Genomic DNA, 55769 nt, shown 5'->3' on the forward strand with positions numbered 1-55769 from the left:
TAGTTTTTAAAGATCGATCCGCCCAACCCGCCGCGCCTGAACCACCACTACCCGGCACCGCTTCGTTTGCGTCGCTGCGTCTGCAGCAGAGAAACGAGATTATGGAGAGCGGTCGACAACACGTCAAGCCCCTTCTGCGAATTTCTTTTGGGAGCAAAGACTCTCATCTCAATCTCATTGCCCACATTCACAAAAGAGTCAACTCACGTCAGATCAAAAAAGAAGCAAAATTAGTTAGCCCTCCGATTCAATCCGTCGAAGTCCGGAAACCCACCACCGCTCCCCAAGTTAAAGTTTTACCCCTCCTCGCCGTCAATCAGATCATCCCGCCACTTAAATTAGCTGCCGACTATGGACCATCCCGTCGACGCACACGTCGAGGAAACCCAGCGCGCCGCTGCATCGCCGGCGCTCGAGCCTGATTCGGTGCCGGTAGGCACGCCGCTGCCATGGCCGATCGTCGATGCCGACGGCACGCTGCTGTTCGCAAGCGCGACGACGCTCGCGACCGCCGACGAACGCGCCTTTCTGTTTCAACACTTCCGCCCGCACCGCGGCGACCTGCACGACCTCGGCGCACAACAACCGCCGGCGCCCACGGCCCAGCCTGACCAGCCCGCCGAACTGACGCTGAAGGATATGCACCTCGAGATCGGCGCATTGATCGGCATGCGCTCGCAACTCGGCAGCGGCGCGCCGATGCACCCATGCCGCATCATCGGTTTCGCGCCGAATCATGCGCTGTTCGTCACGCCGCCGATCCAGCAAGGCCAACCGCTGCCGCTCACACCCGGCGAGAACGTCGAGCTCGTGGCGATCGCGAGTCAGGCCGTGTTCCGTTTCGTCTGCACGGTCGAAGCGGTCTGCCGCGCGCCGTTCGACTACGTCGTGTTGTCGAGGCCTGGCATGGTCCGCCGGCTACGCGAGCGCAAATCGATCCGCGTCCACGCGCATCTGCCCGTGCGGTTTGGCATAGGTGGAGCCGGCGACACGTACGAGGGCCTTGGCGTCGCCAAGGGCATCAGCGCGCTCGGCATGTCGTTGTGTGCGTCGTGGACACTGGGCGGGGTCGGCGACCGACTGCGCATCGCATTCCGGCTGAAGTCGGCCGAGTTCTATTCGCAGATCGAGACGACGGCAGTGATCCGCAACGTTCAGAAGGGCAAGACGCCTGGCGAGCCGTCCATGCACGGCCTCGAACTGGATCAACTCGATTCCGCTCAACAGATGGCGATGAAGGTGTTCGTGTTCGATCGTCAGGAGGACGTGCAGCACTGGTCCAACGGACTCCAATAAGCGCTCCGGCTGGCAAGCAACGCGCGTGCGGACGCAGCAGTTCGAGCTCGCTGCGCACACATCGATCAGCCGATCAACTCTTCAGGCGTCAACCGCCGCGCTCCCCACGCATTGGCGAGCATTTCGCAACGGCCGAGCCGTATCGCACCACGCTCGAAATCGACGAACACGACTTCGTCGGCGCCGGCCGGCCGCGCGGGTTCGTCGCACGTGCGGCCGTCGGTCAGAATCCAGAGCCAACGCTGCTGGGCCGGCCGTCGCCGCGCGCAGCGCTCGAGCAAATGCGCGGCGCTCCGCACGCCCGACGCGAGCGGCGAGCCACCGCCTCCGCCCACGGGCGCGAGCCATCGCTCGTTCCACCAGCGCGGCACGGCGGGGCCGAAGCGTACGTCAGCGCCCGCACCACCGAAGCAGATCAGCGCAGCCTCGGCGCGCATCGCACTCGCACGGTCAAACAAGGCAGTCAGTAGGCCCTTCGCGAGCGCCAGGCGTTGGCCCGCCAGCATCGACCCGGAGCAATCGAGCACGAAGCAATGCAGCACTCCGCCGCGCGGCGCTTCGCGTGCGAAGCGCAGATGCTCGCGACGCAGCGTGCGCTCGCGCATCGCGGCGAGCGTCGGTGGCCATGCAATGCGCCGGCCCGGTTCGCCGCGCGACGTATCGCGCAAACCCGCTCTGACGCCTTGCGGCCATCGAAAACCGCTGCGCGAGTCAGCGGCGGCGCCCTTCCGATGGCTCAGCGTTTTTTTGCGTCGAGCGGAATGACGCCTTTGACAGGCACAGTCCCGGCCGGCTCGGGCGGCAGGTAGCCCCAGTCGGGGTCGGCGGAAGATGTCGCCGAATCGCCAGACGCCGCCCCAACGACTTCCTGCGATCGCGCCTCGCTGTCCGACTGACGCTGATTCGCAGGCTGCGAATCATGCTGACGCCGCCGATGAAGCAGCACCGCATCGGCGACGCAATCCACATGTCCGACCGTCACCGCATCCCTCTGTTCGAACGCGGCCAGCGCGCGCGCCGCGCGCAGCATCACGAGGTCGGCGCGCAGGCCGTCGACGGCTGCGTCGATGCACAGCGCGCTCACACGCGCATGGACGGCGTCATCGAACGCAAGCAGCGGCAGCGCCGCGCGCGCCGAGCGAATTCGCTGCACGTATGAAGCCTGCTGGTCCGCATAAGAGGCACGAAACCCCGCGGGATCGAGATCGAACGCGAACCGCGCTTTGACGATCGCCTGCCGCACCTGCGGCTCGAACGCGTTCTGCAACTCCACCATCAGACCGAAGCGGTCGATCAGTTGCGGCCGCAACTCGCCCTCTTCGGGATTCATCGTGCCAATCAGCGCGAAACTCGCGTCATGACTGTGCGACACGCCATCGCGTTCGACGGTATTCACGCCGCTCGCCGCCGCATCGAGCAATGCATCGACGAGCGCATCGGGCAGCAGATTGACTTCGTCGACGTACAGCACGCCGCGATGGGCCTTCGCGAGCAGCCCCGGCGAGAAGCGCACCGAGCCGTCGCGCAGCACGGTTTCGATATCGAGCGTGCCGATCAGACGATCCTCGCTCGCGCCAAGCGGCAGGTTCACGAGCTGCCCTTCCGGCAGCAGCTCGGCAAGCGCGCGCGCGGCAGTCGACTTCGCGGTGCCGCGCGGTCCGCTGATCAGTACGCCGCCCAAGCCCGGATCGATCGCGGCAAGCACCAGCGCCTGCTGCAACGAGGCCTGGCCGATCAGCGCGGCAAACGGAAAAACCGGCCGCGACGCCGTGCCCGAAATAGAGCCCGCGCTGCCTAGGTCGTCCGTTCTTCGCATCGCTCCATTCATGTTTGTCTTCCTTCGATCTGCTGTTCGCTCGCAAGCAGATGCGCTTCCACCTGCGCGCGATAGTCGCCCGGCTGCTGCCACAGCCCTCGCTGCATCGCTTCGAGCAAACGCTCGCAGATCGAATGCAGCGCATGCGGGTTGTGCCGCTGCATGAACGCGCGGGTATCGGCGTCGTTCAGATAAGCATCGGCAACGAGCGCGTATTGATGATCCGCGATCACGCGCGCGGTCGCGTCGTAGCCATACAGATAGTCGACGGTCGCGGCGATTTCGGCCGCGCCCTTGTAGCCGTGGCGCTTCACGCCATCGAGCCATTTCGGATTGACCACGCGCGAGCGGATCACGCTCGCGATCTCCTCCTGCAACGTGCGCACGCGCGGCGCGGCAGGATTGCTGTGATCGGCGTGATAGACACGCGGCTGCTGACCGGCCAGATGCCGTACCGCCGCGACCATGCCGCCCTGAAACTGGTAGTAGTCGTTCGAATCGAGTACGTCGTGCTCGCGGTTGTCCTGGTTCTGCAGCACCACATCCAGCGCTGCGAGGCGCGCGCCAAACGCTTGATGCGCTTCCTCGCCCGCGCTCTTCTGCGCATACGCATATCCGCCCCACGCCTGATACGCGTTCGCCAGATCGGCGTCGGTCTGCCACTCGCGCGAGTCGATCATCTCCTGCAGACCTGCGCCATACGCGCCGGGCCGCGCGCTGAACACGCGCCAGCCGGCGCGCTTGCGCGCATCGACCGGGTCATGCCGCTCGCAATCAACGCATCGCGTTCGCGCTGCACACGCGCGCGAATCGGATTCAGCTCCGCCGGCTCGTCGAGTTCGGCAACCGCTTGCACGGCCGCATCGAACAGATGCATCACGTTCGCGAACGCATCGCGGAAGAAACCGGATACGCGCAACGTGACGTCGATACGCGGCCGATCGAACGCTTCGATCGGCATGATCTCGAAGTCCGTCACGCGATGACTGCCCGGCGCCCACTTCGGCCGCACGCCGAGCAGCGCGAGCGCCTGCGCGATATCGTCGCCGCCGGTGCGCATCGTTGCGGTGCCCCAGACCGACAGGCCGATCGCGCGCGGATAATCGCCATGCTCCTGCAGATGCCGCTCGATCAGTTGCTGCGCCGATTTCAGGCCGAGTGCCCACGCGGCTTGCGTCGGCACCGCGCGCGTGTCGACCGAGTAGAAGTTGCGGCCGGTGGGCAGCACGTCGGGCCGTCCGCGCGACGGCGAGCCGCTCGGACCGGGCGGCACGAAACGTCCTTCGAGGCCGCGCTTGAGCTGCGTCATTTCCTGCGGGCCGCATGCGTCGAGGCGCGGCAGCACGTCGTCGCGCAGGCGTGCAATTACCTGTGCCGCTTGCTGCAGACTTTCGTCGGCTACAGGAACGGCCTGCGAACGATCCGCGTCATCGCAATCGACACCGCAGACGCCGCGCAACAGCTCGCCCGCGAGCAACTCCAGCCGCTCGCGCGTATCGCCGTAATGCCGCCACGGTGCATCGCTGATCCGCCGCAAGACATCAGGACGTGGGCCGTCCCATGCGGCGGCCCAATCCACGCTCAACGGATCGAACAGATGATCGATGCGCAGATCGCGCGCCAGCGCGTCGACGAGCCCAGCCTTGCCGCCCTGTCCATCGCCGACCGGAAAGCGCCCGAGCGCGAGCAGCGTATCGCGCCGCTGCACGCCGCGCGGCGACTGCCCGAACGTATGCAGACCATCGCGAATCTGCGCTTCCTTCAGCTCGCACAGCCACGCATCGACGCGCGTGAGCAGCGCGTCTTCATCGTCCTGTCCGTCGGGCGCCGCGAGACTCAGCTCTTCGTGCAGCCGATGCTCGACGATCGTCGTCAGAATCGTGCGACGCAAGAGCTTTGCGCGACGCGAATCGACCATCAATGCTTCGTAGTATTCGTCGACCTGGCGTTCGAGGTCCTGCAGCGGCCCATAGTTTTCAGCGCGCGTAAGCGGCGGCATCAGATGATCGATGATCACCGCCTGCGCACGCCGCTTCGCCTGGCTGCCCTCGCCCGGATCATTGACGATGAACGGATACAGATGCGGCATCGGTCCGAGAATCAGATCGGGCCAGCACGCGTCGCTCAACGCGACACTTTTGCCCGGAAGCCATTCGAGGTTGCCGTGCTTGCCGACGTGCACGACCGCGTCGATGCCGAACTGGTGGCGCAGCCAGAAGTAGAACGCGAGGTAGGCATGCGGCGGTACGAGCTCCGCATCGTGATAGCTCGCGTAGTCGCCTTGCTCGCGCGAACGCGAAGGCTGAATGCCGACGAACACCTGCCCGCAGCGCCAACCCGCGATCATGAAGCGGCCGCGCCGCAGCGTCGGGTCCTCTTCGGGCTTGCCCCAGCGCGCGTTCAACGCGTCGCGCACGCTCGCCGGCAATGCGTTGAAATGCGCGAGATAGTCGTCGAGCGCGAGACTTTGCAGGGCCGGACGCAGATCGCGGACGACCGGATCGTTGGTCACGCCCTCGGTCAGCCTGTTCAACAACGCGTCGCCGTGCTCGGGCAGTTCGCCGACACGATAGCCCTCATCGCGCAGCATCGACAGAATGCCGACCACCGATGCCGGCGTGTCGAGCCCGACGCCATTACCGATGCGCCCTTCGCTCATCGGATAGTTCGCGAGAATCAACGCGACTTTCTTGTCGGCGTTATCGAGCGAACGCAAACGGCACCAGCGGCGGCTCAGCTCGGCGAGAAAACGCACCCGTTCGAGATCGGGCTGATAGCGGACCACATCGACCTGGGTACGCGCACAGCGATACGCGAGACCCTTGAAACTGATCGCGCGCGTAATGATGCGCCCGTCCACTTCGGGCAGCGCGACGTGCATCGCGATGTCGCGCGAATTCAGGCCGTGGTTGTCTTTCAGCCAATCCTCGCGATTGCCGCCGCTCAGGATCACCTGGAACACCGGCGCGTCGCCGGCGAGCGCGAGCGGCTCGGGGTCGTCGATCGCGGACGCGGCGAACGCGGTCGTGTTCAGCACCAGCGCGACGCCATGTTGCGCGCACAGCGACTGCACGACATCACGGCTCATCGCATCCTTCAACGACGTGATCGCGAGCGGCAGCGGATTGAGCCCTTGCGCTTCGAGCGCATCGATCAGCGCATCGAACACCGCGGTATTGGCGGCCTGCAGATGCGCCTTGTAGAACAGGATCGCGACGACGGGCGCGTCCTGCCGCCAGCGCGCCTGCCAATCGGCGACGGTAGGCGTATCGCGCTCGGGGTGATACAGCGACGCGGCCGGCAACGCGCGCGGCGGCTCGGGCTCGCACCCCCAGCCGATCGCGCGATACGCGATGCAGCGCAAAAACGCCTCGGCGTTCTGCGGACCGCCCTCGCGCAAATAGCGCCACAACTGCTGACACAACTCGGCGCTCGCAGTGCTGCGCGCGAGCAGGTTCGGGTCTTCCTGCAGATCGCCGGAAAACATCGCGAGCGTTTGCTGTTTGCGCTGCGCGAGCGCGACGACCTGCTCGATGCCGTACGGCCAATACGCTTCGCCGCCGAGATGATCGACGACGACCACGCGCGCATGCTGCAACACGTCGTCCAGATAGAAATCGACCGAGGCCGGCTGACGCAGATACGTGACGTTCGCAAGCCGCACGCTCGGGAAGCCGTCGCCAAGACGCGGCACCACGCTCGCGAGCAGCGACAGCGTGGTGTCGGCGGAACTGAGCACGACGATATCGGCGGGCTGCTGATCGATGCGGATCACGCCCTGCGTATCGTCGACGAAACCGCCCGGCGTCGTGCGCAGCAGATGCATGCTGGTGCGCCCGTTATGCCGTCGCGTTCGACGTCGCGCCGAGCGCCGCGTCGAAAGCCTGTTGCAGCGCGGGTCGATCGAGGTCTTCTCCGATCAGCACAAAGCGGCTCGGGGCGCCGTCGCCGTTTTCGCCCGCCTGCCAGCGCAGGTCGAAGTAGCTGTCGAAGCGCCGGCCCACGCCCTGGATCACCAGACGCATCGCCGCGCCCGGCAGTGCCGCGAAGCCTTTGACACGGTAAATCGTGTGGTTTTCGACCAGCGTCTGCAACGCGGCGAGCGCCGCGTCGCGCGACGGCACCGATGCCTGCACGACGACCGAATCGAATTCGTCGTGATGATGATCGGGGTCGTCGGCGGAACCGTGGTGGTCGTGCCGCAGGTGGATCGTCTGCTCCGACGCCGCTTCGAGCCCCAGCAGCGTATGCAGGTCGAGCTGTCCCTGCTGCGCGCGCACGATCTTTACCTGCGGCGGAATCTCCGCGCGGATCGCGGCTTCCACTTCGTGCTGCCGCGCGTCGTCGATCAGATCGGTCTTGTTCAGAATCACCAGATCGGCGGCCGACAACTGGTCTTCGAACAGCTCGTGCAGCGGCGACTCGTGATCGAGATTCGGATCGGCCTTGCGCTGCGCATCGACCGCGACCGGGTTCTCGGCGAACTGGCCGCTTGCGGCGGCCGGGCCGTCCACCACCGTCACCACCGCGTCGACCGTGAAGCCGTTGCGGATCTGCGGCCAGTTGAACGCCTGCACGAGCGGCTTCGGCAATGCGAGCCCCGAGGTTTCGATCAACACGTGATCGAGTTCGTCGCGCCGCTCCGCGAGTTTTTCCATCACCGGGAAAAACTCTTCCTGCACGGTGCAGCACAGACAGCCGTTCGCGAGTTCATACAATTGCCCTTCGGTCTCGACGCCGTTTTCATCGCAACCGATGCCGCAGCCCTTGAGGATTTCGCCGTCGATGCCGAGTTCGCCGAACTCGTTGACGATCACCGCAATGCGCTTGCCGCCCGCATGCTTGAGGATGTGCCGCAGCAACGTCGTTTTGCCACTGCCGAGAAAGCCGGTGACGATCGTGACGGGAATCTTGCGCAATTGAGTTTGCATCGTGAGGTCCATCCCTTTGCGTTGCATCGGTCTGCCGCAAAGTCCGCGCATCGGTCGGCATCGGCTGGCGAACGGAGCGAATGAATCACGCGCACAGTACCAGCGATCACCAGACACGGGGACGAACGACGGCATTGCCGCGACAACGGAAATACAGAAAACGGAACTGAGGTCATGAACGCGCCGCCGCATCCCCGCGGCGGTCGTTCTGCTTCTTCGGGCCGGTATCCGGGCTGGCGAAAGCGCCGCTTCCCCTTCCCGGCCGAGTGGTTTCTCGTCCAGTGGTGATATGTCGACGCGACCTTGCGCGAGGACATCGAAGCCGGCACCGCGGTGCCCGGCTATCAACCCGGAACCGCTTTTCGCTTACCGTTGCGGGGACAGCACAGGTTAGCCGCTCTAGCGCAGATGGCTCCCTGTTTCCCGTTTAACTGCATGCGCACGAACGCGCACGCGAGCACCCAAAGTGCGTGCGAGTGTAGGCCCCCGGGCATGCGCAGTCAAGGAACGCAGGCCGCCGGAAAGCGTCGCCGAGGCTTATCTGGCAAGGCGCCATGTGCTATCGTATGCGCGCGTTTGGTGCCCGCACATGCACTCGCATGTGCAGTTAAACGGGAAACAGGCAGCGCGTCGCGCGTTCAACCTGTGCTGTCCCCGCAACGGTAAGCGACCTGCGGCGCGCGATTCGATCCAGCTTCGATTCCACCGTGCCGCGCATGCGTTTTTTGATGCCACTGCCCCGCGAATCCGCAGATTCGCGAACAAGGACGGGAAGGCGAAACGCGTGAGGCCGCCAGCCCGGATACCGGCCAGACGCGGAGGCGGCGCCCCATGCACCCGTGCATCAGGTTGCGCCGCCGGCCGCCGGAATCCGCGGGGAACGGATGTGAAGGCGTAGAAACGTGGCATCGCGCGTTTCGTGGCGTTCTCTCTCTGAAGAATCCGCCGCGAGCCGCATGAGTGGCCGCGCCCGGATTCGCTGTACTGCATGACCTCTATATTCACCGCCGCGTGCACCGTCGCACGCCGCTTCTCTCCTCCCATCTCCGCATGGCATCCGCCATGCACGCCGCGATGACGCGCGCCTGGCTGATCGGCGCCGGTCCCGGCGACGTCGAACTGATGACGCTGAAGGCCACCCGTGCGCTCGCGCAGGCCGATGTCGTGCTGGTCGACGATCTGGTCAATCCCGACGTACTGCAGTTTGCACGCGCCAACGCGCAAGTCGTGTACGTCGGCAAGCGCGGCGGCCATCCGTCGACGCCGCAAGCGGACATCGTCGCGCAAATGCTCGGGCATCTGCGCGCGGGACGCAGCGTCGCGCGGCTCAAGGGCGGCGATCCGTTCGTGTTCGGCCGCGGCGGCGAAGAATTGCAGGCGCTGCAGGCGGCGGGTATCGAAGTCGACGTGATCAACGGCATTACGGCCGGCATCGCCGCACCCGCGACGCTCGGCATCGCGGTCACGCATCGCGATTACGCGCAGGGCGTCGTGTTCGTCACCGGCCACGGCGCCGGCAGCGGCGAACCGGACTGGGCCGCGCTCGCCGCGACCCGCATGACGATCGTGATCTATATGGGCATGCGGCGGCTCGGCGAAATCGTCGCCGCGTTGCTCGCGGCCGGCATGTCCGCCGATACACCCTGTGCGGCGATCGAGTCGGCGACGCGGCCCGAGCAGCGTCACGTGCTCGCGCCGCTGCGCGAGTTTGCCGAGGCGGTCGTGCGCGCAGGGCTCGGCTCGCCGGCGATCGTCGTGATCGGCGGCGTGGCCTCGCTCGCGCTTGCACGTGAAGCGGCGAACCGCGATGGCCGAGTCGATCACGAACAAGCTGCGAACGCGCTCAAAACGCTAAGCGTCGGCATAGGTTGCCGCTTGCACAGCGATGCCGGCGACATCGAAGCCGCCGTGCGCGCAGCACTCGGTTCGAATGCCTTCGAGCGGATCCACACCATCGCGACGATCGACACGAAAGCCAACGAAGCAGGTCTGCTCGAATTCTGTTCACGCCATCAACTGCCGCTGCAACTGTTCAGCCGCGAGCAGATCGCGGCCGCGCCGGTCGCGTCGCCGTCGGCGGCCGCGCGCGCGCATCTTGGTGTCGACGGTGTGTGCGAACCGTGTGCGCTACTGGCGGCAGCAGCTTCGGTCTCCGCGACAATCGCGCAAACCGCACGTCTGGTCGTACCCAAGACCACGCACGCTGGTATCACCATTGCAATTGCGGCGGCGACCGACACCGCAGCCGGCGACGTAGCGCCCTTCCATCCCGCCCCTCAAGACCAGGACCTTCGATGAAAACCGACCCCGAATCGCATCAACGCATGACCGAGCGCCGCCGCGAAGGCCACGAAAAGAAGCAGGCCAGCGCGACCGTCGAAAAAGGCCTGCTGATCGTCAACACCGGCACGGGCAAGGGCAAGAGCACGGCCGCGTTCGGCATGGCCGTGCGGGTGCTCGGCCACGGCATGCGGCTGGGCGTCGTGCAGTTCATCAAGGGCGCGCTGCATACGTCGGAGCGCGATTTCCTCGGCGCAATCGCGCAATGCGATTTCGTCACGATGGGCGACGGCTATACGTGGAACACGCAGAATCGCGAAGCCGATATGGCGACCGCGCGCAAGGGCTGGAACGAAGCGCGGCGGATGATCGAAAGCGGCGACTACCAGATGGTGATCCTCGACGAGCTGAACACCGTGCTGAAGTACGAGTACCTGCCGCTCGACGAAGTGCTCGCGGTGATCAAAGCGCGCGCGCCGATGCTGCACGTCGTCGTGACCGGACGCCATGCGCCCGATGCGCTGATCGAAGCCGCCGACCTCGTCACCGAAATGCGCGCGATCAAGCATCCGTATCGCGAGCAGGGTGTGAAGGCGCAGCGCGGCGTGGAGTTCTGAGCGATGTCCGCATCCCCCAAGGGGACTTCCTCCGCTGCGTGCCCCGCGCTGTTCATCAGCGCGCCCGCGTCGGGACAAGGCAAGACCACGATCACCGCGGGTCTCGCGCGCTATCACCGGCGGCTCGGACGTCGCGTGCGCGTGTTCAAGAGCGGGCCGGATTTTCTCGATCCGATGATCCTCGCGCGCGCGAGCGGCGCGCCAGTGCTGTCGCTCGATCTATGGATGGTCGGCGAAAGCGCGTGCCGCAACCTGCTCGCGCAAGCGGCGCAAGAAGCCGATCTGATCCTGATCGAAGGCGTGATGGGCCTGTTCGACGGCACGCCGAGCAGCGCCGATCTGGCGACCACGTTCGGCGTGCCAGTGCTTGCGGTGATTTCGGCGCAGGCGATGGCGCAGACCTTCGGCGCGCTCGCGTTCGGCCTTGCTCGCTTCAGACCACAACTGCCGTTTCATGGCGTGCTCGCGAATCGCGTCGGCTCGGCTCGGCACGCGCAGATGCTGCAGGAAGCGCTGCCGCCCGAACTGCGCTGGTGCGGCCACATCGCCGCGAGCGACGAGATCACGTTGCCCGACCGCCACCTCGGCCTGCATCAGGCCGATGAAATCGACGATCTCGAAGCGCGCCTCGAACGCGCGGCGGATACGCTCGCGTCGACCGCGCTCGCCGAACTGCCGCCGCCGGTCGATTTCGGCGCACCGTCGCCCGAAGTGCTGCCGCGTCTGCTCGAAGGCAAGCACATCGCGATCGCGCGCGATGCCGCGTTCTCGTTCATCTATCCCGCCAACCTCGCGCTGCTCGAAGCGCTCGGCGCGCGGCTCAGCTATTTCTCGCCGCTCGCCGACGAAGCGTTGCCCGCCGACACACATGCGCTCTATCTGCCGGGCGGCTACCCCGAACTGCAAATGGCGACGCTCGCTGGCAACATGCGCAGCGCGGCATCGATCCGCGCGCACGTCGAGGCGGACAAACCGGTGGTCGCCGAATGCGGCGGCATGCTCTACCTGCTCGACACCCTGACCGACGCGCAAGGCAAGAGCACGCCGATGCTCGGCCTGCTGCCCGGTCACGCGGAGATGCAAACGCGCTTCACGTCGCTCGGCATGCAGCAGATCGACGGCCTGCACGGCACGCTGACCGGCCACACGTTCCATTACTCGAAGCTCGCGACATCGCTCGAGCCGCAGCGCTTCGCCACCCGCGCGCACAGCGACACGCCCGGCGAAGCGGTGTTCCGCGTGGGTCCGATTGTGGCAACCTATATGCACGCTTACTGGCCCTCCAACCCGGCTTTCACGGCCGCCCTCTTTCATGGCGAAGCCTTTTGACGACTCCGAGCGCGACGCGGTCTATCGCGCGATTTACGAACGCCGCGACATGCGCCACTTCGTGCCCGATCCGGTCGATCCGGCGGTGCTGCGGCGTCTGCTCGACGCGGCGCATCACGCGCCGAGCGTCGGCTACATGCAGCCGTGGCGCATCGTGCGCATCACCGATGCAGCGCTGCGCACGGGCTTGCGCGACATCGTCGAGCGCGAACGGCTCGCCACCGCCGACGCGCTCGGCAAGCGCCGCGACGAATTCATGAAGCTGAAGGTCGAAGGCATGCGCGACTGCGCGGAACTGCTGGTGATCGCGTTGATGGACGGGCGCGAGCGACACGTGTTCGGCCGTCGCACGCTGCCGGAGATGGACCTCGCGTCGGTCGCGTGCGCGATCCAGAACATGTGGCTCGCCGCACGCGCCGAAGGACTCGGGCTTGGATGGGTGTCGCTGTTCGATGTCGACGCGGTGCACCAGCTACTGGCGATGCCGGAAGGCGCGCGGCCGGTCGCGATTCTGTGCCTCGGCCACGTCGATGCGTTCTACAGCGAGCCGATGCTCGAAACGGAGCGCTGGGCGAGCCGTCTGCCGCTAGCCGATTGCGTGTTCGAAAACCGCTGGCCAGGCGGCGAGCCGGCGCAGGAATAACCGACACGCACGGCTCCGGCGACTCGAAGCTGCGTTATTTAGCGCTGCAGCGGCTCCATAGAATCGACGTTCGGCGCACCGCTCGCCTTGTCGATACTGAGCTTCACGCGCCAGTCGGCCGGCGCGTCGTACGGCAGCTTCGCAAGCGCGGTTTTCACGAGCAGCGGCAACGCATGCAGCGGGTCCGCGTCGCGATCCATATACACCGCACTGACCTTGTAGCGCTCGGCGCCGCTCGCATAGTCGAAAAAGCGCAGTGTCAGCGCGTGCTGATAGTTGCGCCCGAATAGCAGCGCGCCCGGACCGTCGCTGCCCCCGCCGCAATCGGCGGGCGCGCAATCCCCGCCGCCAATGCCGATCGACGCCGGCCGCGTGCTATACGCGATCGACAGCAGAAAATGCGCGGACTTGCCCGCCGTATCGACGAAGCCGTGTTTCGCCAACTCGTCGCGCAGCAGCTTTTCGACTTGCGGATGGTCGGCGCTGTCGTTCTGTGACTGCGTGCGCGCGAGTGAATAGGTCTGCCCGCCTTGCAGCGCAATGGCATGGTCGGCGCCGCTAGCGGAGGCGGTGTGCACGTCGGCGCTCGGGCCCGCGCAAGCGGTGAGGCTCGCCGCAGCCAGCGCGGCATAGAGGTGAGCGATCTTCGCCATTTTCTGTTTTCTCTCTAGTCCATCGAATCCATCACAAGCGCATCAGGCGCGCGGTGCGCTGGTTTCATCGAGCGGCGCGTCGTCGAGCGCGGGCAGCCAGATCGTAAAGGCCGTCCCCTCGCCGGGCGCGCTGACGACTTCGACGCTGCCGCCGTGGCGCGTGACGACGGTTTTGATGAACGCCATGCCGAGTCCCGCGCCGCCCACTTCCGGCCGCTCCGCCTCATGAAAACGGCGAAAGCGCTCGAATAGCCCCGCCTGCTGCTCCTTCGGGATGCCATAGCCCTGGTCGCGAATCGTGCATGCCACGCGAGCCGCCCCGCTGCCTTCGCGCCTAGCCGCCGGCTGGCTCGCGAAACTGCACACGATGCGCGTGTCGGGCGGACTGTACTTGACCGCGTTGTTCAGAATATTGACGAGCGCGCGCGTCATCAGTGAGCGGTCGGCGCAAATCCAGAGATCTTCGCTGGTGGTGTCGGCCGGTTTCCGTATGCAGCGTGATGCGCTTCGCGTGCGCCTGCGGCCAGACCTCGTCGCTCGCATCGATGACGAGTTCGGTCAGGCTCAGCGGCTCGAGCACATACGCCTGCGACTCGGCGCGCGCCAGTTGCACGAAGTCGTCGGCGAGCGTGAGCGCGCGTTGCGCGTAGCGTTCGATGCGCTCGAGCACGCTGCGCGCGAGCGCCGGCTCGGTCCGCGCGCGCTCGATCTCGACCAGCGCAATGATCGACGCCTGCGGCGAGCGCATGTCGTGCGACAACAGCCGCAGCGCGTCCTCGCGCTGACGCTCGGCCGCATGCAGCGCCGACACGTCGACGAGACCGGCGATCCAGCCGGTCGTCTCACCCTGCGCGTTGGTGCAGGTCGCATAGCGCAGCAGATGGTCGCGCTCGTTCGAGTCGCGCACCTCGACACCCTGCGCCATCAGCGCCGCGAACTCGCCGCGCGTCGGGTCGAGCGGCGCCGGCCAATGCGCGTGCGCGTACACGTTGCGCTGGTTGTCCGCGGCCGCGCCGGCATCGATCGTCTTCACGAGCGTGAGACCGCCGAGCACGCTTTGCATCGGCTGGCCCTCGGGCATCGGCGCGCCGAGCCCCGCGAAATGCGCTTTCGCCGCGTGATTCGCGATCAGCACGACGCCGTCCACATCGCTGACGAGAATCGGCTCCGGCATGCTGTCGAGGCTGTCCCACACGAAGCGCTTCATGTCCTGCACCCGTTGCGCGGCCTCAGCCATCAGCGCCATGTGCTGCGCGAGCACGTCGCCGCCGAATTCGCGGCGGCGCTTCGGCGTTTCGGGCAGCAGATGCGGCTCGTCGGCGAGACGTTGCAGTTCGCCGCGCAGATACGCCATCGTCATTTCGAGGCGTCGCCAGTTCCAGATCGGGTAGACGATCACGACGCCGAGGATCGCCGGCACCGGCGACATCCACAGCCTGCCGCTGTACAGCAGCAGCGCGCTGCCGGCCACGGCGAGCAGCACCAGCGCGCCGGTCAGCAATAGAGAGCGGCGCGGCGACAGCACGAGGAAGCCGCCGAGCAACGCGGCGAGCGGCGCGAGCGCCGCCGCGAACACGATCCACAGCGCGACCGGCTGGATCTCGCGGCCGGTCAGCAGCGTGTCGAGCACGTTCGCGTGGATGTAGACGCCTGGCAGCGGACCGAGCTCGCCCGACACCGGCGTCGCGAAGCGGTCGTACAGACCCGACGCCGTCACGCCGATCACGACGATGCGCCCGCGCAGCTGATCGGCCGGCACCTTGCCGGCGAGCACGTCGGCGAAACCGAGCTTCGCGTAGTTCGCGGCATTCGGGCCGAACGGAATCAGGAAGCGGTCTTCGCGGCCGTCGTCGCTGCCGCGCGCCGGCTCGGTCGAGCGACGCGGCGGCAGCCCGTTGCGCAGCCGCAGCTTGCCGCGTTCGACCGCGTCGGCGACGAGCACCGTCAGTTGCGGCCAGCGCGAGTGCTCGTCGCCCTGGAAGCGCGCGACGCTGCGCACGATGCCATCGCTGTCCACTTCGAAATTGATGTGACCGAGCCCGGCTGCTGCCTGCGCGAGCGGCGTGACGGGTTCATCGACGGTGCGCTCGCCGCTCGCATCGGGCGGCGTCAGCAGCACGGGCAGATAGGTCGGGCTCAGCGCGACGGCGTGGGCGAGCTGGGCGTCGTCGACGTTGGGCTCGGTGAACAGCACGTCGTAGATCACCGCGGCAGGTTTGGCCGCGGCGAGCTGCTCGAGCAGCCGCGCATGCACGCTGCGTGGCCACGGCCAGCGGCCGAGCGCGTCGATGGCCGCATTGTCGATCTCGACGACGACGATGTCGGACAGCAGCGGCTGCTTGCGCAGCTTCAGAAACTGGTCGTATACCAGCAGATCGATGCCGGCGCCGACGCGCCCGAACGATGTCAGCAGGATCACCACGAGGCCGAGACAGCCAACGCTGAGCCACTCGATCAGAAAGCGCCGGCCGGCCCGCCGTCCGAGACGGGCGCGCGGATCGAGGCTCAGTCGCGTAGAAGTGGCGGGCAAGGGGCGATGTAATCCGGAACGGGAGGACGGACCGGGCAGCAAGCCGGCTCCGAGAATCTACCAGCGTCAGCGCGCCAGCGTAAAGGAGCGGACCGGGCTGCTCTTTTCGTAGAAGCGGCCGTTGTCGAACTGCTCGGCGACGATCGTCCAGTAGTAGACGCCAGGCGGCAGATCGCTGATCACGAGTTCGCCGCCCGCCAGATCGGTGCGATCGATCACGGGATGGCTTAGATCAGCCGTCTTCGCGAGCACGAAGCGAAAACGCGTCGGCACGTTGCTGTGGCTGACGAACCAGCGGAACTCGTAGTCGTGGCTACCCGCGCGCTGCGCGGCCGAAGCGTCCAGCCCGAGTTGGCGGCGCTCGAACGCATACACGTTCGGCAGGCCGTCGAGGCCGTTGCTATCGGTTGACGCGACACGCACGAAGTACGTGCCGTCGGGCAGATCGCCGAAGTCGGCGTGCGGCACGCTCACGCGTAGATCGCGTACCAGGTCGAGCTGATCGGCATCGTGCGAAATCTGCAGCCGATAGCCGACCGCGTGCTCGGCCGGGTTGACGTCGAACGCGACGGTCTTGCCGTCCTGCACGCGCGCCGGCCGCTCGACCGAAGGCGCCGGCAACAGCTGGAGCGGACTGCCGATCGCGCCGCCCGAGTGTGTGACGTTGCCGAAGCTTGCCTTCACCAGTTGCTCGGACGCCTGCAGCGGCCTGCCCGGCACCGGCGCGGCGCTCTGGCCATGCTGCTTGGCCGGATCGACGCCGACCGCGCCATCGAGCACCGCCACCGCGGTGGTCTGCGTGTCGCCGTTGTAATCGACGCGAAAGCGCGTACCGCGCACCCCGGCGACCACCGAAGGCGACCGGATCTGAAAGCGATCGTCGCGTCGCGTTGCATGCGTGACCTGGCTTTCGACTTCGCCGGAACGCAACTGGAAGATGCGATCTGCCGCGCCGGTCAGCGTGATGTGCCGCAGCCTCTCAATATTGAGCTCGCCATTTTGCGCGACCGTCACATACGAGCCGTCGGGCAGTTCGAGCGTCGCGAACCCGTTCGCGCCGGTGCGCAAGTGATCGCCTTCGGCAAGCGTTTCACCGCTTTTCAACGGCAGATAAGGGTTTGTGTGGAACGCGTGCTCGACCGGACCGCTGGTCGCGACCACTCGCGCCGTGTCCGGATCCTGGCGCAGCCTTTGGAACGGCAAACGCAGCACGATGCCGGCCGGCATGCGGCGCGGCGCGGGCACGTGATTGAGCCTGCTCAACAGCGCCCAGTCGGAAGGGTCGGCCATGTAGCGGGCGGCGATGTCGTACAGCGTGTCGCCTTCGTGCGTGGTGTAGGAAGCGTAGACCGGCAGCACCTTCGCACCGGTCTTGCCGCGCGCGGGCTGCGCGTGCGCGAGCGCACTCCAACCGGTCGCGCCCGTTGCAATCAGGCAGGCCGCGGCAAGCCACGCGGCGGCACGAAGGCCGGAGATAGCGCCGCCGCCCGACGCCGCCCCACCCACGCAGACCGTCACGCCTCCCCCGCTTCTTCAGTGGGCTCGTCGTTGGCGGTAGGTGGTGTGTCGGCTTCGATCCGCTCGAGGCGGTAGCCATAGCCGTAGATTGGCGTGAGCCGATAACCCTGCTCCGGGCGCAGACCGAGCTTGCTGCGCAGCATCGACACGTGCGTGTCCATCGTGCGCGACGGGATGTCGGTGGCCTGCTTCCAGATCACGTCGAGAATGTGTGCGCGCGACAGCGGCCGGCTCATATGCTGGAACAGCAGCAGCGCGAGCTCGAACTCTTTTTGCGTGACGGAGACCGGCGTGCCGCGCACGACGACGTGCTTGGCGCTCAGGTCGAACTCGAAGTCGCCGAACACTTCCCTGGTCGCCGGCGGCTTCAGGTAATAGGCACGCCGCAGCAGCGAGCCGACCCGGGCGAGCAGCACCGCGCCCGACACGGGTTTGACGAGATAGTCGTCGGCCCCGATGTTCAGAATCGAAGTGATGTCGGATTCGCGGCCGCGGCTCGTCATGAACAGCACCGGCAGACGCTCGGACAGGCTCTCGCGCACCCAGCGGAGCACTTCTTCGCCGGACATGTCCGGAACGTTCCAGTCGAGCACGAGCAGGTCGAACGTCTGGCGACGCAACTGGCGCACCAGTTCACGCCCTGCGCCATACGCATGACAGACGTGTCCAGCGGCGGATAGCGTTTGACACACAAGGTCGGCCTGAGCCGAATCATCATCGAGGACAGCAATTCTCATAACACCCCACAACGTAACAGCACCTTTCGCGGCTGACGGCCGGCGCACCGGCTGACGACCGGGATGACGACAGCGCCGTCGATCCGGCTTCCCATAAAATTCCGGCTGCTACTTTCTGACTAATGGTCCCTCGCCGTACCCCCGCCATGACGCGGCTTTCATGAAGCTGAATCAGCGCATAAATGTAATTACCATAGCGATTATGCAGGGCAGATCATGATAATCGAAAACCCTCTTTCATCCCGCTTACCGTGTACCGGCAATCCGTCGCGAAAAACCCTAACTGAAAACAATTGACGTGTTTCTTAGGTTCCTCCGGTCTGCCAGTACTGGGAGGCACCCGGACGGACATCACAATGCGGACCGCAGACCCTTGCTGGAGCGGCATTTCGGCTATGCCGCTTATCCGCCTTAAGATTCCTTTCAGGTACTCTTATTTAACAATTGCGTGTCCAGTATAAGAATAATCTCAGAATAAATCGTTTAAACATTGTTAGATTTCGTCTCGGGACGAGTTGTCATTTGATGCAATCATCTGCGCGAGCGCGAGACTCGCAGCCCTATTTTTGTATGAGGCGTTCTACCTGCTTCACATTGATGAGCAGTGCGATGACGCAACGCGTCAAAAGTAGTCAGCGGGTGAGCCCCGGCGCAAGTGACGCGGGCAAAAAAATGCGGCGTTGCTCCTGTCGAAGCAACGCCGCCCAAAAAACACTACACACGCTCGCCGGGGTCTAGCCGCACGAGTCATGTCACGTTAGCCCGGCGCGAAGCCGTGCTCAAGATGAAAGAAATTCCTTTGTAACCGCTGCCAAAGTAGTAATTACACGTCGTCCGGAAGCGCACGAGGCGCAAGTCTTACACAGCGCGAGTTCGAAATTGGTATGAGTTGAAGCCCCGCGCGGCGGCCATTTACATACACAGACGTTTTGTTACAGTCCGGCCCCCTTTTGATGTTGCTGCAGCGCATCAGATTCCCCGCCTGCAGGCTGCGCGTTGCCTCTGCGTTGCCTCATTCGATCGTGAAGGCGCGCTCACCGCGCGCCCTCGATTTCCGGCATCGGCGCGAACAGCGCGTCGAGATCGTCGTCCGAGAACTTCGCGGCGCCCGCCGCGTCTTCCGCGAGAATGCTGTCGGCGAGCCCGGCCTTGTGCTCCTGCAGCTCGACGATCTTTTCCTCGATGCTGCCGGCCGCGATCAGCTTGTAGACGAACACCGGTTTGTCCTGCCCCAGCCGATGCGCGCGGTCGGTCGCCTGGTTCTCGGCGGCCGGGTTCCACCACGGGTCGTAGTGGATCACCGTGTCGGCGGCCGTGAGGTTCAGCCCCACGCCGCCCGCCTTCAGGCTGATCAGGAACAGCGGCACCTCGCCCTGCTGGAACCGCTCGACCGGCGTCACCCGATCAGCGGTGTCGCCCGTCAGCATCACGTACGGGATCGCCGCTTCGTCGAGCGCCTGGGCGATCAGCGCGAGCATGCCGGTGAACTGCGAGAACAGCAGCACGCGGCGCCCCTCCTCGATCAGCTCGGGCAGCATCGACAGCAGCAGATCGAGCTTGGCCGAGCGCATCGCCCGCTCGCCGCCGCTCGCGGCCGCGCCGTCCGTGACGCCGCTCGCGGTGCGCACGAGCCGCGGATCGCAGCACACCTGACGCAGCTTCAGCAACGCATCGAGCACGATGATGTGACTGCGCGCGAGCCCCTGCGCGCTGACCGCCGCGCGCACCTTCTGCTGCATCGCCGTGCGCACGGTTTCGTACAGGTCGCGTTGCGCGCCTTCGAGATCGACCGGGCACACGATCGTCGTCTTCGGCGGCAGTTCCTTCGCGACCTCGTCCTTGCGCCGGCGCAGCGTGAAGGGCCGGATGCGGCACGCGAGCAATGCGCGGCGCACGTCGTCGCCGTTCTTCTCGATCGGATTGCGCCAGCGTCGGGTGAAGTCCTTCTGGCTGCCGAGAAAGCCCGGCAGCAGAAAATCGAATTGCGACCACAGCTCGCCGAGATGATTCTCGAGCGGCGTGCCCGTCAGACACAGCCGATGCCGCGCCCGCAAGCCGCGAATCGCCTGCGCGGCCTTGGTGGTCGCGTTCTTGACGTACTGCGCTTCGTCGAGAATCAGCAGATGATAGTCGTGCTCGCCGAGCACCTTCTGATCGCGCCACAGCAGCGCATAAGTGGTCAGAATCAGCTCGTGTTCGCCGATCTGCGCGAAGCGTTCCTTCCTGTGCGGCCCGTTCAGCGCCAGCACCTTCAAGTCCGGTGCAAAGCGGCGCGCTTCCTCGCGCCAGTTGTGCACCAGCGTGGTCGGCACGACGATCAGCGCGGGGTGCGTGAGCCGCCCTGCTTCCTTCTCCGCGAGAATGTGCGCGAGCGTCTGCACGGTTTTGCCGAGCCCCATGTCGTCGGCGAGCACGCCGGCCAGATCCTGTTCGCGCAGGAACTGCATCCAGTTCAGGCCCTGGTGCTGATACGCGCGCAGCTCGGCCTTCAGACCGCGCGGCACCGCCACTTCGCGCAGGCCCGGTCCGGCTTGCAGACGGCGCGCGAGCTCGCGGATCGAAGCGTCGCCGCTGAACTGCCAGCGGCCGGTGTCATGCAGCGCATCGAGGCGGCCGGCATCGACCGCGGGCACGCGCAGCGGCGCGCCTTCGGCAAGCGCGGCGCCGAGCGAATCGAACAGATCGACCAGCACCCGCACCACCGGCTTCAGTCGATCGGCGCGCAGCCGCAGACGCTTGTTCTCCTCGGTCTTCAGCTCGATCGGTTCGTCGTCGCGGATGCTCTCGAGCGCGCCAGACAGCCAGCGCCGGTCGCGCCGGAACAGATCGGCCAGCAGCGGCTCGAGCCGCACGTTGCGCTCGCCGACGCGGATGCCCATCTCCAGATCGAACCAGCCGTCGCCGGCTTGCTGCGCGGTGCCGTCGATCGAGTCGATCTCGATCACGTTGTAGCGGAACTCGGGCGCCATCGTCACGCGCCAGCCCTTCGCGACCAGATCCGGCACCGCGTCGTTGACGAACTCGGACCATGCGTCGGCATCGGGCAGACCGAGCATCGTGTCGGGCAATAGACGCGCCGCCTGCATATTGCGCGTCGGCACCTTCTGCAGACCGGTCTTGCGCAATTCCAGCAAGCGTTTTTTCTCGGCGTCGTAGCGCCGGCGGATGTGAATCACGTCGCCGCCCGGCAGCGGCACCAGCGTCACGCTGCTGTCGGCGTTGATGCTGACGCCGTCGTAGTCGAAGCTCGCGGCGGCCAGCTCGAGAGCGGCGGACTTGCGCTCGGCGGCTTTCGCGGCCTTCGCGGTTTTCGCGGCCTTCGCCGTCTTCATACCCTTCGCCGCGCCCGGCAGCGCGTGGCTGTTCAGCGTCAGCACCGGCACCGGCTCCACATCGATCACCCGAATCGCGGGTGCGTCGTGGGTCGGCGGCAGCGGCAGCTCGGGCGCGATCTCGCGCAGCACCGACGCGACGAGCGGCGCCTCGGCGAGCGAGATCGGCGGCATCGCGAGGTAGTCGGGCAATTGCTGGAACGGCAGCGACAGCGGCACGATGCCCGCCTCGTTGGCGACGCCGTCCACGTACCAGACCGGCTCGGTCGGCAGCACCATGCTCGCGCGCGGTTCGGTGCGCAGCACCGGGCGCAGGCGTTCGTCGGCGAGCGGCTCCCATTCGATGCGTCCGGGCCGGTCGGCGGCGCGCGCGAGCGGCGTCGGTCCAGCCTCGCCCGGCGCGATCCTGAAGTCGAAGAACAGGCGCCCGGTCGCGATCAGCTTTTGCAGCGTTTCCGCGCCGCTCGTGCCGCGCAGCACGAACTGGCCCAGGTCCTCGCGCGAGCGGCCAAGCCACAGGCCGCGCAGAATCGACAGGTCCTCGTCGGACACGAAGCGCGGCTGCCTGAGCAGCGCGCCTTCGACGTCGCCCCAGCTGTCGCCGACTTCGACGATCACGCCGTCCGCGTCGCAACGCGCGCGATGCAGCACGACCTCGTGGCGCAGATGAAAACGCGACCAGGTGAGCCGATAGGCGAGTGTCTCCTGGCTCGCGGCCTCCACCTTGCGGGCGGCATTTTTTTCGGCGGCGGCGGCGTCGGCCGCGCGGGCGCGCGCGCGAAAACGCTCGAGCCAGCTGACCAGTTCGGGCCGCACACCTGGAGACGAAGATGAAGATGGTGATGGCGCCGGCGGCACGCCCGGGACCGTGATCCGTCGCGCGACGAACACCTCCGACGTGGCCGGGTCGCTGTCGTCCTCGACCTGCGTGATGTGATCCATCTCGTCGTGGTAGTCGAGTTCCGCGAGCAGCAGCGCCGCGACGTGCTTGCAATTGCGCCCGACCGGGCACGTGCACTCGCCTTCGGCCCATGGCGAGCCGCCATCGGTCCGGAAACGGACCCGCGTCCGGTATGGCTGCGGCTGCGAGCCCTGCACGTCGCCCGACAGCGTCTCTCCCTGCCATTTGACGTTGCTGATCGCGCCCACCGAGCGCGCCTTGGCGACGGTGCGCTCACCGAGCCATTCCGCAATGCTGTCCCGATCGAAGAAAACTGACGACATCCGCGTGCATTCCTGTTCAAACCGGCGAAGGCAAGCGCGTGCGGGTCGAACCGGTGCGACGGGCGACGCGCGCTCGCGACGCCCGGCCGATTTTGTCCAGCTGCGATTTGCCTGTGGTAACCGGCCATTTTACGCGTTGGACGAAAATCGGCGGGCCGGCCGATCGGGTCGGATTGAGAACGGCCCGAACGAGCCGCGGCGCGGCCGCTTCGGCCGGTATCAGCGTCCTGGGCGGGCCATGCTGCTCCACACCCCGTCGCGCAGGATCAGCCCATGCAGCAACGCCGCCGCCAGATGCAGCAGCACCGTCGCGAACAACGCGAACGCGAGCCACGTATGCAGCGCGCGCAGCAGCGCGAACAGCGCGACGTCGTGCGGCGCGATCGGCGGCAGATGCAGCGGACCGAACAGCGTGACCGGATAGCCGGCCGCCGACAGCATCGCCCAGCCGATCAGCGGCATCGCGAGCATCAGCCCATAGAGCACGACGTGCGACGCATGCGCCGCGATTCGCTGCGGCTTCGACATCTGCGCGGGCAATGGCGGACTGCCGCGCTTCACGCGCACCGCGAGCCGCACCAGCACGAGCAGCAGCAACGCGATGCCGAGCGGCCGATGCAGCGCGACCAACGCATCATGGGTGCGCGACACCGTCGCGACCATGCCCACGCCGATGAACAGCATTGCGACGATCAGCGGCGCCATCGTCCAGTGCAATAGCCGCGCGAGCGGACTGAAGTAAGTGCGGTCGCGGCTCATGAGTGCTCTCCGTTTGGCTGGGTTCGATGGACCTCGGGATGCAACGCCTCCTCGCGCGTGCGGCGTTGAAACGACTGCGCGTAGGCGGCCGAGCGCGCGGCGAGCAGCGGATCGTCCGATGGCGCGATGCCGGCCGGCACGATCGTCGGATCGAAGTTGATGTCGCGGCAGGTGCCGTCTTCCTGCGAGGTCGTGCGTTCGATCACGAGCGTCCCCGCGTCGATGCGCTGGCGGTCGTCGGGCCATTGCAGCGTCGCGTCGTTCGTCGGGTCGCCAGGCTGCGCGACGGTCAATATCAGATGCCAGCGCAAGGGGCCGTGTTGCAGACGCTCGTCGAGATCGGCGGCGAGGAAGTTCTTTTCGGCCTGCTGCGCCGCGGTGACCGGCGCGTACGGCGTGTCGGGCACGACGGCCCAGCGCACCGCGCGCGTCGTGCCGTGGGCATCGGTAAACAGAAACGCGTCGATGCCGTAGTACGCGGCGTTCGCGAGGCTCGACGACGGCGCGTGCGACTTGACCCAGCGCTGGAACGGCTGCGTTTCGGGATTGGCCGCGTAGAACGCCTTCAATCTGGCGGGGTCCGGTTTGCCGGTCGCGGGGTTGGGCTTCGAGGCCAGCAACTGCTGATAAAACTGCGCGGGCGTATGCACCGCGAACACCGGCGTCGAGTTCATGCCGGTACGCCACTGTTCGCCGTCGTGAAGCTGGAACTCCAGCGCGAGACTGCGCACCGGCGAGCTCGTATCGGGCGCGGATGGGTTACCGCCGGGCACCGCGAAGCGCCCCGTCACCGGCGTGCGGCCCGGCGCGAACACTGCTGCGTGCGACAGCGCTGCGCCATTGCCGTTGCTATCGAAATAGCCGTCCACGCATAGGCCTTTGGCGTGATTGCGTCGATAGCCGGGATGCTGGCCCGCGACTGCTTCGAACGTATCGATGATGCGCGGAGCGGTCAGACGCGCGGGCGTGAGCCAGCCCGCGGTGTATGCGAAGCCGCCCGCAAGCGCGAGCACGACCGCGCCGATCGCGGCGAGCCGGCATGGCACGCAGATGGGCCGCGGGCCGGAGCCGGCGGGATGAGGTTTGGGTCGGGAGGGTTGTGTCACGGGGACTCCTTGCCGGATGGATACCAACGTACGGGCAAACACGCCGCGCTACGATCTATTCCATCCGGCACCGGCGCGCCCGTTCAAACCCATTCGCGCGCCGGTAGCCGATGCTTCAACGGGTGCCAACAGCCGGCGCGCCCGAGTTCGCGACGTGGCTCGCGGCGGCCGCCGTTTGCGCGGCAAGCGCCATCTTGTGCTGCTCGACCTGACGTGCGAACACGGGACTCACGTCCGGGTACGATGTGTCGGTGATGTAGTCGAGACCGTTCTGCTGCGCCTCGATCAATTCCTGGTACACCTGAGCGCGTGTCTTGGCCTGCGCAAACGCGCTCGACGAAGCGGCGAGAACGACGAACGACAAAGCGACGAACGAAAGCTTTTTCATGATCGACTCCAGTGAGTGTTGTGCGGGTTCGCACCAGGGAGAACCACGAGTCGGCGGCGTTTATTCCTGTATTCGCCGCGTGAAAAAAACATCGCCGGCGCGGGGAATAAATGCCCGGGCGCCGGTGTTTGTCATCGGATAGCAGTAGTCAACACCGCGCATCATCATGACCTCGACTCATCGCCCGTCCGGCACTCCTCCGTCCGAAGACGACATCCAGGCCTATGCCGACGGCACGCTGACGCCCGAACGTGCCGCGGCGCTGCGCGACTATCTCGGCAAGCATCCGGCGGAAGCGCGGCGTGTGGCCTTTTACGACCGCTTGAACGCACAGATCCAGGCGACCTTTCAGACCGCCGAGGAGCCCGCGCATGAGCACCCGCGCGAATCGCGCCGGCTCCGCATGCGTGTGCAACCGGCCGGTCCCGCGCGCCGGACGCTGGTCGCACTGATAGCCCTCGCGCTGATGGTGATTGCCGTCAGCGGCTGGCTCACGGCGGCTCAGGTGTCGGCCCAAGCACTCGACAACGCTGCCGTGATGGCGCTCGCCGAAGCCAGCGCGCAGCCCTTTTCGTCGGCATCGCCGACGCGCGTCGATCCCGCCGCGCCGGATCTCGGCTCGATCGGCCTGCGCCTCGTCGGGCAACGCGTGCTGCGGCTCGGGCCATTGCAGCGCGTGGACGAGCTCGTCTATCTGAACGGCGATCAGCAGCCGGTGGTGGTGCTGTCGGCGGCGGCGCCGTTCGCGCGCGAAGAGCCGCAGTGGGCCGCGCGCCGCGTCGGCGAGTTGCGGCTGCTGACGTGGACCGCGCGGCGCCAGCGTTTCGTCGTCGCGGGCGATGCGCGCACCCACGGCCTGATGCGCGCCGCCGATGTGATGACCGCGCGCTGACGCCGATATCCGCGGCCCATGCGGAATAAAATGCGCTGAAAGGTGTTTGCAGTGCGAGCGCATCGTGCGACGGAAGCTTCCGCGACCGGCCCGGCGCGTATCGATACCGACGCGAGTGAAGCCGATGCCACCCCCACGCCCCCTGAACGGGATCGACCATGGATGTCCGTGACGAGCTGATCGAGCATGTGCCGCGTCTGCGGCGCTATGCGCGGGCGCTGATCAACAATCGCGAGCTCGCCGACGATCTCGTGCAGGACACGCTCGAGCGCGCGCTCGGCCGCACCCGTCTGTTCCAGCCGGGCACCGATCTGCGCGCATGGCTGTTCACGATCATGCACAACGTGTTCGCGAATCAGGCGCGCAGGGCGGCGGCGCGCGCGGTCCATGTCGCGGTCGACGACGACAGCATCGCCGAAAGCGAGCTCGCGGTGCCGTCGGGACAGACGCGTTCGCTCGAAATGCGCGACCTCGATTACGCGCTGCAGCGGCTGCCGGTCGAGCAGCGCGAGGTGGTGCTGCTGGTCGGTCTCGAGGAGATGAGCTATGCCGACGTCGCGCTCGCGCTGAACATTCCGATCGGTACGGTGATGTCGCGGCTGTCGCGTGGACGCGAACGGCTGCGAGCTTTGATGGCGGGCGCCCAGCCCGGTGCGAAATTACAGGTGGTGCGATGAGCGAGCCGCAAATGCCGATCGGCGAAGAAGACTTGCACGCGTACGTGGACGGCACGCTGTCCGGCGAGCGGCGTAACGAGGTCGAGCGCGCGCTCGAACAGAATCCGGAGCTGGCCGCGCGCGTCAGCGATTACTTTTCTCTCAATGGGCTGCTTCACGATCGCTACGACCGGGTGCTCAGCGAGCCTGTGCCGATGCGTCTGCAGACCGGCGCGCCGCGCCGCGCGCGAGCGGCCGCGAACTGGCCGCGCTACGCCGCGCAGTTCGCGGGCATGGCTGCCGCGCTCGTGCTCGGCCTGGGCATCGGCATGCACAGGAACGATCTGATTCCACCCGTTGCGATCGATCGAACCGATACCGGGGCCGACACTCAAGCCGGCAATCGTGCTGTCAGCGCGAATAGCGCCGAGGGTTTCGCGCGCCGGGCGGCGGTCGCGCATGTCGTCTACATGCCGGCGATCGATCGGCCGAGCGACATGAGCGCCGATCACGAGCAGGACTTCGTGCAATGGCTCGCGAACCGGCTGGGCACCGAGGTCCATCCGCCGATGTTGTCGAAGAGCGGTTTCATGCTGTCGGGCGGCCGCCTGCTGCCCGGCGAGGATGGTCCGACCGCGCAGTTCATGTATCGCGGACCGAACGGCGAGCGTGTCACGCTGTGCATCTCGCATCGTCGGGAGAACGCGAATACGACGGCGTTCAAGCTGTATCAGGCGGGGCCCGTCAACGTGTTCTATTGGGTCGACGGCGATTTTGGCTATGCGGTGTCGGGCGGCATCGATCGCAACGAGCTGTTGCAGCTCGCGCATGATGTCTATGCGCAATTGACGGGCGCGGCGCCCGGTTAAAGCGGATGCCGTGCGGCGCCGCGCGGCTCGCGCATCAACGTGGTGTGTTCGTCTTCATCTGCCCCGGCAGGACCGCGTCGTCGCGCGCGGCGCCGCGAAGTTCACGCGGCGTTGCACCCAGCAAACGCGACATCCAGTGCGCCATATGGCTCTGATGCGCAAAGCCCGTCTCGAGCGCGATCTGGCTTGCGCTGAGGCGTCCTTGCAGCAGCAGCGTTCGTGCGCGCTCCACCCTGCGCTGTACCACGTACTGATGCACGGGCACACCGAGCGTATCGCGAAACAGCGCCTTGAAATGCGGCACGCTCAGTTGCGCCTGGGCGGCGAGCTCGTCGAGCGTCAAACGCTGATCCAGATGCGCGTCGATAAACTCGATCACGCGCGCGGCCGTGCGCGGCGCGAGCGTACGCCGCCGGTTGTCGGCCAACGGTTCGACGCCGATCAGACGCACCAGCATCGCCGTGCACAGACTTTCGGCGTAAAGCGGATCGGATGCATCGTCCGCTTCGAGCTCCGCGCGCAGCGCCCACGCGAGATGCTGAAAGCGCGGATCGCGCATCTGGAAGCGCGGACGCAGCTGCGCGTCGGCCGATTTCAATGCGAGTTGCTCGACGGTCCGTCGCGCGAAGTCCTCGGCAAACCAGACGCTGAAAATCGTGCAGGCGGCATCATCGCTCCACTGACCTTCGAGCCCCGCGGGGATCACATCCGCGTCGCCGTGCGCCTGAATCCGCGTGTGTCGGCGCGCATCGCACAGACAGCGCGCGGTTACCGGCGCGCCGACGTGCACGCCCACGCGGTGATGGACGAACGCCGGCATCCGATGCAAACCGGCCGACACGTTGACCAGCTCCGCACCGAAGCCTTGCCAGCCGAGCGCCCTGCTGGTGCGCACGGCGATGCGCGAGCCGCTGTGCGGCGCAAGCACGGAAATCGGGGTGACCGCGTTCATCGCTTGTCTCCTGAATGACGGCGAGAAGCCTGCATTGTGCGGCGTTTTCGGCGGCTTCGCAGGCGTGACGGAATTTCGTAGCTCGCCAACCGCCGACGCGATTCGCGCGACCTGCGCGGCATCGCCGTAAAAAGATCATCCATATCTGCGCAAAGTCATCCGGATCTGAGCGCCTCGCGCACGACGCGTCCCTACCATCACGCCATAGCGATCCTCAATAGGAGCACAACGTGTTCGTCATTTTCGGAGCGGCCGGTCACGTGGGACAGGCGAGCGCAGCCGCCTTGCGTCGCGCGGGCCAACCAGTACGCGCGGTGGTGCGCGACGCAACCCAGGCCGAAGCACTCGCGGCAATCGGCTGCGAGATCGCGCTCGCCGACCTGAACGACGCGGAGTCGGTCACGCGCGCGATCGACGGCGCGCAGGCGGTGCAATGGCTTTGTCCGGTGCCGGGAGCGCATGACGATCCCGCGGCCGCCATGCGGCGCATCATCGATGCGGGCGTCGCGGCCTTGCGCACGGCCGCGCCGCCGCGGCTCCTCGCGCTATCCGACTACGGCGCCGAACACGCGGACGGCACCGGCATCACGACGCTGTTCCACCACCTCGAAACGCAGATGCTGCGCAATGTCGCGTCGCCGCTGATCTTGCTGCGCGCCGCCGAGCACATGCAGAATTGGGCGCGGGTGCTGCCGGTCGCACTCGGCCGGGGCGTGCTGCCGAGTCTGCATGATCCGCTCGACAAGCTGTTTCCGACCGTCGCCGCCGAGGACGTCGGCGAGCTTGCCGCGCAGTTGCTGCTCGACGATGCGCCGTCGCGCAAGACGCCGCGGGTGGTCAGTATCGAAGGGAAAGAGCGGGTGAGCGCGCTCGACGTCGCGCGCATCCTGGCGGAACTGTCGGGGCGGCCGGTGATCGCCCAGCGGGTGCCGCGCGACGAATGGCGCGGCGTGCTGCGCGGCGCCGGACTCGGCGATCGTCACGCGCAACTGATCGTCGATCTGTACGACGCGCACAACGCTGGCCGCATCGACGTCGAGGCGAACGCCAGCGAGCGACGCTTCGGCGCCACGACGTTGCGGCAGGTATTGGAGGCGCTGCTATCGCGCGTCGGCGATATCCAGGCGGCGGCGCGGTGAGCCGCATGGAGGTTCGGCGAACGGACGGCGTGGCGCGAGCAGCGGCGAACCCAGACTCACGCGCCGAGTGCTGGCTGCGCGCGGCGATAACGCTTTCGAACCTGATCGGCTGCCGCGCGCTTGCGGACCTGCTCGCCGCGATTCCCGACAGCAACGACGATTTCGGCGTGTTCTAGGTGGCTGGCGTTCCGGCTTATTCGTTCTCGTCGAAGTAATGGCCGAACTTCAGCTGCTTGGTGCGGATATAGCGCTCGTTTTCCTCGCGCATCGGAATTGCGAGCGCGACACGCTCACACACCGGAATGCCGTGCTTCGACAGCGTGTCGAACTTCTCGGGATTGTTGCTCATCAGCCGCACCGACGTGACCTTCAGCGTGCGCAGGATGCCCGCGGCCGAATCGTATTCGCGTGAATCGTCGGGCAGGCCGAGATCGAGGTTGGCTTCGACGGTATCGCGCCCCTGCTCCTGCAGCGCATACGCGCGGATCTTGTTCGACAGGCCGATGCCGCGTCCTTCGTGGCCGCGCAGATAGAGCAGCACGCCGCAACCTTCAGCCGCGATATAGCGCAGCGCGAGGTCGAGCTGCTCACCGCAGTCGCAGCGATAGGAGCCGAGCACGTCGCCCGTCAGACATTCCGAATGCAGGCGCGTCAGCACGGACGACTGGTTGGCGACATCGCCCATCACGAGCGCGAGATGTTCGGCGCCGCTGTCGACCACGCGAAACACATAGGAAGTGAACGTGCCGTAGCGCGTGGGCAGCGTGGCGGTGGCGTCGAGCACGACGCATTCGCTGGTGACGGCGCCGTCCGCTGCGGGCGATGAATCCTGAGACGTGAGCATGGCGTTGAACGATAGTGCTGGCATGAACCCGGTCGAGCCGGGGATAAGGGTTGGACTGCGAGTTTACCGCTAATCCGCGCGCAGCACGTGGATGCCCCTTCGCAGCCACTGGACGCTGCGCCGCCACAACCCCCGCGAAGCACCCGTCGAACCCGCCAATTCAGCAGGCATTCTCCGGCGCGCCCCAGATATTCCTGATGTACCGCGGGCGCACGTCGCGCCTATACTGGAATCGCCTGTCCCTCACGACAGTGCGCCACTTCGGCGTGCTGCATTGCGAAACGGAGCGCTCCATGACAAGCGTTGCACAGCTTCTTAAAACGAAACCGAACTCCTCCGAGGTCTACACAATCGGCGCCGACGATTCCGTCTATGAGGCAATCCGGTTGATGGCCGAGAAAGGCATCGGCGCGCTGGTGGTGACGGACGGCGACAGCATCGCCGGCATCGTCACGGAGCGCGACTACGCACGCAAGATAGTGCTGATGGACCGCTCCTCGAAGGCGACACCGGTGCGCGACATCATGAGCAAGGCGGTGCGCTTCGTGCGTCCGGACCAGACGACCGAAGAGTGCATGGCGTTGATGACCGAGCGGCGCATGCGTCACCTTCCGGTCATCGAGAACGAGCGGCTGATCGGCATGGTGTCGATTGGGGACCTCGTGAAGGACATCATCGCGGAGCAGCAGTTCACGATCCAGCAACTCGAGTTCTATATCCACGGCGAACGGCTCTGACAGCCAGCACGGCTTTCGCTGAACGAACGCGCCTCGATCATCCGCGCGGTAGCGGAAGCAAAAAAAGCCCAAGCCTCGAAGAGCTTGGGCCAAGCTACCTTGCGGCAGCGGAGGTTCCTTCGGAAAGAGGAACGCGACGCGCGCACGGATGACACGCTTGCGGGTGCATGGGTGCGGCGCGCTCGGTTGAAACAGTACCTGGTATGAAACGCCGTGCGCTCGCGAAAGCGGCGCACAGCGTGGTGCCGCGTGCTTACCGGTTAGCGAACTCAGTTACCGAAATACACGCTCTTCGGGCCGCTCGTCGGCTGCGGCTGCGTCGGGCGACCCGCTTGCGTCGCGCCGCTCATCGGCGCGCCGTAACCGCTGGTATTAGCGGTGGGCTGGGTTTGCGCGACGGCCGGATTTTGCGCCTGGACGCGCTGTTCGGCGGCCTGGACGTCAGCCGGATATTCCGCGTCGTTCGAGGTCGACGGGTTATAGCCCGCGCGCTCCAGTTGGATCAGTTCGTTGCGAACCTGGGCGCGGGTGACCGGCTGTTGGCTCGATTGCGCGAACGATACGATCGGCGCGGCGGCAACGGCTGCAATGGCAACTGCCTTGATCAGCGATTTCATGATGACTTCCCTCCAATGTGGTTTTATCTGCATCGCCAACACCGTGGTGTTCAGCGAATAAGTTCAGTCTAGTCACCGCATGAGCAAGGGAAAACCCTTAATTGCGAGATAGGAAATTGTGCTGTTCGCAACAATGCCGAGGAATATCGAGGAGTCGATTCGACCCGCATGATGTTCCGGGCAACAATTGTCCGGAACATCCCGTGGGCCGCCGAAATGTCATGCGCCCGAATGCGGAATCGTCAGTAGCTTGCGCGGGCCGCTGACGAACGCGCTGCCCGGCTCGAAAAATCGCAGCGGCCGGTGCATCTCGCGCGACAGGCCAATGCGCGTCGTCACGCCGACCGGTGCGTCGCCGGTTTCGATCACGCCGATCCAGAGCCCGCGTCCCGTACACAGATCCTGGCCGTCGAACGCCTGGCCGATGCCGAATGCCACCGTCAGCCGGCCGGGTCCGCGGGCGAGATCGCGCAGCGGCACGCCGGGGCGGCGCGCTTCCATCAGCGCGAGTCCTTCGAGCGGTTCGATCGCGCGCAGCAGAATGCCGGCGCCGACCTCCTCCGCTTCGGACGACATGTTCAGCATGTACGACACACCGTAGGTCAGCCGCACGTAAGCGTGACCACGGGCGAGAAACATCGAGCCGTTGTACGGACGCCGTCCGATAAACGCGTGGCTCGTCGAATCGCCGAGCGGATACGCCTCGGTCTCGACGATGCGGCCGCTCAGGCGTCCTTCGGGGAGATCGTGCACGAGATATTTGCCGACCATGAAGCGCGCGAGTTCGACCGTATCGACCGGCAGATCGTCGCGGTGTAAAGGTCGGATCGGAAGAGCTTCGTTTCGCATGGGCTGGATATCCTTAAGTCGGTGCTGAAATCCCAGGTCATAGACCGGTTGCGATCTGCAAATTCGTTGTACCGACGCCTCATTTTCTGCGTCAGCAAGTCAACATGGCACCAATTGCTGTATCGTGTGCTTCCGGCCGGTCACACGGCCGTTTGCATGTCTTGCGCGCGCTTCGCGGCCCGCGGAAACGTGCGTGTCCGCTGCAAGTGTTCGCATGGCTGCTGTACCTGTTCCATTCGCATTGAATCCCGCTGTACCCGCTGATGTAAAAAAAATCGACCCCATCCGGGGGATCGACGTTCTACGACAATAGGAGATGGTTGAATGAAAGCATTCTCGGCAATCAAGGTGATCGGCGGCGCGCTGGTCGTTTTCGCTTCCCTCAACGCGTACGCGCAAAGCAGCGATGCAGCTGCGACCGCAGCGCCGGCGGCAGCGGCACCGACCACCAAGGAAGTTAAACAGGCTAATCGCGCTCTGCAGAAGAAAGTCCGCGCGAAGCTCGCACGTACGAAGGGCCTGACCGTCGGCAACATCACCGTGCGCGCACGCAGCGGCGCGGTCACGCTGGAAGGTTCGGTGCCGGAGCAGGCTCAGATCGAAATCGCGACGAACGCCGCTCAGGGCGTGGAAGGCGTGACGTCGGTGAAGAGCGCACTGTCGATCCGCGCAATCGGCCAGTAAGCCGGTCAAGCAGCTGAAGAAGTAGCGGTAAAGCAGCAAGCTGGCGTCGACGGCGGAAAGCTCCGTCGCGACGCCAATTCCCCTCCGATCGGTCGCTCGACACGATTGCCCCCGGCGCGGCCGTCACACCGCCCGACGAGACGAATCCCCCATGCCCTCGAAACCACGATATGTTGAACGGACGACTCCGTGCAGCACGGGTTGTCGCGACGATTTCTCCCTTATAATTTAATGGCTTAAGGTCGATCCTTAAGACATCACTTCAAGTTCATACACGCACTGAAAGGAAGGCCGCATGACTTCGCCGGCGACCGTCTTGCCCCGTTGGACCCTCGTCGCGCCGATCATTGGCTGGATCGTGCTCGGTGCCGCCTACGCGATGCCGGGCAATGCTCTGCTGCTGGCGCTGGTCGGCGTTTCGCTGTGCGCGGCCGTGTTTGCCGCCGTCCATCATGCCGAAGTGGTCGCGCATCGCGTCGGCGAACCGTTTGGCACGCTGGTGCTCGCGATCGCCGTCACCGTGATCGAAGTGGCGCTGATCGTCTCGGTGATGCTGACGTCTGGTCCCGAGAAAGCCGGTCTCGCGCGCGATACGGTATTCGCGGCCGTGATGATCGTCTGCAACGGGCTCGTCGGGCTATGTTTGCTGGCGGGCGGCATCCGCCATCTTGAACAGGACTTCCAGAGCCGCGGCGCGGCGGCCGCGCTGGCGGTGCTCGCATCGCTGTCGGTGCTGACCCTCGTGATGCCGAACTTCACGACCACCAGCCCCGGGCCGGTCTTGTCGCCGTCGCAGCTCGCGTTTGCCGGTGTGTCGTCGCTGGTGCTGTACTGCGTGTTCGTGTTCGTGCAGACGGTGCGCCATCGCGACTACTTCCTGGCCGGCGTGCCCGACGAAGACGTCCATGCCGAGCCGCCGGGCGCGCGCCTCGCAGCCATCAGCGGCGTGCTGCTGCTGGTGAGCCTCGTCGCGGTCGTGCTGCTCGCGAAAGTGCTGTCGCCGGTGGTCGAATCCGCGGTGCTCGGCGCGGGCGCGCCGCCGGCGGTGGTCGGGATCGTGATTGCGTCGCTGGTGCTGTTACCCGAAGGGCTCGCGGCGTTGCGCGCGGCGCGCGCCGATCGTTTGCAGACCAGCCTGAACCTCGCGCTCGGCTCGGCGCTGGCAAGTATCGGCCTGACCATTCCCACCGTCGCCGGCGTGTTTCTGTATATCGGTCAGCCCATCGTGCTCGGCATCAACGGCAAGGACATGGTGCTGCTCGCGCTCACGCTGGTCGTCGCCACGCTGACGCTCAGCACCGGACGCACGACGATTCTGCAAGGCGCCGTGCATCTGTCGCTATTCGCGGCTTATCTGTTTTTGTCGTTCGCGCCGTGAGGGATGCCCTATCCGGCGTTGGCGGACGGCAACTCACTCTTCCCAGTGCTCGGCCATCCAGTCGCGGAACAGATTCAGCTTCTGCTGTTGCGCGACCGAGTCCGGATACACGAAGTAATAGCGCCAGCCGGTCTTCAGCACGGTGTCGAACGGCCGGACCAGGCGCCGCGCCGCGACATCCTCGTCGATCAGCGCGAGGTCGCTGATCGCGACGCCGAAGCCCTGCGCGGCGGCATTGGTTGCCATGTCGAGCGTATCGAAGCTCGGGCCTAGCTCCGCGTCGATCGTGGCGGCGCCCGCTGCATCGGTCTCCGCGACTTTCGCGAGCCACATCTTCCAGTCGCGGTGATCGCGAGTCGGATGCAGCAGCGTATGGCGCGCGAGATCGGCCACCTGCGCGAGCGGCTTGTCCTTCAGCAGTTCGGGCGTGCAGACCGGCGTCAGACGCTCCTCGAACAGCGACACCGCCTGCACGTCCGCACCGGGCGACGAACCGTAGATGATCGCCGCGTCGAACGGCTCATTCTGGAAATCGACGTCGTGCTGCCAGGTGGTCGTGATCTGCACGTGCAGATCGGGATACTCGGACTGGAAGCGCATGATCTTCGGCAGCATCCAGCGCATCACGCAGGTCGGCACCTTCAGCGCGAGGTCGGTGCGCTGCCTCGTCAAGCGCAGCGACATTTCCTCGATTCGCGCGAAGCTCTCCTTGACCGCCGGCAGCAGCATTTCGCCCTCGGCGGTCAGCGTCAGCCCCTTCGCATGACGCTTGAACAGCGGAAACTTGTAGTACTCCTCGAGCGCGATGATCTGCCGGCTGACCGCGCCTTGCGTGAGGCACAGATGATCGGCGGCACGCGTGAAGCTGCGATGGCGCGCGACGGTTTCGAAAATCTGCAGCGCGTTGAGCGGCGGTAGGCGTCGCATCGAATGTCGTCCAGGATCAGAAAAAATCATTGCGGGGCTGTGGCAGCGCGCGTCGCCGCCCTGCCCGTTATGCCCACAGCATACGCGATCGGCTATGCGCGCACGAGTGGGCGCGCTGGGGAACCCGCATGCGTCCGGCTCATGGCGCGCATAAGAATCTTCGCTCTGGTCGACGTCGCACCGGCGTGGTGCAAAAAGCCTTCAGGAAGTGCACCGGAACCGAGCTTTCCTCATGCCTCGATGCACGCTGGACTTCCTCAGCCCGATATGGATGTTAACCCGCATAGGCCATCGCCCGTAGCTTCCCGCCACATCGTCGCAGCGCTCGCCGCTGCGTTCGCCGGCGGCGAGCCATGAGCGTACGTCATGCGGCCCATGCGCATATTTCGATTGTTGCGTGATTTTGGCAAACCTACAGTGCATCCACGCGCGGTATATCCGGCGGCGGTCACGCCGAACCACATCCGCGTAAACGAACCGGCTGCCCGACACCGAACCCATCACACACGCTTCGTTTCGACGAACCCGCATGACGACAGAGGACCAGATGATGAACCAGCGCCCCGCTCTCCAATCGACCCGCCGCGTGTTCGCGACCTTCGCCGCGACCCTCGCGATGACCGCGCTCGGCGCGCTGTGCGCGCTGCCATCGGCCGCACATGCCGACGCGCTCGACGACATCGCGAAGTCCGGCACCGTGCGCATCGGCGTGTTCGAGGACTATCCGCCGTTCGGCTCGATCGGTCCGGACATGAAGCCGGTCGGCTATGACATCGACGTCGCCAATCTGATCGGCAAGGCGCTCAACGCGAAGGTCGAACTGGTGCCGGTGACGGGCGACAACCGCATGGCCTTCCTCGCCGATCGCAAGGCCGACATGCTGCTGTCGGTCGGCCAGACGCCGGAGCGCGAAAAGGTGATCGACTTCTCGCAACCATACGCGCCGTACTACCTCGCGGTGTTCGGCCCGAAATCGCTGCCGGTGAAGAACGCCGCCGACCTCGGCGGCAAGTCGATCTCGGTCGCGCGCGGCACGCTCGAAGACCTGAGCGTCACGAAGATCGCGCCGCAGTCGGCGAACATCAAACGTTTCGACGATCCGAACGGCGCTATTTCGGCGTTTCTTTCTGGTCAGGTACAGTTGATGGTGGTCGGCAACGACGTCGGCGCGACGATTCTCGCGCGGCATCCGGCGAACGATCCGGAGCAGAAGTTCGCGCTGTTCAGCTCGCCCGATCACGTCGGTCTGAACAAGAACGAGCCGCGCCTGAAGGCGAAGGTCGACGAAACGATTGCCAAGGCCCGCAAGGACGGCACGATGAACGCGATCTCGCAGAAGTGGCTGCGAGCGCCGCTGCCGGCCGATCTCTGAAACCCGTGGCGTGGTGCTGTGAAGTCCGCGCCTCAATCTGATCCTACGATGGGCACGAGGCCATGACTTACGCGTTCGATTTCACCGGCTTCGGCCTCTATGCGGGGATGCTCGCGCGCGGCGCCGCCGTGACGCTCGGTCTCACGGCCGTGTCGACCCTGGCGGGCGGGCTCGTCGGGATTGCCGGCGCGAGCATCGCGGCGGCCGGGCCGAAGTGGGCGCGCTGGCTGGTCGCGAGCTACGTCGAGCTGATCCGCAACACGCCGTTTCTCGTGCAGCTGTTCTTCGTGTTCTTCGGTCTGCCGAGCCTCGGCATTCATATCGACGAGATCCAGGCCGCGATTCTGGCGATGACGGTCAATCTCGGCGCGTACGCGACCGAGATCGTGCGCGCCGGCATCGATTCGATTTCGCGCGGCCAGGTGCAGGCCGCCGAGGCGCTCGGTCTGCATGGACGCCAGGTGTTCCGCTACGTCGTGCTGCCGCAGGCGCTCGCCAACGTGTTTCCCGCGCTGCTCGGCCAGGTGCTGATCGTAATGCTCGGCTCGGCGGTTGTGTCGCAGATCTCGGTGCCCGACCTGACCTATGCGGCGAACTTCATCCAGTCGCGCAACTTCCGCTCGTTCGAGAGCTACGTGATCATCACGGCGACCTATCTGCTGATGTCGATCGTGTTGCGGCAGCTGCTGAACCGCTTCGGCCGCGGGCTGTTCGCGGGCCGCGCCGCGCGTGGCGCCAACAACAGCAGCAGCGGCAACGACGGCTTGCCGCGCAACTGGCGCGGCCGCCTGATGTGGCGCGGCGCGCGTACCCTGCCGACGGAGCGCTGATCATGGTCGAATTCACGCTGTGGGATATCGCCCGCAATCTGCTGCTCGCCGCGCGCTGGACGGTGCTGCTGTCGCTGATCGCGTTCGTCGGCGGCGGGGTCGTCGGGCTCGCGCTGCTCGCGATGCGCGTGTCGCCGGTGGCATGGCTGCGCCGCATCGTCGTGCTATACGTCGAGGTGTTTCAGGGCACGCCGCTGCTGATGCAACTCTTTCTCGCGTTCTTCGGTTTGCCGCTCATCGGCATCGACGTGTCGCCGTGGGCCGCTGCGGCCGTCACGTTGACGCTCTATACGAGCGCTTATCTGGTCGACATCTGGCGCGGCTGCGTCGAAGCGGTGCCGCGCGGTCAGTGGGCGGCGGGCGCGAGCCTCGGCATGACGTTCGGCCAGCAGTTGCGCTATATCGTGTGGCCGCAGGCACTGAAGATCGCGGTCGCGCCGACCGTCGGTTTTCTCGTGCAGGTGCTGAAGAGCACCGCGCTCGCGTCGATCATCGGCTTCATCGAACTGACGAAGACCGGCACGATGATTACGAACGCCGCGTTCCGGCCGTTTCCGATTTACGGCATGGTCGCGATGATCTACTTCGCGATGTGTTTTCCGCTGACCTGGTATGCGCGCGTGCTGGAGAAGCGGCAGAAGGTCGGGCTGCATCGCTGAGGTGATCGGGAGGCTATAGCGTGTCATCGTCGCCCGCCGGCCCTAGCGTGGGCATGTACTTGCCAAAATTCAGTTCGAAGTCGCTCGGCACGCCATAGGCGAGGCTACGGAGCTTGGCGCGACGTGCCTGCCCACCTGGCGAGGCGAGAGCCGGAAAGAACATGTCGATGCTCGACTGGAGTTCGGCGGCCGTCGGCGTTCCGACGCGATTGATCTGGGCTTTCGCGGCGCCGAGCGTTTCACGGTCGAATGACGCCAGACGCCGCGCAAGCGTTTCGACGAAAGAGTCGAGGTCGTCATCATCCAGCGTGCGGTTCACCCAGCCATATCGTTCGGCGACGTCGGCATCGAAGTCGTCGGCGCTGAGCACGATCTCGAGCGCCCGCGAACGGCCGACCAGGCGCGGCAGCCACTCGAGCGCTCCGCCGCCAGGGACCAGACCGACGCCGACCTCGGGGTTACCGAACAAAGCATTCTGCCTGCTGGCGAACCGCATGTCGCAGGCGAGCACGAACTCGTTGCCGATACCGCGCGTACGGCCGCGAATCTTTGCGATGCTCACCACTGGCGCAGACGACAGGCGCAGTACTAAGTCGCGCCAAAGGCCGAGCACCTCCGGTCGTTCGGCAGCCTTGGCTACGTCGAGATGGGCGACGAAAAAATCGGGATTCGCCGACTGAAACACCACGACCTTGACGGACGGGTCCGACTCGAGATCGGCCATTAGTGCGTCCAATTCGACGATCGTCGCGGGAACGAACATATTGATCGGCGGGTTGCTGAAGGTGATCGTCCACCGGCCAGGATTGCTGCGGTCGATGTCGAACTGCGAAGAGTCGGACATGGTGCTTCTCCTAAAACGATTGGGTTCTGTGTGAATCCGGGTGACATCATCGCTCATGAGCACTGGGGTCAAAGCGGCTTTGCTAACACCGACCTCGACTTTCAGCTCAAACAGCAAGGCATCACGCACGTGATCGTCGTCGGCTTGCTGGCGAATACATGTATCGAGTCCACGAGTCGCTTCGCAATGGAACTCGGCTATCACGTCACACTCGTGCGAGACGCTACAGCCGCCTTCATCAAGGAAATGATGCGCGCCGCACACGATCTGAACGGTCCCACGTTCGCCCATGCGATCCTGACAACCGCACAACTGGTTGCCGCACTTCCCGCCTGATCGCTAAGATTTCCGCACGCACTGCTGCGCAATGGATCAGCGAGTCACCGGCTCCTCACGCGTGCGTTGAGCCGCAAACCTGCGCCAATATTGCTATGATTATCATACTTACGATCGCTGCGATTTCGATGGAGGTTTGAATGAGTGCATTGCCCGCCAAGAGCGATACGCTGTGCCCGATCGCGTTGTCTCAGGCTGTCATCGGCGACCGCTGGGCGGTTCTGATCCTGCGCGAACTGTTTATGGGCAATCGGAGATTCGACAGTCTGGTGGCGCAGTCGCAAGCGACGCCGCAGATGCTCTCGTCCCGGCTCAAACGGCTCGAAGCGGACGGCATGATCGAGCGCAAGCGCTACATGGCAACGCCCCCTCGTTACGAATATGAACTCACCGAGATGGGCCGAGCGTTTTACCCGGTCATGCTGGCGCTTCGCGAATGGGGCGAAAAGTGGCATAAACCGCAGGGCAAGGACGTCGCGGTACGCTTCACGCATGTCACGTGTGGCAACGATGCCGGCCTTGGCACCGTTTGCCAGGCCTGCGGTGAACCATTGCGGCGCGAAGATCTGAAGACTGAGCTGAGCCCGTCCTACGCGCAGGAGCGCGCGAGCCGACAGGATGCAGCGAAGACCGGCAAGCCTCTGGCTGATCGCACTCGCTCGTCTAAACCAGGTCCCCGCGAGGTTCGGTCCGCCGGGAAGTCCCCCGTGAGGCGCCAAAAAGTCCGTTGAATGCAGACATGGGCGCCCCCTGCTAAGCGACCGTTACGCGTTCATTCGTCGTTCTGGACTGACTTGATAAGATTGTTCCGCAACGTCACGACCGACGCCTGAATTTTCGCGAACTCGTCGGACGCAAGCCCTGTCTCGACGGGGTTCATCTTCAGCGCTTTTTCGCGCAGCCGCCTGCCGCTCTTCGTGAGACTGATCCGCACCTGGCGCTCGTCGCCGGGATCGCGTTGCCTTTCCAGATAACCCATCGCCTCGAGTTTCTTCAACATTGGCGTAAGCGTGTTCGATTCGAGAAACAGCTTGGCGCCAAGACCGCTGACGGTCTGATTGTCCTCCTCCCACAACGCAATGATCGCGATGTATTGCGGGTAGGTAAGCCCGAGTTCCTCGAGTATCGGCTTGTATGCCTTGCCAAAAGCCAGGTTCGCGGAGTAGACCGCAAAGCACAGGTAATCGGAAAGCATCAGATTTTCGGGTGCCAGTTGATCCTTGGGTTTCATGTGCATCCTCCTTGGCTGGAGCCTGACGTTTCGCAAGATATACATCGCATACGATTATATCGCGCTACAACATATGGCGCATCGCTTCCTGAAGGCGACAACCTACCGTCGGCGAAGAACGCCCGTACGGCATCGTAGAACCGCTCTGAACGCTGCTTCTTTGTCAGTGGCTAAATCATCGACCGTCCGATTGCCGTGACCGGCGCGCAGCCACAACGTGGATGTGCGCCGGCCAAGCGACAAAAGGATCGACGATCTAGTGGTGTGCGAAAAGGTTGCCACTCGACGTCACGGCGACATGGCTGCCCGATTCCGACTGTCCGGAAACCGCACCGCCGTACGCCCTTTCCGGGGCAGCCTGGTCCTCGCGCTCCGAGGCGACGGTTCGCAGGCTCGGACCGCTTTGCGATGCCGGTGCGCCAATCGAGGGCTTGTAGAACGGGGCCGGTCCATAGCCGCTGGCGAACGCGGGTGCGGTGACGGATGCGGAAACTGCCACGAGCAGTGCAACGATGAGCTTGGTCTTCATGATGGGAATTCCTTCAAAAATGTTCAGTGAAGGGCACCTGTCTCGGGCAGAGACACGTGCCCTGACGGATTACGCCGTGACGATGTTGGTGCTGACCTCGATGTTGCCGCGCACCGACTTCGAGTACGGGCAGATCTGATGGGCCAGGTGCGCAATTTTCTCGACGACTTCCTTGTCCACGCCGGGCACGCGGACGTCGAACTCGGCGCCGAGGAACCACGCGGCCCCGGTCTGCCCGATGTTCACCCGGATGTCCACCGAATAGTCGGGCGGCAGCGTGACCTTGTTCAGTTGGGCCGCGATGCCGAACACGGTGGTGTAACAGGCCGACCAGGCGCCGGCAAACAGCTGCTCGGCTCGCGGGTGCGGTTCGGTGCCGACGTAGTCGAGCGTCTCGACGGTAGGCGCGGTCAGCTTGAGGTCGTAGACGCCATATTCGCCGCGCTGGGCTGCGGGGTCGCGATTGACCGTGGCGTGGGAGTTGCCTGCAGCGAGGACTTTTTCGATCTTTTCCATGATGGATTCCTGTATGTATGGGGGTATCAAACGGGGTATCAACGGGGTATCAAACGGATTTGACTATTGTACGATTAAATCGCGTACGATATATATGTCACGCTGTGACGACGTTCAGGCCGACCTCGATGTTGCCGTGCACGGCCTTCGAGTACGGGCAGATCTGGTGGGCGCGGTTCGCGATCGCCTCGACGACTTCCACCGCCAGACCCGGCGCGCGGATGGTGAACTGCGCGCCGAGACAGAACCCGTTACCGATGGTGCCGATACTGACCTTGATGTCCACGGAATAGTCGGACGGCAGCGTGACCTTCTTCAGCGAGGCCGCAATTTCGAAGGCGCTGATGTAACAAGCTGACCACGCCCCGGCAAACATCTGCTCGGCTCGCGGGTGCAGCTCGGTGGCAATGAAATCGCGGCTTTCACCGTCGAGCGCCGAGAGCTTGAGGTCGAGCACGCCGTGCTCACCGCGCTGGAGCTCGGGGTCGTGGTTGACCGTGGCGTGGGAGTTGCCTGAGAAGAGGACTTGGTCGATCCGGGTCATGATGGGTTCCTGTGTGAATAAGGGGGTTAAGCGTCTTAGATCGCATGCGATGTAATCGCTTGCGTCGAATAATGGAGAAAGACGCACCCGTTGTCAATCGCAAAAGATTTAATCGCATACGAGCAGCCGATAGAGGAAACGAATAATTCGCCCGAAGCCTCGCCGCACTTGACGGTATGAATATCATAGTTATATGCTGCGCCCATTGTCATACGCGACGCGTGAGAGGTCACGAATCGTCCGACATAAGCCGTACGGCGCCGGCTGCGCGACGCGATTGGCTGCTGCGCGGCAAAGGCGCAGCGCAATGGCTCGGTTAGCGAATGCAGCCTCGTTTCCACCACATCTCACGCGCACCGCGAGCCGGCGCGCATGCGATTCACCACGTGAAAGGAAGGACTATGAAGATCGAAGATGCTGTCGTTTTCGTGACGGGCGCGAACCGCGGGCTTGGCCTGGAGTTCGCGAAACAGGCGCTCGACCGCGGGGCGCGGAAGGTCTATGCGGGCGCTCGCGATCCGGCCAGCGTGAGCTTGCCTGGAGTCGTCCCCATCAAGCTCGACGTGACCGATCCGGCGGCCGTGGCCGCGGCTGCCGATGCGGTTCGCGACCTCACGCTGCTGATCAACAACGCGGGCATCGCGCGACTCGGCAGCCTGACGGACGACGGCGCGCTCGGCGCGTTGCGCGATCACTTCGAAACCAATGTCTTTGGCATGCTGGCGATGTCGCGTGCGTTCGCGGGGAGCCTCGCCGCGAACGGCGGCGGTGCGATCCTGAACGTGCTGTCGGTCGCGAGCTGGGTGAACCGGCCGATTCTGTCTGCCTACGGCGTGTCGAAGTCGGCCGCGTGGGCGCTGACCAACGGCCTGCGCCAATCGCTGCGCGAGCAGCGCACGCAGGTCATCGGGCTGCATGCAGGTTTTATCGACACGGATCTGGTGCGCGACCTGGAAGTGCCGAAGGCAACACCGGCCGACGTCGTGCGCCAGGCGTATGAAGCTATCGAGGCCGGCTCGGAGGAAGTGTCCACCGACGAATTCACCCGGCAGGTGAAGGCTGGACTGTCGGCAGGCATCTATCTGAACGACTCGACGCCACGCTGATCGCGCGGAAGCGGTCCCGCCAAAAAAAAAGCGGCAACCCTGCGCTGCATGGGTTGCCGCTTTTGCGTTGCGCCGCACTTACCTCTCGATCAGCGCCCCGCCTGGGTCGACTGCCGCAACTTCGCCACCTCCGCCGCCCCAACCGCCGGTGCGCCGTTGTTCCAGCCCGCGCGCACGAAGCTCAGCACGTCGGCGATCTGCTTATCGTCGAGCACCGCCGCGAAGCCGGGCATCGGGAACGGCGACGGTACGCCGTTGATCACGAGGTCGCCGGTGCCGTTCAGCGTCACGTTGATCAGCGACGACGCGTCCTTCGCGAGCACGTTCGGATTGCCGGCCAGCGGCGCGAGCATCGGCGCGAAACCGCGTCCGTCGACACCGTGGCAATGCATGCAATACGCGGTATAGACGCGCGCGCCGGCATCGTTCGCGGGTCGATCGAGCGACACCTTCGTCGCCTGCGGATCGTACGTATAGGCCGCCGCGCCGTTGCCGCCCACCGGCGGCAGCGACTTCAGATACGCCGACACCGCCGCGACGTCCTGATCGCTCAGCGCTTGCGTGCTGTTGTTGATCACGCTCGTCATCGCGCCGAACGCCGACGCGTGGCGATTCGCGCCGGTCTTCAGGAACGTGCGCAGATCTTCGTCGCTCCAGCGGCCGAGCCCGGCGTTGTGCTCGCCGGTCAGGTTCGACGCGAACCAGCCGTCGAGCAGCGCGCCGCTCAGGAACGCGCTGCCGCTTTCGTCGAGCGCGCTTTCCTGGAACGCAACGCCGCGCGGCGTGTGACACGACCCGCAATGTCCGAGCCCTTGCACCAGATACGCGCCGCGATTCCACGCGACGTCCTTGCCCGGCTTGTCGCGGTATGCGCCCTTTTCGAGAAACGCCATGTTCCAGAACATCAGCGGCCAGCGCATGTTCAACGGCCACTTGATGTCGGACTCGCGATTCGCCTGCTGCACCGGTGCGACGCCGCGCATGAAGAACGCGTACAGCGCCTTCACGTCGTCGTCGTTGACCTTCGCGTAAGACGGATACGGCATCGCCGGATACAGGTTGTGGCCGTCTTTCGCGACGCCCTCGCGAAGCGCCCGCGCGAAGTCCGCTTCGGTGTAGCCGCCGATGCCGGTCTGCGCGTCGGGCGTGATGTTGGTCACGTAGATGCGGCCCATCGGCGTGTTCATCGGCAGGCCGCCGGCGAACGGCTTGCCTTTCGGCGCGGTGTGGCAGGCCGCGCAATCGCCGAGTTGAGCGAGATAAGCGCCGCGTTGCACGAGCGCTTGATCGGCTGCGCCGGCACCCGCCGGAGTCGCGGCATCAGCAGGCGCTTGCGCGAGAAACGGCAAGGCGACGCACAGCGCCGCGCCAAGACCCTTCAGCTTGTTTTTCATGTCGGGCTCCTTGCGCGTCACGCGCTGTGCAGTTGACGGCCAACCGGCAATTGCCGCAGCCGCGTGCCGGCGGCCGCATAGATCGCATTGGTCAGCGCGGGCGCGAGCGCCGCGGTGCCGGGTTCGCCGATGCCGCCGGGCGCCTCGCCGCTCTTCACGAGATGCACGTCGATCGGCGGCGTTTCGTTGATGCGCAAAATCCGGTAGTCGGTGAAGTTGTTCTGCTCGACGCGGCCGTCCTTGATCGTGATCTCGCTGTACAGCGCGGCCGTGATGCCGAAGATGATGCCGCCCTGCACCTGCGCCTCGATCGTGTTCGGATTGACGTACATCCCGCAATCGACCGCACAGTTCACGCGCTTGACCGTGACCTCGCCCTGTTCGACCGCGACCTCGACGACGATCGCGAAGAAGCTGCCGAACGCGTGCATCACCGAGACGCCGCGCCCTTGCCCCTTCGGCAGCGCGCTGCCCCAGTTGCCGGCCTGCGCGGCCACGTTCAGCACGTTCAGCGCGCGCGGCGATTTGCCGAGCAGATTGCGCCGGTACTGCACCGGATCGATCTTCGCGTGCGCGGCGAGTTCGTCGATGAAGCTCTCGACGACGAACGTTCCGCGCGTCGGGCCGACACCGCGCCAGAACGCGGTGGGCACCGCGTGCGGTTCCACGCGCACGTAGTCGACCAGCTGGTTCGGCAGGTCGTACGGCAGATCGGCGGCGACTTCCACCGCGTCGGGATCGAGCCCGTTCTTGAACGCGGGTGGCGCAAAGCGCGCCATGATCGACGAACCGGCAATGCGATGCTGCCACGCGATCGGTTTGCCGTTCGCGTCGAGCCCGGCCGAGATCGTGTCGTAGTAGTACGGCCGGTACATGTCGTGCTGGATGTCTTCCTCGCGCGTCCACAGCACTTTGACCGGCGTCGACACCTGTTTGCCGACCTTCACGGCCTGCGTGACCATGTCGGTTTCGAGCCGCCGCCCGAAGCCGCCGCCGAGCAGATGGTTGTGCACGATGATCTTGTCGGCAGGCAAGCCCGTGACCGCGGCCGCCGCATCGACGACGCGCGTCGGCACCTGCGAGCCGAGCCAGATTTCGCACGCGTCGCCGCGCACGTGGACCGTGGCGTTGACCGGCTCCATCGTCGCGTGCGCGAGGAACGGCTGCTGGTAGACCGCGTCGACGCGCGACGTCGCATCGCCGAACGCGCGGCCGACGTCGCCGTCCTTGCGCGCTACCGCGCCGCCGTGTTGCGAGGCCGCCGCGAGATCGTCGACGATGCGCTTCATCGATAACTGCGCGCCCGCGCCTTCGTTCCACTTGATATCGAGCGCCTGCAAACCGCGCTTCGCGGCCCACGTGTGGTCGCCGATCACCGCCACCGCGTTGTCGAGCTTGATCACTTCGCGCACGCCGGGGATCTGCTTCGCATGCGTAGCGTCGACACTCGCGAGCGTGCCGCCGAACACCGGGCAGTTCGCGATCGCCGCGTAGACCATGCCGGGCAAGCGCACGTCGAGGCCGAACTGCGCGGTGCCGTCGACTTTCTCCGGCGAATCGAGACGCTTCGCCGGCTTGCCGATCAGCTTGAAATCCTTCGGGTCTTTCAACGGCACGTTCTGCGGCGCGGGCAGCGCCGAGGCGGCCTGCGCGAGCTGACCATAGCTCGCGCTGCGATTGCTGGCCGCGTGGATCACCTGCCCGCCTTGCGCATGGCAACTGGCCGGATCGACCTGCCACTGCTGCGCGGCCGCGTTGATCAGCATCACGCGCGCGGTCGCGCCCGCGCGGCGCATCGGCTCCCACGCGAAGCGGATCGACGTCGAGCCGCCGGTCAACTGGCCGCCGAGCAGCGGGTCCATGAAGAGCTTTTCGTTGGGCGGCGCGTGATCGAGCGTGACCGAGTCGAGCGGCACTTCGAGTTCCTCGGCGATCAGCATCGGAATCGACGTATAGACGCCCTGACCCATCTCGACCTTCGGTATCACCAGCGTGACCTTGCCGGCGGTGTCGATCTGGATGAACGCGTTCGGCGCGAACACGCCGCTTTGCGGCGCCTCGTTCGCATCCCCGCCGATCACGCTCTTGCCCGCCTTCTGATCCTGGCTCGCGGCCGGCATGCTGAAGCCGAGCAGCAGACCGCCGCCGGCCGCGGCGCCGACCGTCACACCGAATTTGAGGAACGTGCGCCGCGAGATGCCGCGTGCATGCCGCGTGGTGGTGCCGGTCGGCTGTGCGCCGGTCTGTGCATCGAGCAATCCCTGGGACATGTCAGGCCCCCTTCGCGGCTTGCTTGATCGCCGCGCGCACGCGGTGATAGGTGCCGCAGCGGCAGATGTTGCCCGCCATCGCGGCGTCGATGTCGGCGTCGCTCGGATTGGGATTGCGCGCGAGCAGCGACGCCGCCGACATCACCTGCCCCGACTGACAGTAGCCGCACTGCACGACGTCGAGTTCACGCCAGGCCTGCTGCACTTTCTGACCCGCGGGCGTCGCGCCGACCGCTTCGATCGTCACGATCTTCCGGTCGCCGACCGCCGCCGCCGGGAACACGCACGAACGCACCGCGACGCCATCGAGATGCACGGTGCATGCGCCGCATTGCGCGATGCCGCAGCCGAACTTGGTGCCGGTCAGCCCGACGAGATCACGCAGGACCCACAGCAGGGGCATGTCGGGCGGGGCATCGACGGTATGGGTTTCGCCGTTGATATTGAGCGTTGTCATGAGCGGCTCCGGTGGGGATGTTGTTGTGGTCACGCGGTTTAGATCGCGACACCGCACCAGAGCGCGAACATGCGCCGTTTTGTTCGGCATGTCGCGCTAATCCGCGATGAAAAGCGGCCTGTGATCGAGCGGGTATCGACAGAAAACCGGCCGATTGTAGTCGTGTCGAAAGAACTGCGCTTTGGCGGTGCCAGGCGGCACGTCGCATGCTATGCGGGGTGGATCGCATGTGCCGGCTGGGGCGATGCGTTACCATCGATGGATTGATCCGTCAGCGTGATCGCGCGACCCGCTGCATCGCACCGAGTGGTGTTGCGACGCGCGATTCCGTCGTGTCACCTCAGCCGCTGGAGCCGCCGATGAACGACCCGCAATGCATTCAATTCCTCACGGATGTTCGCCGACCATTGCTTGCGCTGCACAAGGCGATTCTCGATCACGAACGCGCCGCATACGAAAAGGAGTTCGGCCCGGTGACGCCGGCGGCATTCCTGCAGGTGCTGATCAACGGTTCGGGGTTTCGCTGGCTGACGCCGCTATCGACGGTGATCGCGAGCGTCGATGAGATTCTCGACGACGCGGAAGCCGAGGCCGGCGACCGCCTCGCAACCGCCGAGGCCGTGATCGGACTGTTCTCGCCCGATCAACCGAACAACCACTTCCTGCCGCGTTATCTGCCGCTGTTGCAGGCCGATCCGGCGATCCTGCATTACCACGGCGAGGTAGCGCGTTTGCTGCGCGGCGTGCAAACGACGTAACGGCGATTCGCGCGGAGCACGGCGGCGGCGCGTGCGCTGCTTGCCGGCTCCCGCATTTCCTCACCGTTGACAAGCGGCCGCGCGTCGATGCGGCATCCGTCGATGGTTGGTACTTTTGCGTGAATTGAGCGAAATGCGCTGGCGTGAAGGTACTTTCGCAACGATTTCTCGACCGACTGGAAGGCACGGCCGATCAGATTGCCTGGGTTAGCTGAATAAATTCAAGGTGAGCTTTTGCGGGAACGCCGAAGCTCAACTGCGCCCCTGCGGCAGATAACGCAGCGGATCGACCGGCTTGCCGTCGTGCCGCACTTCGAACCCGACCGACACACGCGAATTGTTCTCGTCGCCCATCTCCGCGATCTGCTGACCCTTGCGGACGATGTCGCCCATCTTGACCAGCAGTTTGCGGTTGTGCGAATACGCGGTCAGAAAATCCTTGTTGTGTTCGACGATGATCAGGCTGCCATAGCTGTTCAGTCCGGTGCCCGCGTACATCACCTTGCCGTCCGCGGCAGCTCGCACCGGATCGCCCGCTTTGCCGCCGATTTCGATGCCGCGTGTTTCGCCCGGCTGAAACGCTTCGACGACGCTGCCCGCGGCAGGCCACGCGAGCGTCACGCTGCTCGCATGCCGGCGGGTTTCCCGCGTGACCTGGCGGACTTCCGCGGCATCCGGAGCGGGTGCTGCGGACTGCGTCGAGGCTTGTGCCGACGTTGGCGCTGTCGCTTGTGAATCACCCGGCGCCGCGGGTCGCGCCGCCGCCTTCGCGGCGGCCGCCGCATTGGCCGCCTTGACCGCGCGCACCGTCTCCGGCGACGCGACGTGCAGCACCTGCCCCGGCTTCAGCCGCGCCGATGCCTTCAGAGCGTTCCATGCCTGCAACTGCTTGACGCTGATGTGGTGACGCTGCGCGACCCGCGCGAGCGTGTCGCCGCGCCTGACCCGATACACCAGCGGCGGCGACTTTTTCAGCTGCGCGTTATCGCTGGCGTCGATCGACAGCGGCGCGTCTGCCGCCGCATCGCCAGACGTTGTTCCCATCGCATTCGCCGCCAGCACGCCGGACGCTGCGTTGGTGCTGTTTGCCACATTGTTCTGCGCATTCGGCTGCCCGACGTTCGCGCAACCGCTGACGGCCAGCGCGACCCATGCGCCGGCGAGACCGGCCAAGATCGTTCTGTCGAAACGCTTTCTCATTCTGTCCGACTCCTGCTGTATAGATGCGCAAGCCGGATACGCCGATGCCGCTGACAAGGCGCGCGATCTTTGGCCGCGCGGCCTTCCCGGCGACACGGCGAAGCTGCCTCGTACGGCGCTCATTCCGTGCCTGCTTGCCGATCAAATTTCTCGCGGAATTCTAAAGTGCCGTTTAATAAAAACGTCCCGCGCCACACACTCTGATACAGACGTTACGAGCCGTATTTCCGCGTTACGACGGCACGTGTTTGGGCACATCAACGACGCACACGTCGCCGCTTCAGCGCGGCACGTTCAGACTCGTTGACATTCGACTTATCGGCAGACGCGAGGGGAACTTGAATAGTCATGCGGCGCGCCGGAGGGCGCAAAAAAGCCAGCCTTCGAAATCCGAAGGCTGGCCGATCCGCGTTTGACAGCAGCGAACTAGAACTTATGCCGGATCGCCGCGCGCACGACGACCTGTTTCGACGTCGACGACGGCGACTGCGTGCCGGGGATGAATGCGAAGTCGAGGACCGACAGTGTGGAATCGCCGGCGACCTGTTGATACGCGCCCTGCAGATAGAGGTCGGTGCGCTTGGACAGGTTGTAGTCGGCCATCAGCCCGAACGTATGGATGCGCGGCTTCACGCCGCCGTTCGATGCGTCGTAGGTTTCCATCGTGTACACGTACTGCGCGCCGACGAACAGCACCGGCGAAATCTGATACTTGCCGTTGATCTCGAAGTTCTGATACTTGAGCGAGTTCAGCAGCACGCCCGGCGGCGTGACGGGCACGAGCGGCACCGGCGGCTCGATGCCGAGATAGCCGTTTGCGGTCGGCTCCAGATAGTTCGAGTTGCTGTAGACGAAACCCGCCGTCGCCGGTCCGAACGTATAGGTGATGCCGCCGCCGAACACGCGCATGCGCGTCGCGACGAAGCCCGCGTCGTTGGTGGCGACCGCGCCGTTCGCGCTGCCGCCCGGATTGTCGGCCTGCAGATATGCCGCCGCGACCAGCAGCCCGCCATACGCGTACTGGCCGCCGAAGCTGTACGCGCGATTGTTGGCGAAGCCCGTGTCGTTGCTGAAGCTGTAGGTGCCGCCGAACTGGAAGCCCGAGATCGACGGGCTCGCGTACTTGACGGTGTTGTTCAGGCGAAACGTGTTGTCGGTGTTGTCGTTGTCGAACGGATGCGAGAACAGCTCGCCGCCCCAATTGCCGTTGGCCGTGGTCTGCGCCAGGTAATCGACGACGGAATCATATTGTCGGCCAAACGTTAGCGTGCCGTACGCCTGCGAACTGAGTCCGACGAAAGCCTGACGGCCGAACAGGCGGCCGCCCTGCCCGAGCCGGCCGGAATTCAGATCGAAACCATTCTCGAGCTGGAAGATCGCCTTCAGTCCACCACCGAGATCCTCGGAGCCCTTCAGGCCCCAGCGGCTCCCCTGTGCAAGCCCGCTGGCGAGTTCATAAACATGGCCGTGGCCGACATTGTTCGTGTAGTTGATGCCTTCGTCGATCACGCCATACAGCGTGACGCTAGTCTGCGCGACGGCAGGCACGGCAAGAACGGAAGACGCAGCAACGGAGACAGCCAGCGCGAACACTTGCTTGTTCATGATGATCTCCCTGCACCTCGAGTGATGGGACAACTCGATCCGGCCGCTTTGTTCTTTTTGCTCTTTATTCTCGTCATTTTCCCAGCAGTTCTGAGGACTGCTCCAATGGCTGCGCTTTCCAGAAATCCTCACACGACATCGTCCGGCCGTCCATGAGTGGATGCGCCAAGTATCGGGAATGTTGCTAATTCTCCACTGCGCGTTGTTTCCTCTTTTTTCGTAAGGTCGGTTCAGGTAAACGGCAGCTGCTGCTGCCGATCTCGCTGCGTCATTGTCATGAAAAGAAATATAATCCCGTGCCTCTGCTGCCATGCAACGGAACTCGATGCCGCAGCGAAGGTCACCTTTACAGCCCGCTGACGCGCCGCCTCGAAAAGGCGGCCGAAGTCGGCGACGCGGACCACAGGCGACGCCAACCCGGATCGCCTTCCCGCCGCAGCACCCAATCCCATATTAAAAAGCCTTGTGAGACGCCCGCCGCGCTGGATCAGCGCGCCGTCGCACGGGGCTGCTTTTGACTCGAACAATGCCTGACAAGCCCTCCTCCCGCCTGATCGAGCTGGACTTTTTCCGCGGACTGGTTCTGCTGATCATCGTGGTCGATCACATCGGCGGCAGCATTCTGTCGCGCGTGACGCTGCATGCGTACGCGCTGTGCGATGCCGCCGAAGTGTTCGTGTTCCTCGGCGGCTTCGCGACCGCCACCGCCTATGCAACGCTCGCCGAGCGGCGTAACGAGACGATCGCGCGCGGCCGCTTCGTGCGCCGCTCGTTCGAGATCTATCGGGCGTTTCTCGTCACCGCCGGGCTGATGCTGCTGGTCAGCGCGGTGCTCACCGCATTCAGCATCGACGGGCCGAATCTCGCCACGACCGATCTCGACGACCTGATCGACACGCCGCTCGCCGCGCTGCGCGACATCGTGCTGCTGCGCCGCCAGCCGTACCTCGCGTCGGTGCTGCCGATGTACGCGTTCTTCGCGCTGCTGGTGCCCGCAATCCTGCCGCTCGCGCGCAGCAAGCCATGGCTGCTGGTCGTCGGCAGCGTCGCACTGTGGGCTGGCGCGCCGGCGATCAGCAAGTACTTGCCCGCCGCGCCCGACATGCACTGGGACTTCAACCCGTTCGCGTGGCAACTAATGTTCGTGCTCGGCGTGCTCGCACGCTGCCAGCCGGTGTATCAGCGGACCAGCGCGCATCGATCCGGCTGGCTCGTCAGCGTGCTGGCGTTCGCGGTGGTCGTAGGCGCCGCGTACTACAAGCTCGTGCTGCTGCATGCGCCGCTTGCCGCAAGCTTCAAGGAGAACCTGTCCTACCTGCGCGCGGGCAACTTCCTCGCGATTGCATGGTTCGTCGCCAATCTGATCGAGCTCGGCTGGGCGAAGAAGGTCGCGCGGCGGCTGCCGTGGGTCGGCTTGATCGGCCGTCAGGGGCTGCTGTGCTTCATTGCCGGCGCGGTGATTTCGCTGGTGATCGACTCGGTGCTCTACGCGGCGACGGATGGTTACCTGAACTATCCGCTCGGCCTGCTCGCCGACGCCGCCGCAGTCGGCGCGCTGTTCGCCGTCGCGCTCGGCGTGGAGCCGCTGAAGCGCTTCGTCGGGCGGTTCGTCGACGGGCGGCTGCGGACCTCAAGCTGAAGAACTTTGCGCGCATAAAGCGCCGTCCGTCTGCCGCCACGTTCCATCTCAAATCTGGCGCCAATGCTGATAGGATGACGGCCGCGCGCGAATCCCGCGCCAGCCGGCCATCCTCACTGACATGCGTCGATTCCTCTGTTTCGCCCTCGCACTGCTTGCCTCCGCCGTCGGCGCGCCCGCGTTCGCGAGCACGGTCGCGAGCCGCAGCTTCCATTCCGATGCGCTCGGCCGCGACTGGAGCTACACGATCTACCTGCCGGCAGGCTATCGCGCGGACGGTCCGCGCCTGCCGGTGCTCTACCTGCTGCACGGCAATAACGGCGACGCCAACGACTGGCTCACGCAAGGTCATCTACAGAGCGCCGCCGACACGCTGATCGAGCGCAAGGAGATCGCGCCGGTCGTGATCGTGATGCCGCAAGGCGGCACGGACTGGTACGTCGACCGCAAAGAAAAGATGGAGAGCGCGTTCTTCGGCGATCTGCTGCCCGAGATCGAAACGCACTACGCGGTCGCGACGCAGCGCGGCGGCCGGATGATCGGCGGCGTGTCGATGGGCGGCTTCGGCGCGCTGCGCTACGCGCTGACGCAGCCCGAGATGTTTTGCGGCGCGCTGCTGCTGAGTCCCGCGATCTACGCGAACGAGCCGCCGCGCGCGTCGGCGGCGCGGCGGGTCGGCGTGTTCGGCGAGCACCAGTTCGATCCGCGCATCTGGCGCGAGCTCAACTATCCGGCGCAGTGGGACCGCTATATGAGCCAGCCGTATCGTCTGCCGATGTTCATCGCATCCGGCGACGACGACCTCGACATCCAGGCCGACGCGTCGCTGCTGTACACGCATCTGCGGCTCGCGGGCAATCCGGCTGCGCTGCGGATCATCGACGGCGGCCACACATGGGACGTGTGGAGCGCGCTGTTGCCCGCCGCGCTCAAATACACGCTCGGCTGCGTGAAGCCGCCGGCGCAGGAGCATCCGTCGAATCAACGGCCTTGAGCCGGCGCTACTCCACGAGATCGGTCCACAGTACCATCAGCACCGTCATCAACGCGGGGCCGATGAAAATCCCCAGCAGCCCGAACGTCTCGGCGCCGCCGAGAATACCGAACAGCACAAGGAGAAACGGCAGGCGCGTCGAATTGCCGATCAGCACCGGCCGCACGAAGTGCTCGGCGACGAACACGACGACCGCGCCGAATATCAGCAGCCCGGCCGCCGCGACCATCGAGCCCTGCACGAGCAGCCACAGCGCCGCGAGACCGAACACGATCGGCGCGCAGAACGGCAGCATCGCGGCGATCGCCGTGACGAAGCCGAGCAGCGCCGCATGCGGCACGCCGGTCACGAAGTACGCGACGCCAAGCAGCAGGCCCTCGCCGACGCCGACCACGATCAAGCCCGACACGGTGCCGCGCACCGCGGTCCCCATGTGCGCGACGAGGTCCGCGCCGCTATCGCCGAAACCGCGTCGCGCGGCCTTCAGCAACGAACCGGACAGGCGCGGCCCCGCCTGAAAAATCACGAACAGCGTGATCAGCATGAACGCGAACACCATTGCCGCATGCGCGGCGCGGGCGCCGAAATGCCGGCCAAGCGTCATCACCGTTTCGCTGTGCAAGCCTTTCATCGCCGCCGAACCGCGCAGTGGCTGAGCGAGATTGGCCTGCCACCACGAGCTGATCTGCTGCACGCCGAACGGCAGACGGTTGATGAAGTCCGGCAGCGGAATGCCGTTTTCCTGCACGCTGCGGAACCAGTCGTTCAGCTCGTGCGCCTCGCGCAGCGCCTGCGCGATGCCGAGCCCGACCGGCAGCAGCACCAGCACGGCGATCACGAGCGTGAAGACGGTCGCGAGCAAGGTCGTGCGCCCCCTGAACCACTGGCTGCTCGCCACCTTGTGCAGCAGCGGCCACAGCGCAATCGCGACGACCGCCGCCCACGCCACTACCACGATGAAATCGCGCACCACCCACAATGCGAGCAGCACGAGCCCGATGTAGAGCACGACCGACGCGGCCCGCTGCTTTTTCTGGCGCTCCGCGGCGACGGACGACGCTTCGGGAGAGTTGGGCGGTACGGCGGGAGGGCGTGGAATCATGTGAACTCTGGTGTTTTTGAACGGTGTGCGCGCGAGCCGACCTGAAAAATTCAAACCCGCTACACTGACGGCTCGGTTTGCCGCCCGACACCCAACATCTTAAAGGAAGCGTTGCCGCCCTTTTCCCGGCCGCTCTCCTAGTCGCGCCACAGGCAACACAGCGTTGCAAAAATAGGCATTATTAAAAAAGCACATAAAAACCGCTTGCAACGCCCGTCGTTTCAGCCAGTCGCAAATGTCAAGTGTGATTATTGCTAATTCCGGAACGGTGTTTCAACGATGACACAATGGCTATCCGGCGCGCACGGGACTAAATTCGGCACTCCACAATACGGAGTCGATGATGACCCTGGAGTCCATCCCCCTCGACGGTAGCAATGGCGTACGCATCGAAATTCTCGAGAGTTCCGACACGACGCTGGTGATCCGCTGGGTCGAGCCGGGCCGCTGCCACTACGGTGAGCAGCGCTGGCGCCGCCGCTCGGCGCATTCGTCCGGCACCTGCGCGGTGTCGCGCCGCAAGATCCGCCGCGGTGACCCGGTGTTCAAGCCGGCCGAGCGCCCGGCGCCGTCGAATGCGTCCGCGATGATCTGCGCGGAAATTCTCGAACCGCTGCTCGAAGCGGCCTGACGCACGGAACGTTCCCGAGTACCGCGGCCGGAGCGCGAGTTTCAACCCG

General features: G+C 65.3%; 51 protein-coding genes, 3 pseudogenes and 2 riboswitches. Of the genes and pseudogenes, 26 read left to right on the forward strand and 28 right to left on the reverse strand.

What is annotated here, in order from left to right; genetic code table 11:
- Both ACLFKU_RS17300 and ACLFKU_RS17305 read left to right on the forward strand, forming a co-directional pair.
- Nucleotides 1-422, forward strand: a 422-nt coding sequence (locus ACLFKU_RS17300; protein ID WP_410849867.1) for a hypothetical protein, incomplete at its 5' end; no start/stop codon positions are given.
- A complete protein-coding gene (locus tag ACLFKU_RS17305) occupies nt 352-1296 on the forward strand; it encodes a flagellar brake protein (RefSeq protein ID WP_410849868.1) in 945 nt (314 codons plus the stop codon). The genes ACLFKU_RS17300 and ACLFKU_RS17305, both read left to right, overlap by 71 nt.
- 65 nt (nt 1297-1361) lie before the next feature.
- Here ACLFKU_RS17305 and ACLFKU_RS17310 read toward each other — a convergent pair whose 3' ends face one another.
- From ACLFKU_RS17310 to cobW, 4 genes and pseudogenes are all read right to left on the reverse strand, one after another.
- On the reverse strand, nt 1362-1901 hold the full coding sequence (locus ACLFKU_RS17310) for a vWA domain-containing protein (protein ID WP_410849970.1): 540 nt from the start codon (nt 1899-1901) through the stop codon (nt 1362-1364).
- Nucleotides 1902-2032: 131 nt separating this feature from the next.
- Nucleotides 2033-3124, reverse strand: a complete 1092-nt coding sequence (locus ACLFKU_RS17315) for an ATP-binding protein (protein ID WP_410849869.1) — start codon at nt 3122-3124, stop codon at nt 2033-2035.
- A pseudogene (gene cobN / locus ACLFKU_RS17320) lies at nt 3121-6938 on the reverse strand (cobaltochelatase subunit CobN). Before cobN ends, ACLFKU_RS17315 begins: the two are co-directional and overlap by 4 nt.
- 13 nt (nt 6939-6951) lie before the next feature.
- Nucleotides 6952-8043 carry a cobalamin biosynthesis protein CobW gene (gene cobW / locus ACLFKU_RS17325; RefSeq protein ID WP_410849870.1) on the reverse strand — a complete coding sequence of 364 codons (1092 nt, stop codon included), beginning with the start codon at nt 8041-8043 and terminating at the stop codon, nt 6952-6954.
- A gap of 201 nt (nt 8044-8244) precedes the next feature.
- Nucleotides 8245-8523, reverse strand: a riboswitch (cobalamin riboswitch).
- A gap of 80 nt (nt 8524-8603) precedes the next feature.
- A riboswitch (cobalamin riboswitch) is annotated at nt 8604-8872 on the forward strand.
- Between the two features lie 245 nt (nt 8873-9117).
- Between cobW and cobA the strand changes: the two are divergent.
- From cobA to bluB, 5 genes and pseudogenes are all read left to right on the forward strand, one after another.
- Nucleotides 9118-9843 (forward strand): annotated as a pseudogene (gene cobA, locus ACLFKU_RS17330) (uroporphyrinogen-III C-methyltransferase); the annotation flags it as partial.
- Nucleotides 9844-9906: 63 nt separating this feature from the next.
- Nucleotides 9907-10341, forward strand: coding sequence for a cobalamin biosynthesis protein (locus ACLFKU_RS17335; RefSeq protein ID WP_410849971.1), 435 nt, complete (start codon nt 9907-9909; stop codon nt 10339-10341).
- Nucleotides 10338-10940, forward strand: coding sequence for a cob(I)yrinic acid a,c-diamide adenosyltransferase (gene cobO, locus ACLFKU_RS17340; RefSeq protein ID WP_013091616.1), 603 nt, complete (start codon nt 10338-10340; stop codon nt 10938-10940). The genes ACLFKU_RS17335 and cobO overlap by 4 nt, the downstream gene beginning before the upstream one ends.
- 3 nt (nt 10941-10943) lie before the next feature.
- Entirely contained in the window at nt 10944-12269 is a 1326-nt protein-coding gene (locus tag ACLFKU_RS17345; protein ID WP_410849871.1) for a cobyrinate a,c-diamide synthase, read from the forward strand.
- The gene (gene bluB / locus ACLFKU_RS17350; RefSeq protein ID WP_410849872.1) at nt 12253-12912 is read left to right on the forward strand and encodes a 5,6-dimethylbenzimidazole synthase; all 660 of its coding nucleotides are present in this window, start codon (nt 12253-12255) and stop codon (nt 12910-12912) included. Before ACLFKU_RS17345 ends, bluB begins: the two co-directional genes overlap by 17 nt.
- A 38-nt stretch (nt 12913-12950) precedes the next feature.
- Here the strand turns inward: bluB and ACLFKU_RS17355 are convergent, their stop codons facing one another.
- The 8 genes and pseudogenes from ACLFKU_RS17355 to ACLFKU_RS17390 all read right to left on the reverse strand — a co-directional run bounded on the left by ACLFKU_RS17355 (nt 12951) and on the right by ACLFKU_RS17390 (nt 25159).
- Complete coding sequence (locus ACLFKU_RS17355) at nt 12951-13565, reverse strand: DUF4136 domain-containing protein (RefSeq protein WP_410849873.1); 615 nt, start codon at nt 13563-13565, stop codon at nt 12951-12953.
- Between the two features lie 42 nt (nt 13566-13607).
- Nucleotides 13608-16095, reverse strand: a pseudogene (locus tag ACLFKU_RS17360) (CHASE2 domain-containing protein).
- A gap of 66 nt (nt 16096-16161) precedes the next feature.
- Nucleotides 16162-17613: a FecR domain-containing protein gene (locus tag ACLFKU_RS17365; protein ID WP_410849874.1), complete on the reverse strand. Its 1452-nt coding sequence runs from the start codon at nt 17611-17613 to the stop codon at nt 16162-16164.
- Nucleotides 17610-18350, reverse strand: a complete 741-nt coding sequence (locus tag ACLFKU_RS17370; RefSeq protein ID WP_410849875.1) for a response regulator transcription factor — start codon at nt 18348-18350, stop codon at nt 17610-17612. The genes ACLFKU_RS17365 and ACLFKU_RS17370 overlap by 4 nt, the downstream gene beginning before the upstream one ends.
- 1034 nt (nt 18351-19384) lie before the next feature.
- On the reverse strand, nt 19385-22906 hold the full coding sequence (locus ACLFKU_RS17375) for an SNF2-related protein (RefSeq protein WP_410849876.1): 3522 nt from the start codon (nt 22904-22906) through the stop codon (nt 19385-19387).
- Between the two features lie 219 nt (nt 22907-23125).
- Nucleotides 23126-23665: a cytochrome b gene (locus ACLFKU_RS17380; protein ID WP_368586863.1), complete on the reverse strand. Its 540-nt coding sequence runs from the start codon at nt 23663-23665 to the stop codon at nt 23126-23128.
- Nucleotides 23662-24771 carry a catalase family peroxidase gene (locus ACLFKU_RS17385; RefSeq protein WP_410849877.1) on the reverse strand — a complete coding sequence of 370 codons (1110 nt, stop codon included), beginning with the start codon at nt 24769-24771 and terminating at the stop codon, nt 23662-23664. Before ACLFKU_RS17385 ends, ACLFKU_RS17380 begins: the two co-directional genes overlap by 4 nt.
- A 115-nt stretch (nt 24772-24886) precedes the next feature.
- The gene (locus tag ACLFKU_RS17390) at nt 24887-25159 is read right to left on the reverse strand and encodes a DUF4148 domain-containing protein (RefSeq protein WP_368586861.1); all 273 of its coding nucleotides are present in this window, start codon (nt 25157-25159) and stop codon (nt 24887-24889) included.
- A 166-nt stretch (nt 25160-25325) separates the two neighbouring features.
- Here ACLFKU_RS17390 and ACLFKU_RS17395 point away from each other — a divergent pair, with 166 nt between their 5' ends.
- The 3 genes from ACLFKU_RS17395 (at nt 25326) to ACLFKU_RS17405 (ending at nt 27576) form a co-directional block, all read left to right on the forward strand.
- The gene (locus tag ACLFKU_RS17395; RefSeq protein ID WP_410849878.1) at nt 25326-26051 is read left to right on the forward strand and encodes an anti-sigma factor family protein; all 726 of its coding nucleotides are present in this window, start codon (nt 25326-25328) and stop codon (nt 26049-26051) included.
- 158 nt (nt 26052-26209) lie between these two features.
- Nucleotides 26210-26728, forward strand: a complete 519-nt coding sequence (locus ACLFKU_RS17400; RefSeq protein WP_410849879.1) for a sigma-70 family RNA polymerase sigma factor — start codon at nt 26210-26212, stop codon at nt 26726-26728.
- A complete protein-coding gene (locus ACLFKU_RS17405; RefSeq protein ID WP_368586858.1) occupies nt 26725-27576 on the forward strand; it encodes an anti-sigma factor family protein in 852 nt (283 codons plus the stop codon). Before ACLFKU_RS17400 ends, ACLFKU_RS17405 begins: the two co-directional genes overlap by 4 nt.
- A 34-nt stretch (nt 27577-27610) precedes the next feature.
- Here ACLFKU_RS17405 and ACLFKU_RS17410 read toward each other — a convergent pair whose 3' ends face one another.
- Nucleotides 27611-28528: a helix-turn-helix domain-containing protein gene (locus ACLFKU_RS17410; protein ID WP_410849880.1), complete on the reverse strand. Its 918-nt coding sequence runs from the start codon at nt 28526-28528 to the stop codon at nt 27611-27613.
- On the opposite strand from ACLFKU_RS17410, the gene ACLFKU_RS17415 reads away from it, so the two are divergent.
- The 3 genes from ACLFKU_RS17415 (at nt 28515) to ACLFKU_RS17425 (ending at nt 29843) form a co-directional block, all read left to right on the forward strand.
- Complete coding sequence (locus ACLFKU_RS17415) at nt 28515-28658, forward strand: hypothetical protein (protein ID WP_410842554.1); 144 nt, start codon at nt 28515-28517, stop codon at nt 28656-28658. The genes ACLFKU_RS17410 and ACLFKU_RS17415 overlap by 14 nt on opposite strands.
- Nucleotides 28659-28758: 100 nt before the next feature.
- The gene (locus ACLFKU_RS17420; protein ID WP_410849881.1) at nt 28759-29667 is read left to right on the forward strand and encodes an NAD(P)H-binding protein; all 909 of its coding nucleotides are present in this window, start codon (nt 28759-28761) and stop codon (nt 29665-29667) included.
- A gap of 5 nt (nt 29668-29672) precedes the next feature.
- Nucleotides 29673-29843 (forward strand): hypothetical protein, encoded by a 171-nt coding sequence (locus ACLFKU_RS17425; protein ID WP_410849882.1) that lies wholly within the window; start codon nt 29673-29675, stop codon nt 29841-29843.
- 17 nt (nt 29844-29860) lie between these two features.
- Here the strand turns inward: ACLFKU_RS17425 and ribA are convergent, their stop codons facing one another.
- Nucleotides 29861-30511, reverse strand: a complete 651-nt coding sequence (gene ribA / locus ACLFKU_RS17430) for a GTP cyclohydrolase II (RefSeq protein WP_026228235.1) — start codon at nt 30509-30511, stop codon at nt 29861-29863.
- 293 nt (nt 30512-30804) lie between these two features.
- On the opposite strand from ribA, the gene ACLFKU_RS17435 reads away from it, so the two are divergent.
- The gene (locus ACLFKU_RS17435) at nt 30805-31248 is read left to right on the forward strand and encodes a CBS domain-containing protein (protein WP_368586854.1); all 444 of its coding nucleotides are present in this window, start codon (nt 30805-30807) and stop codon (nt 31246-31248) included.
- Between the two features lie 269 nt (nt 31249-31517).
- Here ACLFKU_RS17435 and ACLFKU_RS17440 read toward each other — a convergent pair whose 3' ends face one another.
- Both ACLFKU_RS17440 and ACLFKU_RS17445 read right to left on the reverse strand, forming a co-directional pair.
- On the reverse strand, nt 31518-31865 hold the full coding sequence (locus tag ACLFKU_RS17440) for a DUF4148 domain-containing protein (protein ID WP_410849883.1): 348 nt from the start codon (nt 31863-31865) through the stop codon (nt 31518-31520).
- 219 nt (nt 31866-32084) lie between these two features.
- Nucleotides 32085-32714: a DNA-3-methyladenine glycosylase gene (locus ACLFKU_RS17445; protein ID WP_368586852.1), complete on the reverse strand. Its 630-nt coding sequence runs from the start codon at nt 32712-32714 to the stop codon at nt 32085-32087.
- Between the two features lie 324 nt (nt 32715-33038).
- Here ACLFKU_RS17445 and ACLFKU_RS17450 point away from each other — a divergent pair, with 324 nt between their 5' ends.
- Together ACLFKU_RS17450 and ACLFKU_RS17455 are read left to right on the forward strand one after the other, a co-directional pair.
- Nucleotides 33039-33398, forward strand: coding sequence for a BON domain-containing protein (locus ACLFKU_RS17450; protein ID WP_013091595.1), 360 nt, complete (start codon nt 33039-33041; stop codon nt 33396-33398).
- Nucleotides 33399-33693: 295 nt separating this feature from the next.
- The gene (locus ACLFKU_RS17455; protein ID WP_410849884.1) at nt 33694-34776 is read left to right on the forward strand and encodes a calcium:proton antiporter; all 1083 of its coding nucleotides are present in this window, start codon (nt 33694-33696) and stop codon (nt 34774-34776) included.
- Nucleotides 34777-34809: 33 nt separating this feature from the next.
- Here the strand turns inward: ACLFKU_RS17455 and ACLFKU_RS17460 are convergent, their stop codons facing one another.
- Nucleotides 34810-35703, reverse strand: coding sequence for a LysR substrate-binding domain-containing protein (locus ACLFKU_RS17460; protein ID WP_368586850.1), 894 nt, complete (start codon nt 35701-35703; stop codon nt 34810-34812).
- A gap of 550 nt (nt 35704-36253) precedes the next feature.
- Here ACLFKU_RS17460 and ACLFKU_RS17465 point away from each other — a divergent pair.
- The 3 genes from ACLFKU_RS17465 (at nt 36254) to ACLFKU_RS17475 (ending at nt 38564) form a co-directional block, all read left to right on the forward strand.
- Nucleotides 36254-37075: a transporter substrate-binding domain-containing protein gene (locus ACLFKU_RS17465; protein WP_368586876.1), complete on the forward strand. Its 822-nt coding sequence runs from the start codon at nt 36254-36256 to the stop codon at nt 37073-37075.
- A gap of 62 nt (nt 37076-37137) precedes the next feature.
- Nucleotides 37138-37905: an amino acid ABC transporter permease gene (locus ACLFKU_RS17470; protein ID WP_410849885.1), complete on the forward strand. Its 768-nt coding sequence runs from the start codon at nt 37138-37140 to the stop codon at nt 37903-37905.
- Between the two features lie 2 nt (nt 37906-37907).
- The gene (locus ACLFKU_RS17475; protein ID WP_410849886.1) at nt 37908-38564 is read left to right on the forward strand and encodes an amino acid ABC transporter permease; all 657 of its coding nucleotides are present in this window, start codon (nt 37908-37910) and stop codon (nt 38562-38564) included.
- A gap of 13 nt (nt 38565-38577) precedes the next feature.
- On the opposite strand, the gene ACLFKU_RS17480 is transcribed toward ACLFKU_RS17475, so the two are convergent.
- On the reverse strand, nt 38578-39465 hold the full coding sequence (locus ACLFKU_RS17480; protein WP_410849887.1) for an enoyl-CoA hydratase/isomerase family protein: 888 nt from the start codon (nt 39463-39465) through the stop codon (nt 38578-38580).
- Here ACLFKU_RS17480 and ACLFKU_RS17485 point away from each other — a divergent pair.
- Nucleotides 39439-39744, forward strand: a complete 306-nt coding sequence (locus ACLFKU_RS17485) for an isochorismatase family cysteine hydrolase (RefSeq protein WP_410849888.1) — start codon at nt 39439-39441, stop codon at nt 39742-39744. The two genes, ACLFKU_RS17480 and ACLFKU_RS17485, sit on opposite strands and share 27 nt — an antisense overlap.
- A gap of 140 nt (nt 39745-39884) precedes the next feature.
- A complete protein-coding gene (locus tag ACLFKU_RS17490; RefSeq protein ID WP_410849889.1) occupies nt 39885-40475 on the forward strand; it encodes a winged helix-turn-helix transcriptional regulator in 591 nt (196 codons plus the stop codon).
- 41 nt (nt 40476-40516) lie between these two features.
- Here the strand turns inward: ACLFKU_RS17490 and ACLFKU_RS17495 are convergent, their stop codons facing one another.
- The 4 genes from ACLFKU_RS17495 to ACLFKU_RS17510 all read right to left on the reverse strand — a co-directional run bounded on the left by ACLFKU_RS17495 (nt 40517) and on the right by ACLFKU_RS17510 (nt 42564).
- Nucleotides 40517-40975 carry a MarR family winged helix-turn-helix transcriptional regulator gene (locus tag ACLFKU_RS17495; protein WP_368586844.1) on the reverse strand — a complete coding sequence of 153 codons (459 nt, stop codon included), beginning with the start codon at nt 40973-40975 and terminating at the stop codon, nt 40517-40519.
- Between the two features lie 256 nt (nt 40976-41231).
- A complete protein-coding gene (locus ACLFKU_RS17500) occupies nt 41232-41504 on the reverse strand; it encodes a hypothetical protein (RefSeq protein ID WP_410849890.1) in 273 nt (90 codons plus the stop codon).
- A 69-nt stretch (nt 41505-41573) separates the two neighbouring features.
- Nucleotides 41574-42020, reverse strand: a complete 447-nt coding sequence (locus ACLFKU_RS17505) for an Ohr family peroxiredoxin (protein ID WP_368586842.1) — start codon at nt 42018-42020, stop codon at nt 41574-41576.
- Between the two features lie 97 nt (nt 42021-42117).
- Entirely contained in the window at nt 42118-42564 is a 447-nt protein-coding gene (locus tag ACLFKU_RS17510; RefSeq protein ID WP_410849891.1) for an Ohr family peroxiredoxin, read from the reverse strand.
- Nucleotides 42565-42965: 401 nt separating this feature from the next.
- Here ACLFKU_RS17510 and ACLFKU_RS17515 point away from each other — a divergent pair, with 401 nt between their 5' ends.
- Nucleotides 42966-43670, forward strand: coding sequence for an SDR family oxidoreductase (locus tag ACLFKU_RS17515; protein WP_410849892.1), 705 nt, complete (start codon nt 42966-42968; stop codon nt 43668-43670).
- Nucleotides 43671-43759: 89 nt separating this feature from the next.
- On the opposite strand, the gene ACLFKU_RS17520 is transcribed toward ACLFKU_RS17515, so the two are convergent.
- The 3 genes from ACLFKU_RS17520 to ACLFKU_RS17530 are packed head-to-tail and all read right to left on the reverse strand — an operon-like array spanning nt 43760 to nt 47791.
- On the reverse strand, nt 43760-45064 hold the full coding sequence (locus ACLFKU_RS17520) for a c-type cytochrome (protein ID WP_410849893.1): 1305 nt from the start codon (nt 45062-45064) through the stop codon (nt 43760-43762).
- Between the two features lie 17 nt (nt 45065-45081).
- Nucleotides 45082-47334: a molybdopterin cofactor-binding domain-containing protein gene (locus ACLFKU_RS17525; protein ID WP_410849894.1), complete on the reverse strand. Its 2253-nt coding sequence runs from the start codon at nt 47332-47334 to the stop codon at nt 45082-45084.
- Between the two features lies 1 nt (nt 47335).
- Nucleotides 47336-47791, reverse strand: coding sequence for a (2Fe-2S)-binding protein (locus ACLFKU_RS17530; protein WP_368586837.1), 456 nt, complete (start codon nt 47789-47791; stop codon nt 47336-47338).
- A 359-nt stretch (nt 47792-48150) separates the two neighbouring features.
- Here ACLFKU_RS17530 and ACLFKU_RS17535 point away from each other — a divergent pair, with 359 nt between their 5' ends.
- The gene (locus ACLFKU_RS17535; RefSeq protein ID WP_368586836.1) at nt 48151-48549 is read left to right on the forward strand and encodes a hypothetical protein; all 399 of its coding nucleotides are present in this window, start codon (nt 48151-48153) and stop codon (nt 48547-48549) included.
- A 252-nt stretch (nt 48550-48801) separates the two neighbouring features.
- Here the strand turns inward: ACLFKU_RS17535 and ACLFKU_RS17540 are convergent, their stop codons facing one another.
- The gene (locus ACLFKU_RS17540) at nt 48802-49749 is read right to left on the reverse strand and encodes a peptidoglycan DD-metalloendopeptidase family protein (RefSeq protein ID WP_410849895.1); all 948 of its coding nucleotides are present in this window, start codon (nt 49747-49749) and stop codon (nt 48802-48804) included.
- Nucleotides 49750-50175: 426 nt separating this feature from the next.
- Nucleotides 50176-51354: a porin gene (locus tag ACLFKU_RS17545; RefSeq protein WP_368586834.1), complete on the reverse strand. Its 1179-nt coding sequence runs from the start codon at nt 51352-51354 to the stop codon at nt 50176-50178.
- Between the two features lie 526 nt (nt 51355-51880).
- On the opposite strand from ACLFKU_RS17545, the gene ACLFKU_RS17550 reads away from it, so the two are divergent.
- Both ACLFKU_RS17550 and ACLFKU_RS17555 read left to right on the forward strand, forming a co-directional pair.
- Complete coding sequence (locus ACLFKU_RS17550) at nt 51881-52993, forward strand: OpgC domain-containing protein (protein ID WP_410849896.1); 1113 nt, start codon at nt 51881-51883, stop codon at nt 52991-52993.
- A gap of 121 nt (nt 52994-53114) precedes the next feature.
- Nucleotides 53115-53987, forward strand: a complete 873-nt coding sequence (locus ACLFKU_RS17555) for an alpha/beta hydrolase (protein WP_410849897.1) — start codon at nt 53115-53117, stop codon at nt 53985-53987.
- 7 nt (nt 53988-53994) lie between these two features.
- Here ACLFKU_RS17555 and ACLFKU_RS17560 read toward each other — a convergent pair whose 3' ends face one another.
- Complete coding sequence (locus tag ACLFKU_RS17560; protein ID WP_368585368.1) at nt 53995-55089, reverse strand: AI-2E family transporter; 1095 nt, start codon at nt 55087-55089, stop codon at nt 53995-53997.
- Between the two features lie 343 nt (nt 55090-55432).
- Here ACLFKU_RS17560 and ACLFKU_RS17565 point away from each other — a divergent pair, with 343 nt between their 5' ends.
- A complete protein-coding gene (locus ACLFKU_RS17565) occupies nt 55433-55720 on the forward strand; it encodes a DUF3331 domain-containing protein (protein WP_013091570.1) in 288 nt (95 codons plus the stop codon).
- The last annotated feature ends 49 nt before the right edge of the window (nt 55721-55769 follow it).

Source organism: Paraburkholderia sp. EG304 (assembly GCF_046543485.1).
Taxonomy (GTDB): domain Bacteria; phylum Pseudomonadota; class Gammaproteobacteria; order Burkholderiales; family Burkholderiaceae; genus Paraburkholderia; species Paraburkholderia youngii.

What these genes read in the sequence shown, in the direction of transcription:
- ACLFKU_RS17495 (WP_368586844.1), bottom strand. Translation starts at nt 40,975, where the DNA reads ATGAAACCCAAGGATCAACTGGCACCCGAAAATCTGATGCTTTCCGAT.
- ACLFKU_RS17345 (WP_410849871.1), top strand. Translation starts at nt 10,944, where the DNA reads ATGTCCGCATCCCCCAAGGGGACTTCCTCCGCTGCGTGCCCCGCGCTG.
- ACLFKU_RS17460 (WP_368586850.1), bottom strand. Translation starts at nt 35,703, where the DNA reads ATGCGACGCCTACCGCCGCTCAACGCGCTGCAGATTTTCGAAACCGTC.
- ACLFKU_RS17405 (WP_368586858.1), top strand. Translation starts at nt 26,725, where the DNA reads ATGAGCGAGCCGCAAATGCCGATCGGCGAAGAAGACTTGCACGCGTAC.
- ACLFKU_RS17520 (WP_410849893.1), bottom strand. Translation starts at nt 45,064, where the DNA reads ATGAAAAACAAGCTGAAGGGTCTTGGCGCGGCGCTGTGCGTCGCCTTG.
- ACLFKU_RS17370 (WP_410849875.1), bottom strand. Translation starts at nt 18,350, where the DNA reads ATGAGAATTGCTGTCCTCGATGATGATTCGGCTCAGGCCGACCTTGTG.
- ACLFKU_RS17410 (WP_410849880.1), bottom strand. Translation starts at nt 28,528, where the DNA reads ATGAACGCGGTCACCCCGATTTCCGTGCTTGCGCCGCACAGCGGCTCG.
- ACLFKU_RS17525 (WP_410849894.1), bottom strand. Translation starts at nt 47,334, where the DNA reads ATGTCCCAGGGATTGCTCGATGCACAGACCGGCGCACAGCCGACCGGC.
- ACLFKU_RS17400 (WP_410849879.1), top strand. Translation starts at nt 26,210, where the DNA reads ATGGATGTCCGTGACGAGCTGATCGAGCATGTGCCGCGTCTGCGGCGC.
- ACLFKU_RS17550 (WP_410849896.1), top strand. Translation starts at nt 51,881, where the DNA reads ATGCCTGACAAGCCCTCCTCCCGCCTGATCGAGCTGGACTTTTTCCGC.
- ribA (WP_026228235.1), bottom strand. Translation starts at nt 30,511, where the DNA reads ATGCTCACGTCTCAGGATTCATCGCCCGCAGCGGACGGCGCCGTCACC.
- ACLFKU_RS17355 (WP_410849873.1), bottom strand. Translation starts at nt 13,565, where the DNA reads ATGGCGAAGATCGCTCACCTCTATGCCGCGCTGGCTGCGGCGAGCCTC.
- ACLFKU_RS17510 (WP_410849891.1), bottom strand. Translation starts at nt 42,564, where the DNA reads ATGACCCGGATCGACCAAGTCCTCTTCTCAGGCAACTCCCACGCCACG.
- cobO (WP_013091616.1), top strand. Translation starts at nt 10,338, where the DNA reads ATGAAAACCGACCCCGAATCGCATCAACGCATGACCGAGCGCCGCCGC.
- ACLFKU_RS17315 (WP_410849869.1), bottom strand. Translation starts at nt 3,124, where the DNA reads ATGAATGGAGCGATGCGAAGAACGGACGACCTAGGCAGCGCGGGCTCT.
- ACLFKU_RS17425 (WP_410849882.1), top strand. Translation starts at nt 29,673, where the DNA reads ATGGAGGTTCGGCGAACGGACGGCGTGGCGCGAGCAGCGGCGAACCCA.
- ACLFKU_RS17555 (WP_410849897.1), top strand. Translation starts at nt 53,115, where the DNA reads ATGCGTCGATTCCTCTGTTTCGCCCTCGCACTGCTTGCCTCCGCCGTC.
- ACLFKU_RS17440 (WP_410849883.1), bottom strand. Translation starts at nt 31,865, where the DNA reads ATGAAATCGCTGATCAAGGCAGTTGCCATTGCAGCCGTTGCCGCCGCG.
- ACLFKU_RS17535 (WP_368586836.1), top strand. Translation starts at nt 48,151, where the DNA reads ATGAACGACCCGCAATGCATTCAATTCCTCACGGATGTTCGCCGACCA.
- ACLFKU_RS17445 (WP_368586852.1), bottom strand. Translation starts at nt 32,714, where the DNA reads ATGCGAAACGAAGCTCTTCCGATCCGACCTTTACACCGCGACGATCTG.
- ACLFKU_RS17435 (WP_368586854.1), top strand. Translation starts at nt 30,805, where the DNA reads ATGACAAGCGTTGCACAGCTTCTTAAAACGAAACCGAACTCCTCCGAG.
- ACLFKU_RS17530 (WP_368586837.1), bottom strand. Translation starts at nt 47,791, where the DNA reads ATGACAACGCTCAATATCAACGGCGAAACCCATACCGTCGATGCCCCG.
- ACLFKU_RS17515 (WP_410849892.1), top strand. Translation starts at nt 42,966, where the DNA reads ATGAAGATCGAAGATGCTGTCGTTTTCGTGACGGGCGCGAACCGCGGG.
- ACLFKU_RS17470 (WP_410849885.1), top strand. Translation starts at nt 37,138, where the DNA reads ATGACTTACGCGTTCGATTTCACCGGCTTCGGCCTCTATGCGGGGATG.
- ACLFKU_RS17500 (WP_410849890.1), bottom strand. Translation starts at nt 41,504, where the DNA reads ATGAAGACCAAGCTCATCGTTGCACTGCTCGTGGCAGTTTCCGCATCC.
- ACLFKU_RS17540 (WP_410849895.1), bottom strand. Translation starts at nt 49,749, where the DNA reads ATGAGAAAGCGTTTCGACAGAACGATCTTGGCCGGTCTCGCCGGCGCA.
- ACLFKU_RS17505 (WP_368586842.1), bottom strand. Translation starts at nt 42,020, where the DNA reads ATGGAAAAGATCGAAAAAGTCCTCGCTGCAGGCAACTCCCACGCCACG.
- ACLFKU_RS17475 (WP_410849886.1), top strand. Translation starts at nt 37,908, where the DNA reads ATGGTCGAATTCACGCTGTGGGATATCGCCCGCAATCTGCTGCTCGCC.
- ACLFKU_RS17305 (WP_410849868.1), top strand. Translation starts at nt 352, where the DNA reads ATGGACCATCCCGTCGACGCACACGTCGAGGAAACCCAGCGCGCCGCT.
- ACLFKU_RS17310 (WP_410849970.1), bottom strand. Translation starts at nt 1,901, where the DNA reads ATGCGCGAGCGCACGCTGCGTCGCGAGCATCTGCGCTTCGCACGCGAA.
- ACLFKU_RS17395 (WP_410849878.1), top strand. Translation starts at nt 25,326, where the DNA reads ATGACCTCGACTCATCGCCCGTCCGGCACTCCTCCGTCCGAAGACGAC.
- ACLFKU_RS17490 (WP_410849889.1), top strand. Translation starts at nt 39,885, where the DNA reads ATGAGTGCATTGCCCGCCAAGAGCGATACGCTGTGCCCGATCGCGTTG.
- bluB (WP_410849872.1), top strand. Translation starts at nt 12,253, where the DNA reads ATGGCGAAGCCTTTTGACGACTCCGAGCGCGACGCGGTCTATCGCGCG.
- ACLFKU_RS17375 (WP_410849876.1), bottom strand. Translation starts at nt 22,906, where the DNA reads ATGTCGTCAGTTTTCTTCGATCGGGACAGCATTGCGGAATGGCTCGGT.
- ACLFKU_RS17380 (WP_368586863.1), bottom strand. Translation starts at nt 23,665, where the DNA reads ATGAGCCGCGACCGCACTTACTTCAGTCCGCTCGCGCGGCTATTGCAC.
- ACLFKU_RS17450 (WP_013091595.1), top strand. Translation starts at nt 33,039, where the DNA reads ATGAAAGCATTCTCGGCAATCAAGGTGATCGGCGGCGCGCTGGTCGTT.
- ACLFKU_RS17565 (WP_013091570.1), top strand. Translation starts at nt 55,433, where the DNA reads ATGACCCTGGAGTCCATCCCCCTCGACGGTAGCAATGGCGTACGCATC.
- ACLFKU_RS17480 (WP_410849887.1), bottom strand. Translation starts at nt 39,465, where the DNA reads ATGAGCGATGATGTCACCCGGATTCACACAGAACCCAATCGTTTTAGG.
- cobW (WP_410849870.1), bottom strand. Translation starts at nt 8,043, where the DNA reads ATGCAAACTCAATTGCGCAAGATTCCCGTCACGATCGTCACCGGCTTT.
- ACLFKU_RS17390 (WP_368586861.1), bottom strand. Translation starts at nt 25,159, where the DNA reads ATGAAAAAGCTTTCGTTCGTCGCTTTGTCGTTCGTCGTTCTCGCCGCT.
- ACLFKU_RS17465 (WP_368586876.1), top strand. Translation starts at nt 36,254, where the DNA reads ATGAACCAGCGCCCCGCTCTCCAATCGACCCGCCGCGTGTTCGCGACC.
- ACLFKU_RS17545 (WP_368586834.1), bottom strand. Translation starts at nt 51,354, where the DNA reads ATGAACAAGCAAGTGTTCGCGCTGGCTGTCTCCGTTGCTGCGTCTTCC.
- ACLFKU_RS17560 (WP_368585368.1), bottom strand. Translation starts at nt 55,089, where the DNA reads ATGATTCCACGCCCTCCCGCCGTACCGCCCAACTCTCCCGAAGCGTCG.
- ACLFKU_RS17455 (WP_410849884.1), top strand. Translation starts at nt 33,694, where the DNA reads ATGACTTCGCCGGCGACCGTCTTGCCCCGTTGGACCCTCGTCGCGCCG.